Origin of the sequence: Paraburkholderia lacunae, assembly GCF_003353175.1 — a bacterium.
In the GTDB taxonomy this organism is placed as follows: Bacteria; Pseudomonadota; Gammaproteobacteria; order Burkholderiales; family Burkholderiaceae; genus Paraburkholderia; species Paraburkholderia lacunae.
Map to the genome: position 1 here is coordinate 113,592 of NZ_QHKS01000005.1, position 56,370 is coordinate 169,961.

Here is a 56,370-nt window from a genome sequence, read left to right on the forward strand (position 1 = left end):
GTTTTCTTGGGATCGACCCGCAAGTGGCAAACGGCTACGAGAGCCTGCGTTACACCGTTCGTGTTAAAGGCAGCGGTACCAAGCAGCAATTCGCCGAAATCCATGACGCGGTAATGGCCACTTCCCCTAACGTCTACAATCTGGCGAACGCCGTCGCCTTGAAATCGACTCTTCTGGTCGGGTGAACTTCGCGATGTGGGCGCCGTGACCCGAATCGTTTCCGTCGCGCCGCCTTTTTGAAAACGGAAGGAGGTATCCGCAACGGGGATAAGCCTCAGCCTTGCTGAGTACTTAACTTAGCGCAAAAGCCTTCCTGGAAAAGATCCAACTGGAAACGGGTAGGCCGCAAGCCGAACGCCCGCTTGGAAAGAAATAGTTTGGCCCGCCACGGGCGAGCGCACGCGAGCCAAATCCCTCGAAACAGGCGTGAGCCAACAACGCCGCCCGCCGACCGACCGCGCTGGACGAGGACCCGTCGGCGGACCTGAACGAGCGAAAGGCCGCTGTACCTGGCGGATTCAACCGGTGGATGCAACACACTGGAGACTGCGCAAGCAGTGGGAGTGTTGCAGATGAAACAGCGACGCTCGCGGCGCACACGCGAGCGCTGGTGTACGAAGAATTTCCTTTATCGACGGCACCCCCTATCGGCTCCGTGCAAGCCACGCGCTTTGCCGCCCCTTCGCCGCCCCTTCACTGATCCAACGCGCATTGCATGGCTCACGAGGTTTTATCGGCAAATCGGTGTCGAGCTTCCACTAATATTTTTTCTCCAGCGCCAGTTTCGTTTAGCATCTTTGCCACCCTCACAAGAACACAGAGAGACATGGCCCTGATCGCTCGAAACCTGCTTGGCATCGCCGTACTGCTGCTCATCGCATTCCTCTTCTCCACCAACCGCCGCGCTATCCGATTGCGCACTGTAAGCACAGCGCTGCTCGCACAAATCGGCATCGGGGCGTTCATTCTGTTCGTGCCGATCGGCAAGACGATCCTTGCGGCCGCTGCGTCCGGCGTCAATCAGGTGCTCGGCTATGGCAATGCGGGCATCGAGTTCCTGTTCGGCGGCCTCGTGCAATCCAAAGTGTTCCAGGTCTTCGGCGACGGCGGTTTTATTTTCGCCGTGCGTGTGCTGCCGGCCATCATTTTCGTCACCGCGCTGATCTCCGTGCTGTACTACCTCGGCGTCATGCGCTGGATCGTGATCGTGCTCGGCACGCTGTTTCAGAAGCTGCTGGGCGTATCGAAGCTCGAATCGTTTTCCGCGGTCACCACGATCTTTCTCGGCCAGAGCGAAATGCCTGCCGTGGTCAAGCCGTTCGCGCGCGACATGACCGGCGCCGAACTGTTCGCGGTGATGTCGAGCGGCATGGCGGCGATTGCCGGGTCGGTGCTGGCGGGCTATGCGGGCCTCGGCGTGCGGGTCGACTATCTGCTCGCCGCATCGTTCATGGCCGTGCCCGGCGGCCTGCTGTTCGCGAAGATCATCCACCCGTCGACCGAACCGAGCCGCGTGCATCTCGACAACCTCCACTTCGACGAGAAGCGTCCCGCCAACGTCATCGAAGCCGCGAGTTCGGGTGCCACGGTAGGCCTGAAAATCGCCGTGATGGTGGGCGCGATGCTGATCGCGTTCGTCGGATTGATCGCCTTGCTCAACGGTGTTGTGGGCGGTATCGGCGGCTGGTTCGGCCACCCGCAGCTGTCGATGCAATCGGTGCTCGGCGCTGTGTTCGCGCCGCTCGCGTATCTGATCGGCGTGCCATGGAACGAGGCTGCGCTGGCCGGCAATTTTCTCGGGCAGAAGATCATCCTCAACGAGTTCGTTGCCTATGCGTCGCTGTCGCCGTATCTGAAAGACGCCGCGAGCGTGAGCGCGGCCGGCCTGCGGGCACTCGATCCGCGTACCATTGCCATTCTGTCGTTTGCGTTGTGCGGCTTCGCGAACTTCGCGTCGATCGCGGTGCTGACGGGCGGCTTCAGCGCCGTCGCGCCGGAGCGCCGTGCCGAAGTCGCGCGCTACGGCCTGCGTGTCGTGCTCGCCGCGACGCTCTCGAACCTGATGAGCGCCACGATTGCGGGCATGTTCGTTACGCTCAATTGAATCGAGGACCACTGCATGACCATGGAACAACTGCTGGAACGCGCGGGCGTGGCCCGCGAAAAAGCCTACGCGCCGTATTCGAAATTCAAGGTCGGCGCTGCGCTGCTGACGAGCGACGGCCACGTGTTCGACGGCTGCAACGTCGAGAATGCGTCTTACGGACTGTGCAACTGTGCGGAACGTACGGCGTTTTTCAGCGCCATCGCCGCAGGCTATCAGCGCGACCAGTTCGCCGCGCTCGCCGTGATCGGCGACACGGATGGCCCCATCGCACCGTGCGGCGCGTGCCGCCAGGTGATCATCGAACTCGGCGGCCCTGAATTGCCGATCCGCCTCGGCAATCTGCGCGGCGCCACGCGCGACACCACCGCGCGCGAACAACTGCCGGACGCGTTCTATCTATGAGCAAGCACAAGGTTATCTACGACACCGACCCCGGTGTGGACGATGCAATGGCGCTGGTTTTTCAGGCGCTGCATCCCGACATCGAACTGCTTGGTCTCACGAGCGTATTCGGCAATGCCACGATCGAGACCACGACGCGCAACGCGCGGTTGCTGACCGCGCGTTTTGCGCCGCACGTGCCGGTCGCGCAGGGTGCCGCAGCGCCGCTCAAACGCGCGGCGCCCGAGCCGCTGGCGTGGATTCACGGCGACAACGGCCTCGGCAACATCGCGCTCGACGCGTCTCACGAAGCCGTTGCCGAAGCCGTTGTCGAGACGCGCTCCGCGCACCGCTTCATTATCGACACCGTGCGCGCCCATCCCGGCGAAGTCACGCTGATCGCGGTCGGCCCGCTGACGAACCTTGCCTTGGCGCTCGCCGAAGATCCGCAGATCGCCGGGCTCGTCAAGCAGGTGGTCATCATGGGCGGCGCGTTCGGCACGGATGGCGTCCTGGGCAACGTGACGCCCGCCGCGGAAGCGAATATTCTCGGCGACCCCGACGCGGCCGATCTCGTGTTCGGCGCGCCATGGCCGGTGGTGCTTGTGGGGCTCGACGTCACGCAGCGAACCATCATGAGCCACGACTATCTCGCATCGATCCGCGATCGCGGCGGCGAGGCGGGGCGTTTCGTGTGGGACGTGTCGCGGCACTACGAAGCCTTTCACGAGCAAAGCGCGCATCTGGCGGGTATTTACGTGCACGATTCGTCGGCGGTGGCGTATGTGCTCGCGCCGCATCTCTATACGACCCGCAGCGGTCCCGTGCGCGTGCTGACGGACGGCATTGCGGTAGGCCAAACTATCCAGAAGCCGTCGACGATGCCGGTGCCCGCGCCCGACTGGGATAGCCGGCCGGCGTGCAAAGTGTGTGTGGCCGTGGATGTGCCCGGCATGCTCGCACTTTACGAGGACACGGTTTGCGGCACGCTGCCGGCTCGTTGATCGTCCTTCGCATCGGGCAGGAAAACGAGGGCGTTCGCAGGAGACCGCACGGGCGCGGGCATCGATCCGACATTGGTCTGACTTATGCCGCGGTGCATTGCAGCAGGCCGGTCCGGCACTCGCGTCCGATGCGGTTCATCAATCTTTGCTACATTCCTCACACGCACTGCGTGCACGGCGCGCCGGGCGCGGCTGGCCGCGCGCAACGCGTGACCCCAATCTATCGGAGAGGCGAAAGATGCGAATTCTAGTAGTGGGTGCGGGCGCCGTGGGCGGCTACTTCGGCGGACGTCTCGCGGCAGCCGGCCAGGATGTCACTTTCCTGGTGCGTCCCGCCCGCGCGGAGAAACTCCGGCGTGACGGTCTCGTGATCAGCAGCGTGCGCGGCAATCTCACGCTGCGCGAGCCCCAAACGATACTCGCCGGTGTCAGCGCGGAGCCGTTCGACGTGGTGCTGCTGAGTTGCAAAGCCTATAGTCTCGACGACGCGATCGACTCGTTCGCGCCGCTGGTCGGCGAATCGACGCTGATTCTGCCGATGCTCAACGGCATGCGCCATATTGAAGTGCTGACGGAAAAGTTCGGCGCATCGCGCGTATTGGGCGGTCAGTGCGTAATCGCCGCCACGCTCAACGCCGAACAGCAGGTCGTGCATCTGAACGAGATGCACGCGATCACGTTCGGCGAACTGGAAGGCGGCACATCGGAACGCGTGCAGGCGATCGCCGACGCGATGACCGGTGCGAATTTCGACGTGGTGGTCAGCGACAACATCCTGCTGCGCATGTGGGAAAAGTGGGTGTTCCTCGCGGCACTGGCGGCCAGCACGTGCCTGATGCGCGGCTCGGTCGGCGATATTCTGGCCGCGCCGGACGGCAAGCGCATCATCGAAAGTCTGCTCGGCGAGTGCCGGGCGGTCGCCGAACACAACGGCTTCATGATGGGCGCCGACTTCGAAGGACGTGCGACCCAGACGCTCTTCACGCCTTCGCCGTTGACGGCTTCGATGCTGCGCGACGTCGAAAACCATTCGCATACCGAGGCGGATCACATTCTCGGCGACCTGATCTCGCGCGGCGGCGACGCGCAGAACGGCGAACACGGGCTGTCGTTGTTGCGTATCGCCTATAGTCATCTGAAGACCTACGAAGCGCGGCAGACCCGCACGTCGTAGACCTCGGCGCAGGCGGATAGCAGCCCAACGATCGGAGGTAAAGCATGCCGAGTCCAACCGGTTCGGTGCCCGCGCTGAGTTCGGCGGCGGCCACGATCTTCTCGATCGGCATTGTGTTTCTCGGCTACTGCCCGCATCCGTATCGCGCTACATCTGTTTCTGGCCGGCGTGGCGGCGATATGGCTCGCGGTGGCGGTATCGGTCGTCGTGTGACGCGCGGGGCGCCCCAATGAAAACGCGCGCGCGTCGCAAAACAAGGCGCGCGCGTCGTGTCAGGCAGGAAGGCTTAGCGCTCGATCTGCCGGTTCCAGCGCGTATCCCACTGCGCGCGATGCGCATTGATCGTGTCCCAATCCACCACGGTCACCTTGCGCACCAGATCTTCGACGTTGCCGAGGCTTTGCTGCATCGGCGGCGTCATCTTCGCGAGACGGTTGGTCGGAATCTGCTTGCCGGCCTCGGCGGCTTTCGTCTGAGCCGGCGCGGACAACAGGAACTGCGCGAGTTTCTGCGCCAGTTGCGGGTCCGGGTCGTTGTTCACCACGCACAGATCGACTAGTAGCAACACCGGACCTTCCTTCGGGCTCACATACCCGACCGGAATGCCCTTGTCCTGCAAATCGCCGACGCCGGTCGGCGTCAGCGGGAAGAGACCCGCTTCGCCGGTCTGCACCATTTCGGAGATCTTCGCCGAATTCGGCACGTACTCGACGACGTTCGGGCCGACCGTGCTCGCCCACTTCGTGAAGGCGGGTTCGACGTTCTGCTCGCTGCCGCCCATCAAACGGTTGATCGCGAGAAAGCCGTGCAGGCCGAAGGTGCTGCTCGAAGCGGACTGAAACACCACCTTGCCCTTGTATTTCGGATCGGCGAAATCCATCCATGAGGTCGGCGGCGCCCAGCCTTTTTCAGCGAACAGTTTCTTGTTGTACGCGATGCCGGTCATACCGAGTTGCACGCCCGCGCCCATGTCGTCCTTCATGCGCGCGAACGGATACAGTTCTTTGAGCACCGGCGAATCGTCGAGCTTCCTGCACACGCCCATGCTGACCGCGCGCGCCATCACGCCGTCGTCGAGAAACACCACGTGGATCTGCGGATTGGCTTTATTGGCGAGCAGCTTGGCGAGAATGTCCGACGAGGTGCCCGGCACCACGACCACTTTCACGTCGTTGGCTTTCTCGAACTCGGGCAGCACCTGGCTTGTATAGGCCTTTTCCATCGGACCGCCGTTCATGCCGATGTAAATGGTTTTGGTCTCCGACCACGCCGGCGCGGCTGCGCCGAACGCACACAACGCAGCTAGCGCCGCGATCGTTCTGAACAGTTTCATTGAGGGGCTCCTGAGTTTCGACTAACGGGCAATGGATGGCAAATGAAGGGCAAAATAAGCGGCCAATAAAGGGCAACTAGGTGACGGACGAAGCAGGAACGGCAGCAAAGCGGTCGATCGAGAAAGCGTCGAGCGGAGTCGCGGTCGCACCGTCGACGACGAGATCGGCGAGGATTTCGCCGACACCCGGCGCGAGCAGAAAACCGCCGCCCGAAAATCCGAACGCATGCAACAGGCGCGGCACCGTGCGGCTCGCGCCGATGATCGGATTGCTGTCGGGCGTACTGCCTTCGACACCGCTCCACGTGCGGATCAGCAACGCATCGCGCAGCGCGGGCAGCAACGCGCACGCGTCGCGCATCACGGCGCGGGTCGTTTCCGTCGAAGGCTGACCGTAGTCGCCGTCGCCATGTCCGCGTCCGCCGCCGATCACGCAATTGCCGCGCGCGACTTGCCGCGCGTAGATACCGCCGCCATACACGCCCAGGTTGTGCGTGATGAAGAGCGGCAGCGGTTCGGTGACCCACATGTTCGGATAGATGGGTTTCATCGGCACCGTTTCGCCGAAGTAGCCCGCCACCGTGTCGGCCCACGCACCGGCCGAGTTGATCAGCCAGTCGGCGCTGATGCGCGCAGCGCCGGCGCGCAATTGAAAGCGCGCGCCGTCGTGATGGATCCCGGTCAGCTCGCTCTGCTCGCGCACGTCGGCGCCCGCGGCCCGCGCGGCACGCGCAAACGCGGGGGACACGAGACGCGGATTCGCATGGCCGTCGCTTGCGCACAGCGAGCCGCCGATCGCCGCTGCGCCCAGCCACGGATAGCGCTGGCGGAACGCCGCGCCGCTTATCAGCTGCGTGTGCAGCCCGTGATCGCGCGCCATCTCGGCCCATGCTTCGAGCGCGGCAAGATCGGACTCGCTGCGCGCGAGCCGCAAATGCCCCGACACGACAAACTCGCCGTCGATGCCGATCAGCTCCGGCAAGCGGTCCCAGACGCGCCGCGCGCGCATCGCGAGCGGCATCTGTTCGACCGGACGTCCCTGGCAGCGCACGCCGCCGTAGTTCACGCCGCTGGCTTGCGCGCCGCAAAAGCGCCGCTCGAACAGGCCGACGCGCATGCCGCGCCGCGCCAGCGCCAATGCCGCCGATGCGCCGACGAGACCGCCACCCGCAATCGCGACGTCATAGTGCAGGGTGTCACTCATCGCGCGCCTCCTCGGGAATCGCGGCGACGCCGTCGGCGTAGAGCGCGGGCGACAGCGGAATCGGCTTGACCGGCGGCTGGCTGCGCAAGCGGCCGACGGCTTCGAGCGGGCGGCCGGTTTCGTCGGCGAGCAGCGTCAGCGCCGCTTCGCCGCACATGCGTCCCTGGCAGCGGCCCATGCCGACGCGGGTCAACGCCTTGAGCCGGTTGATCTCGTTCGCCTCGCCGGCGCGGATGCAGCGCCGCAACGTGCCCGCATCGACTTCTTCGCAGCGGCACACCGTCATGCCGTCAGGCCATTGCGACGCGCAATGCGCCGGCGGCGCGAACGCGGTTTCGAGGCCCGCGCGAAACACGCCGATGCGTTGCAGGCTGCGTTCGAGCGTAGCCGCATCGCGCATGCCGGGGCCGCGTGGATGCGCGATGCCGAGGTCGTCGAGCAAGGCCAGCGCGGCGCGGCGGCCGGCGAGTTCGGCGGCGTCGGCGCCCGCGATGCCCGCGCCGTCGCCGGCGAGATAGATGCCGCGCACGGAACTGCGGCCGGCTGCATCGAGTTCGGGCAGCCAGCAACGGTTCTGCGCATCGAAGCGGAAGCGGCAACCGGCCAGATCGGCGAGCTGTGTTTCAGGCTTCAGGCCGAAGCCGATGCCGAGCGCGTCGCATGCGAGCGTTTCGGTCCTGGTTCCTGAGCCGGCACGATTCGCGCGCCATTCGATCGCACTAACCCCTTGCTCGCCTTGCTCGCCGTGAATGCCGGTCAGCATCACATCGCGTTCGATGCGTACGCCGCGCAGGGTCAGCCAGCCGACGTAATACAGGCCTTTGGCGAACGTCGACGGCAGCCGCGCGAGCTTCGGCGCCGCGGCGATCTGCCGCGACAGCGGGCTCGTGTCGAGCACGGCCATCACCTGCGCGCCTGCTTTCACGTACTGATACGCGACCAGATACAAGAGCGGCCCCGTGCCCGCCAGCACGACACGCTGACCGATCGCGCAACCCTGAGCCTTCAACGCGACCTGTGCCGCGCCGAGCGTGTAGACGCCGGGCAGCGTCCAGCCGGGGACCGGCAACACGCGATCGGTCGCGCCGCTCGCAATGATCAGGTGCGAGAACGGCACACTGATCTCGCGTCCCGCGTGCAAGGTATCGAGGCGGCCCGGTTCGCACGCCCACGCGAGGGTGTCGGGGCGGTAGTCGAGATGCGGCAGCAGCGCGGCCATCGTCGTGTGCAATGCCTCGGCTTTATGCGCCTCGAAACCGTACAGGGCTTTCTTCGAGCGCCTGAAGTTGCCTTGCAATGGCGGCTGCCGATAGATCTGTCCGCCCCAGCGCGCGTTTTCGTCGAGCACGACCGGTTTTACGCCGGCCGCTACGAGCGTTTCGGCGGCGCGCACGCCGGCCGGTCCCGCGCCGACGATCACCACGCGGCGTGCGTCGCTCATTGCGGGTCTCCGTTTGCGGGGGCAGCGGCAACGGTCGCGGCCATCCCGGCGAGCCGCGTGACGACGCGCATGCCTGCGCTGACCAGCGTGGAGCAGGCGCGCAAACGCGTGCCGTCCTCGGTGCGCATCCAGCAGTCCTGGCACGCGCCGATCAGGCAAAAACCCGCGCGCGGCGCGCCGCTGAATTCGCTTTCGCGCACGCGCCGCTGTTGCATCAGCACGGCGGTGAGCACCGTATCGCCTTGCAGCGCGGTGGCTTCGCGGCCGTCGATAAAGAAGCTCAGCGGTTCGCGCTGCGTCTCGGCGAGGCGAACGAATTGCGCCTCGCGCCTGGGCACGGCGGCATCGGACAAAGGCAGGTTCGGCGGCATGTGAGAGAGGGCAGTGGAAGGCATCAGTGCTGGCCGATCAGAATCCGGTTGAGCCCGTACACGCGATCGAGCAGCAGCATCGCGCCCGCGGTGATGAAGATCACCAGCGCGGACACCGAGGCCATCATCGGATCGATCGATTCGGTCGCGTACATGTACATGCGCACCGGCAGCGTGACGGTTTGCGGCGACGTGACGAAGATCGACATCGTCAGTTCGTCGAAGCTGTTGATGAAGGCGAGCAGCCAGCCGCCGGTAATGCCCGGCAGAATCATCGGGAAGGTGATGCGGCGAAACGTGGTCCACGCATCGGCGCCGAGCGAGTGCGCCGCATGTTCGACGCTACGGTCCAGACCGCTGGCCGAAGCCAGCACCAGCCGCATCACGAACGGCGTGATGATGATCATGTGCGCGAGCACCAGCCAGGCAAACGAACCGGTCGCGCCGATCAGCGCAAAGAAGCGCAGCAACGCAATGCCGAGCACGAGGCCGGGAATCACCAGCGGCGACAGCAGTAGGCCATTCAGGAAGCCGCGGCCCGGAAAGCGCGCACGGCCAATGGCGAGCGCGGCGGGCAAGGCGACGATCAGCGACAGCGTCGCCGAGGCAAACGCCAGCTTCAGGCTATTGACGAACGCCGAGATGAAATCGGGGTAAGCGAGGATCGCGCGGAACCAGCGCAGCGATACGCCGTGCGTGGGCAGCGTCAGTGTTTCGTCGGGCGTGAAGGCGACCAGCACGACGATCACGAGCGGCGCGAGCACGAAGGCAATGACGAGCGCGTGGAAAATCAACGCGATGGGGCCGTTTTTTCTCATGGGGATCTCGCTTGTCGAACTCGCTTGTCGAATTCGATGAGTTAGCCGATGCTTCTGGCGTACTTGCGTTCCAGAACCCGGTAGTAAGTGAGCATCACGATCAGATTCGCGACCAGCAACAGGAGCGCGATGGTCGCGCCGAGCGGCCAGTTCAGCGAGCCGAGGAATTCGTCGTAGACAGCGGTGGCCGCCACTTTCAGACGCCGTCCGCCGAGCAGGCCCGGAATCGCGAAGGCGCTCGCCGACAGGCCGAACACCATCAGGCTGCCCGACAGAATGCCTGGCGTGAGTTGCGGCAGGACGATGCGGCGCAAGGTGGTGGCAGGCGAGGCCATCAGCGAAAGTGCCGCGTTTTCGGTTTGCGGATCGAGTTTCTGCAAGGCCGTCCACACGGGAATCACCATGAACGGCAGCATCACGTGCACCAGTGCGATAACGATCGCGAAGGTGGTGTATTCGAGCTTGTACGGCCCGAGTCCGACGAGACCGAACGCCTGATTCACGAGACCGTTGGTGTTGAGCAGCATGCTCCAGCCGAACGCGCGCACCACGACCGACACCAGCAGCGGCGCGAGAATCACGAGCAGGAACATCGATCGATACGGGTCGCGCATGCGTGACAGCACGTACGCTTCGGGCGTGCCGATCACGACGCACAACAGCGTCGTCAGCGATGCAATGCCGAAAGTGCGCGCAAAGATCGTGTGGAAATACGACGATGTCAGCACTTCCGCGTAATTGCCGAACTCGAACGCGGCAAGCGGACCGCTGGCCGGATCGAAGCGGTAGAAGGTCAGCACCAGCGTCATCGCGAGCGGCACCAGCACGAGTGCCGCGAACAGCAGGAAGGCGGGCGCGCACATCAGCCACAGCGGCAGATAGGCGTGCCACGGTGCGCGGCGCGCAGGGGCGGGCTGCGTGCTGCTGTTGTTCGAAGCGGGCAGCGTACTAGCCATGATGCGCATCCCGTTGAATGAAGCGGATCGCCTCGCTGTTCCAGTCGACGCCGACCGCCGCGCCCTCCGGGAGCGGCGCGGCGCCTTCGTTCTGGCAGCACACCAGCACTTCGCCGAGCCGGCAGTCCACGCGATACAGCCACTGGCTGCCGAGAAAGAAGCGGCTCGTCACGGTGGCCGCGAGGCGTCCCGCGTGCGGCGCGCATAGACGCAGCTTCTCCGGGCGGATGCACAGCATCACCGCGTCGCCGACGCCGACGGCGCGCTCGCGGACCGGCAGTTGCGCGGTGTGTCCGGTCTCGGCGAGGTCGTGTCCGAGGTCGATGCGGATCGCGTCGCCGTCGCGCGCCACCACCTTGCCCGGCAGCATATTGGCCTTGCCGATGAACTGCGAAACGAAGCTGTTCTCGGGGCGCTCGTAGGCCTCATACGGCGTGTCGATCTGCGTGATGCGGCCGGCTTCCATGACCACCACGCGATCGCTGATCGACAGCGCTTCCGATTGATCGTGCGTGACCATGATGGTGGTCGTGCCGATCTTGCGTTGAATGGCGCGGAGTTCGAACTGCATGTCTTCGCGCAGCTTGGCGTCGAGATTCGACATCGGTTCGTCGAGCAGCAGCACCGGCGGCGCGATCACGATCGCGCGGGCAATCGCCACGCGTTGCCGCTGACCGCCGGACAGTTCGCGCGGAAAGCGATGCGCGAGCGTGTCGAGCCGCACCAGCGCCAGCGCCTCGCGCACACGCTCGTGGCGCTCGGCCTTGTCGATGTTGCGCATCTCCAGACCGAAGCCGACGTTATCGGCGACGCTCATGTGCGGAAACAGCGCGTAGCTCTGGAACACGATGCCGAGGCCGCGTTTGTTCGGCTTCATGTGCGTGATGTCGTGGCCGTCGAGCGTGATGCGCCCGCGCGTCGTCTCGACGAAGCCCGCGATCATCAGCAGCGTGGTGGTCTTGCCGCAGCCGGAGGGCCCGAGCAGCGAAACGAACTCGCCTTTTTCCACCGACAGGTTCACGTCGGCGACTGCCTGCAGATCGCCGAACGATTTCGCTACGTCCGTGAGTGTGAGGAACGACATGATCTGGCCTTTTGCTGGTTCGACATCGGCAGGTTCGACACCGGTTCAATCGACAACGGTCTCGATGGAGCCGACTCTAGCTAGCCAAATTACGCCGCGTCAATTTCAAATTCCGTTTGCCGGTATAAGATTTGAAAAAATTCTGATAAATGGAATATAAACGAGGTGATGGGTGTCATCTGTTCCACTGCATGAAGTACGGAAAATCCCTATGAAGATTGCGCACGTTATGGCGTGAAAAGGGGCGAGGTGAATATTCCACTCAAAGATAAAACCCTCTATAGTGTTCCGGTCAATGAAATAAATTGGAAAAACCGAGATGAATCCTGCCGCTAAACGGGATGGGCGAGATGCGAATGCCGGGTCGGCTCGAACGGCCGGCGCGCCCGGCCCCGGCATGCTGGAGCGTGCGTTCGCGGTCATCCGCGCGTTGTCCGAAGCGCAGCCCGACGGCGGCCGTGTCACGCGTCTGGCGAAAGCGGTCGGTCTCACGCAAGGCACCGTGCACCGCATCCTTCACGCGTTGATCACCGAAGGTATCGTCGAGCAGGACGAAAACTCGAAGCTCTATCGGCTGAGCGTCGATTTCTTCGCGCTCGCCGCGCAGGCCGGCAACCCGAGCGGCATGCGCACGCTTTGCCGTCCCGCCTTGCTGCGGCTGTGCGCGAGCCTCGGCGACACGATTTTCCTGCTGGTCAAAAGCAGTTTCGACGCGGTGTGCCTCGACATCTGCGAAGGGCCGTTTCCGATCCGCTCGTTCACCGGCGATATCGGCGGGCGCGTGGCGCTGGGTGTCGGACAGGGAAGTCTGGCGATTCTCGCGTTCCTGCCGGAAGCGGAGCGCGAGGAAATCATTCGCTTCAACGTGCCGCGTATTCGCGGCTACGGCGTGCTCGACGAAGTGTATTTGCGCACCGAGATCGAACGCGTGCGCCAGCTGGGTTACGCGGGGCGCAATAGCGGCGTGCTCGACGGCATGGCGGGCGTGGCGGTGCCGATTCTGGATCGCACCGGCGTCGCGGTGGCGGCGTTGAGCGTCGGCACGCTGGCGGCGCGTCTCGGCGACGATCGTCTGCCGATGGTGGTCGAATTGCTGCGGCGCCAGGCGGAGGCGATCGGCCCGCAAACCAATCCGTTCGATGTCGCATTGCGCCGGCCCATGCATGGCTTGTCGCGCGCCATGACCACCGAGCGGATCACGGGATAAGTCGGCGTCGACGAAAAAGGCGTCATGCAGCACCGCAAGCACGACGCCTTTCAGGCCTTTCAGGCAGCGAGAGACTTGTCTCGCCAGGAACCTAGAACACCTTCACCGGCACGTTCACCACCAGCCGGTACTCCATGTTGTTGCCGTCCGAGTAGTGGCGCGAGCTGTTGTGCCACATCGCGATGAACGTGACCTTCGTATCCTTGAAGCGGCCGCTTTGCAGCGTATAGCTCGGAATAAAGCCGAACTCGTGATGATGGCCGCTCACCGGTTCGCCGCTCTTCCAGTACAGGTCGTGCAGCGGTGCGGACGGCGAAGCATTCTGCGCCGCTTCCGCCGACGCATCCGCGCCCCAGCCGTACACGCCCCAGAACATCGCCTTGAGTCCCGGCACGCCCGCGTATTTGCCGTCGAACGTATAGCGCAATTGCAGCGACTGCTCATGCGGCGCGTTGTAGTCGACGTCCATCGAGTTGGTCAGGTAGATGCCGTTGGTTTCGTTCACGTAGTCGAAGAACTGCTCGCCGAGCACCTGCTGATAGCCGAGCAGCAGCGCATGCGGGCCGTGCTGCGCGGAGATCGACACGCTGTACGCGTTGCTGTTGATGTGCCCCTGGCGCGATGCGCCGGTGTCGTGCGTCGAATAGATGTTCGCGAGGCCGCTCCACTTGATGGTGGCCGGGTCGCCGAACGACTGCGCGACCGAACCGTAGTACTGACGCCAGACGTCGTCGGCCTGGTCGGCGTACAGCGCCATTTCGCCATCCTTCGCGTAGTGCCACGTGCCGCCCACATAGGTCAGCCGATCGATGCGCGTGCCGCCGTAGGAGGTAGTCAGATTGGTCAGGTTCGTGTGGCCGCGTGCGTCCACTCTGGTGAAGCTGCCGGCCTCGAGCGTCGTGTGCACGAGGTCGTTGCTGACCATCGACACGCCGAGAAAAGTCGGCGGCAAGGCGCGGTTGTCATGCGGTTCGAGAAACGGGTTGGTGACCGTCTGCAGACCGTATTTCACGACCGTTTCCGAAATGCGTCCCTTGATGTCGTACATGCCGGGATAGGCCCACGCGAGCTGTTCGGAGCCGCCGCCGCCCTTGGCCACGTGCACCATGTTGCCCGCGCCGTTGCCGCCGTCGAGTTTGAGTGCGCCGAACAGCGATGCATCGACGCCGAAGCCGACCGGCCCTTGCGTAAAACCGGACTCATAGTTGGCCTGCACGCCTTGCACCCATGCGTGACGATAGAGCGAGGGGGGCGCCTGGAAGTAATCGGCGTAGTTGCGCAACAACAGGTTCAGATGGCTATCGGCGATGAAGCCTTTGCTCGACGCCTGGCTCGAGGGCGGTGTGGGCGGCGTGACCGCCTGATCGGCTTCCGCGTTGACGAGTGCGCTGGTGGTGTCGGGTTGATCGGTGCGGACCGTGCCGCCTTGTTCCGCCCTGCGCTTGCCGGCCGGGACGGCTTGCGAGACCTGCGCAGACGGCGGCAACGTTTGCGCGAGTGCTTGAGGGTTGGACGGGCTCGTGGTGGGTTGCGGTGCGCCGTCGTCCGCGTACGCGCTCGCGGCTGCGGTCAATGCTGGAAGGGTGAGTGCGAAGTAGAAGAAGGTGGCAGCGCCGGATTTTTTTGTCCGGTTCTTTGTTCGGTTATCGTTCATTGAGAGTGTCTCGGTTTTTTTGTTGGATCTTTGGCTGGCGGTTAGCCAGTCCGGGCTTGTCGTTCGTTCTGCTCGTGACAGGACGAACGCATCCTTCGGCGCGGCGGCATGCCGCGCCGGGGAAGAGGGTGGTCCTTCAGTAAGGGTTCGCTTGCCGCTTCAGCGATCCCTCAATCCCCCAATCCCCCAAGGGGACTTCCTTCGGGGCGGGGGACTTCCTTCGGGGCGTCGCTCACCCGAATGCACGCAACGCGTGTCGCGCTCGCGCCGTGCGTGACAGGCTGGGGAATCTTCGCTGCGCAGGCGTCGATCGCATCCGGGCAGCGCGTGCGAAACGCGCAACCGGAAGGCGGGCTGAGCGGCGACGCAATCTCGCCACGCAGCAGCAGATGACGGCGCGCGCGCTCGACAGCCGGATCGGGCACCGGTACCGCCGACAACAGCGCGCGCGTGTACGGATGACGCGGCTCGCCATAGACTTCGCGTTTGTCGCCGAACTCCATCACGCGTCCCAGATACATCACCAGCACGCGGTGGCTGATCGCCTTGACGACCGCGAGGTCGTGCGCGACGAACAGCAGCGACAGCGACAATTCGCGTTGCAGATCGCGCAGCAGGTTGACGATTTGCGCCTGAATCGACACGTCGAGCGCCGACACCGGCTCATCGCAGATCACCAGTTGCGGCTCGCCGATCAATGCGCGCGCAATGCCGACGCGCTGACACTGACCACCCGAAAACTCATGCGGATAGCGGCGCAGATGCTGCGCATTGAGGCCGACGCGCTCGAGCATGGTCAGCACGCGCCGCTGCACGTCGGCACGCGCGATGTCCTGGCCGAACGTGGTGAGCGGTTCGGCGACGATCTGCTCGATCGTCATGCGCGGATCGAGCGAGGCGAGCGGGTCCTGAAAAATCATCTGCACGTCGCGGCGCAAACGCGACGTGTCGCGTTTTGCGTTCGGCAGCACGGTTTCTTCGCCGAGCCAGCGCACGCTGCCGCTCGCCACCGGCGCGAGACCGATGATCGCGCGCGCGAGCGTGGACTTGCCGCAACCCGATTCGCCGACGAGACCCACGGTTTCGCCGCGCCGCACGTTGAACGACACGCCGTCCACCGCGCGCAGCGTCGCCTTGCCGGACCACGGAAAGCCGCCGCGCGGTATGCCGAATTGCACCTTGAGACTGTCGACCGACAACAGCGTTGCCGGAGCCTGGCTTGTGGTTGAAGTGGCGCTCATGCGTGTTGTGCCTCGATGATTTCCAGCGCCGAACGGTGGCAGGCGCGCAGCGCGACGGCGCCCGACGCATCGGATCCTGGCTGCAATGCGCTCAGCGCAGGCCGCGACTCGCGACAACGTTCGCTGCAATACGTGCAGCGCGGCGCGAACGCGCAGCCCGCGCCGACTTCGCCGGGCAGCGGCGGATTGCCGGGAATGGTTTGCAACGCACGCTCGCCGTCGTCGGTCAGACGCGGCAGCGCGTTCAGCAGGCCGATCGTGTACGGATGAGTCGGCGCGGCGAACAGCGCGGCGGCGCTCGCCTGCTCGATGGTCTGGCCGGCGTACATCACCATCACGTCGTCGCACAAGCCGGCGACCACGCCCATGTCGTGCGTGATCAGGATGATCGCGGTGCCGCGTTCACGATTCAATTCACGCAGCAACTCGATGATCTGCGCCTGCACGGTGACGTCGAGCGCGGTGGTCGGCTCGTCGGCGATCAGGATTTCGGGCTCGGAAAGCAGAGCCATCGCGATCATTACGCGCTGCCGCATGCCGCCGGAGAATTCGTGCGGATACATGTCGATGCGGCGCGCGGCGTCGGGGATGCGCACCGTCTCGAGCGTTTCGATCGCGCGGCGGCGCGCTTCGCGACGCGACATCCTGCGATGCAGTTGCAGCGTTTCGGTCATTTGCCGTTCGATCGTCAGGAACGGATTGAGCGAGGTCATCGGGTCCTGGAAGATCATGCCGATGCGGTCGCCGCGGATCTTGTTCAGGGCGGCCTGGTTCATCGTCAGCAGGTTTTCGCCGCGATAGGACGCTTGCCCCGATACGTTGCCGTTGCCGGCCAGCAAGCCGAGCAGCGCCATCACGGTCTGGCTTTTGCCTGATCCCGATTCGCCGACGATGCCGAGCGTGCGGCCGGCTTCGAGAGAAAACGACACGCGCTGCACGGCGTCGACGGGTGCGCCCTCGCGGCGCGTAAAGCGCACGCTCAGGTCTTTGACTTCGAGTAGCGGCATGTCAGCGGTCCTTCGGATCGAATGCGTCGCGCAAACCGTCGCCGACGAAATTCACGCAATACAGCGTCACGCACAACATCACGGCCGGGCACAGCAGCAGCCACGGCATCGACTCGAGCTTCTGCGCGCCGTCCTGAATCAGCACGCCCCAGCTGGTCATCGGTTCCTGCACGCCGAGACCGAGAAACGACAGCACCGATTCCGTCAGTACGATGTTCGGCACCGTCACGCTGGCATACACCACCACCACGCCGAACAGATTCGGCACGATGTGGCGTGCGATGATCGAGCGCGAACTCACGCCGATCGCGCGGGCGGCATCGATGAATTCGCGCGAGCGCAGCGACAGCGTCTGGCCGCGCACCACGCGTGCCATGTCGAGCCACGAGAATGCGCTGATGGTCAACACGACCAGATAGAACGCGCGGCCGAACATCGTCATCATCAGGATCGCGATCAGCATGTAGGGGATCGCGTACATCATGTCGACGACGCGCATCATCACTGCGTCGACACGCCCGCCCAGATAGCCGGCGCTCGCGCCGTACGCGACGCCGATCAAGCCCGACACCAGCGTGCCGAGCAGGCCGACTTCCAGCGACACGCGCCCGCCTTGCAGTGTGCGGGCGAGCAGATCGCGGCCGAGTTCGTCGGTGCCGAACCAGTGCATGTTCTGCCACGTCGGCGGCAGGCTGATCGCGCTCCAGTCGCTGTCTATCGGGCCGTTCGGCAGCAACCACGGACCGGCCACGCACGCGATCACGATCAGCAGCAGCACGATAAAGCCGGCAAACGCCGCACGATTGCGCACGAAGCGCAGCGCGGCGGTGGCGAACGGGCCGCGCGAATGCGGCGCCTTGGCGATGGCCGCGAGCGGATCGAGCGCCGCGGCAGTCGATTGAAGAGAGCGGGGCATGGATCAGTACCGGATGCGCGGATCGAGCCACGCATACGCGAGGTCGACCAGCAGATTGAACAGCACGGCCACGGCGGTCGTCAGCACGACCAGACCGAGCACGAGGGTGTAGTCGCGGTTGATCGCGCCGTTGACGACCAACTGGCCGAGACCGGGCAGCGCAAACACCGATTCGGTGACCACCGCCGCCGTGATCGAGGAGATGCAGATCGAGCCGAGCAGCGACACCACCGGCATCAACGCGGGCTTCAATGCATGGCGCAGGACGATCGTGCGGCCCGGCAGGCCCTTCGCGCGCGCGGTGCGGATGAAGTTGCCCGAGAGCACTTCGATCATGCTGCCGCGCATCACGCGCGCGATCGCGGCGACGTTGATGAAGGTGAGCAGCACGATCGGCAGCACGCGATAGCGCCATTCGCCTTCGCCCCAGCCGCCGGCGGGCAGCCAGCCGTGGCCTTCGGAGGTCTTCAGCAGGATCGCGAAGATCCACACCAGCACCGGACCCAGCACGAACGGCGGCACCACGTTGCCGATATTGCCGAGCACCATCACCGCATGATCGACGAAACGGTCGCGGCGCACGGCGGCCAGCGTGCCGAGCGTGACGCCGATCGCGAGCGCGATCGGCACCGACACGCCGCCTACCCCGAGACTTACCGGCAACGCTTTCCACACCAGATCGTTGACCGACCAGTCGGCGTAGCGAAACGACGGACCGAGATCGCCGTGCAGCAGCGAGCCGAGGTAGTGCAGGTACTGCAGCCACAACGGTTCGTCGAGGTGGTACTTCGCGTTGAGGTTCGCCAGCACGGCCGCCGACAGTTGCTTCTCCGTGTCGAACGGACCGCCCGGGGTCAGGTGCAGCAGCAGGTAGCACGCGGTGATCACGGCGAGAATCGTCGGGATCGCCCAGAGCGTGCGGCGCAGCGTGTAAGCCAGCATGACGGTGCTCCCGCGCTCAGTGCTTGATCAGATACATGTCTTGCGTGGCGCGCTGGTCGACGTAGTTGGTCGGCGTGTAGCCGCCCACATAAGGCTTCACCAGCCGGTCCGCCGAGTACTGGAACAGCGGCACCATCGGGTAGTCGCCCATCGCCAGGTCGTGTGCCTGGGTGAGCAGGGTGGTGCGCCTCGTGTCATCCAGTTGCTGATTGGCTTCATCGACCAGCTTGTCGACTTGCGGGTTGCAGTAGCGCTGGTCGTTCTGCACGCTGTTGCAGCGGATCAGATCGAAGTACGACATCGCGTCGTTGTAGTCGACGAACCAGCCGTCGCGCGACGCTTGCACCTTGCCGTCGTGGCGCTGTTTGAGCAGCACCTTGTATTCGACGTTCTCCAGCCTGGCGTTCACGCCGAGCTTGGTGCGCCATTCGGAGGTGGCGAACAGCGCGACTTTCTTGTGCAGGTCGTTGGTGTTGTACGTCAGCGTGAACGTCAGCGGCTTCGCGTCCGAGTAGCCGGCTTCCTTCAGCAGATTGCGCGCGTAGTCGACGCGCTTGCCCATCGGCCAGGTGGCCCAGTCAGGCTTGAAGACCGCGGCGCCTTGCGTGCCCTTGGAGATCAGGCCGTACATCGGCAGTTCGCCGTCCGCGGTCAGGCGCGAGGTCAGCAGGTCGCGGTCCAGCACCATCGAGAGCGCCTGGCGTACGCGTTTGTCCTTGAAAATCGGGTCTTCGTTATTCAGGCTGTAGTAGTAAGTGGCGATCTGGAGACCGGATTTCAGCTCGGCGCCGAACTGCTTGCTCACCTGCGAATAGATCCCCGACGGAATCGAATAGGTGTAGTCGAACTGGCCGGCCTGATACATGCGCATCGCCGTTTCGTCGTTTTCGATCGGCAGGTAGGTCACTTTCGTGATTACGACCTTGCCGGCGTTCCAGTATGTGCTGCTTTTGGTGCCCACCAGGCGGTTGCTCGGCTGCCAGTCGGTCAGCGCATACGGGCCATTGCCGACGAAGTTGCCCGGGCGGGTCCAGTCGCCGCCGAACTTCGCCACGGTCGCGCGATTGACCGGCGCCATGGTCGGCATGGCAGCCAGTTGCGGGAAAAAGGCGGCGGGCACCTCGGTCGTCACTTCGAGCGTGTACGGATCGGGCGCGCGCACGCCGAGGCTCGTCAGCGGCGCCTTGCCGGCGAGAATCGCCTTGGCGTTCTTCACGAATTCGACCAGTACCGTGTACTTCGAACCCGTCTTCGGATCGAGCACGCGTTGCCACGCATAGACGAAGTCGTCCGCGGTGACGGGCTGGCCGCTGCTCCAGCGCGCGTCGTGGCGCAGCTTGAACACCCAGGTGTCGGGGCTCGTGCGCGTCCACGATTGCGCGACGCCTGGCACCACCGCGCCGGCCGCGTCGATGCGCGTCAGGCCTTCGAACAGGTCGAGCGCGATCGTGTTGCCGGTCCATGATTCGATGTGCGCCGGGTCGAGCGACTCGGTTTCGGTCGGCACCTGGCGGGTCATTTCCTGGCTGGCGGCGAGCGTGACGCCGGCGGGCACCGTGACGGCGAAGGCGGAAGGCTGAAGCGTAAGGACGAGCGCGGTCAGCGCCGTCGCGTAGACGAACGGGGTTTTCATCGGTTGAGATCGCAGGAAAAGGTCGAGAGAGAAACGCGCTGGCGCCAGGGCGCCCGGTTATCTGCGTTGCCCGGGCCGGGGCGGCCCTTGTTTCTTGTCCGACATGCAGGATTCCTTACATTAAGTAATGCAGGCAATCCCTGGCCGGATCAACCGGATAAGGTGCCTGCCTTTTAAAACAGTCTCGGTGTACCCACCCAGACGACCACCGTTTCGCCACGCGCGGTGTTCGCCCAGCTATGCGGCACCGTCGATTCGTAGTGCGCGCTGTCTCCCGCGTGCAATACGAACGTCTTGCCCTCCAGCGTCAACAGCACTTCGCCGTCGATCACATACATAAACTCTTCACCGGCATGCGTGGTGACTTCCGAACGCTTCTGCCCGGGCGGCATCCTGACAAGGATCGCTTCGAGCTGGCGGCCGCCCGTCAGATTGGTCAGCCGCGCAAACAGGTTGGCCGAGTCCGCAAAACCGAAAAACTTCAACTGATCGCCACGGCACACGGATCGCTCTTCGCTTGGTGTGTCGACGAAATACTGCATCGTCACGCCGAGTGCACTGGCAATCCCGGCCAGCGAACTGATGGACGGTGACGCCAGACCGCGTTCGACTTGCGACAAAAACGGCTTGGAAATACCTGCCGCGGTTGCAGTTTCGTCGAGCGTGCGCTTGAGCCGTTGCCGCAACGCGCGGATTTTGCTGCCGAGTTCGAGAGCCGGGCTGTTCTTTTGAATTGTCGTGACCATAGCAGGAGGAAATTAGCCCGTCAAAATTTGTTTGATATAAGTAAATATGGTTTGATTGCGGTCCAGGCCGAGATGACGGGCATTCGGCAGCCGGTTGCGCAAGGGACCGCGTTTTCGAGACAGCCCTCTATGTTGCCAGAAGCGAAAAGCGCATCCGCCGATTTGGCCGGCGCGCCAAGGGAATTCGCAAGGCCTCTGGAAAAGAACCGCGGCTTGCACAGAGCGCGTTCTGCTATGCGCATTGAGTATCAGAGGCCATTAAAGACATGACGTCAAAGACTATTTTTGCGCGGAGCGACCGTGAAACGAATCCCGGATAACGTGTAAGGAGGGGTAATTGAGCAGGATCAGTAAATTCCCTGTTCATGATCGACAAGCTGCACTTTACCGACAGCAGCGCCACCCTCACGCGGGGCGCGTTTACGGCGCTGGCGTATGCGTCGCCGTCGATCGGCGGCTGGATCGGCGACAAAATTCTCGGCGCGCGCCGCACGATGATCTTCGGCGCCGGCGTGCTGGCCGCCGGCTATCTGATGCTTGCGTTGCCCAACGAGGAATTGAACTACCAGCCGCGCTGATTCTGACCGCGCAGGTGATTCTGTTCTTCGTGTTCTACGTGCAGATGTCGACGTCGCTCACGCTGTTCGCGCTGCGCAATGTCGATCCGCGCTTTTCCCTGTTCGGCGTGACGCTGTTCTCGTGGAGCGCCGCGCAATTCCAGGCGCTCAATCCGATCTGGATCATGCTGCTGAGCCCGCTGCTCGCGCTGCTCAACACGAAACTCGCGAAGGGCGGCAAGGACGTGCCGGTGGCGGTGAAGTACGCGATCGGCTTCGCGGTGGTGGCGGCCGGCTTCTTCGTGTATGCGGCGAGCGGCAACTACGCGGTGAATGGGCGCGTGTCGTCGTGGTTCATGGTGGGCGGCTACGGCTTGTATTCGCTCGGCGAGTTGCTGGTCAGCGGGCTGGGCCTCGCGATGATCGCGCGCTACGTGCAGGCGCGCATGAGCGGCTTCATGATGGGCGCTTACTTTGTGGCGACCGGCGTGTCGCAATATTTGGGCAGCGTGGTCGCGAACTTCGCGCAGATGCCGGCGGGCAATCTGGATCCGCTCGAATCGTTGCCGCTGTACACCAGGCTGTTTACCGGCCTGGGCTGGCTCGCGGCGGTGGGTGCGCTGGTCGCGGTGCTGCTGTTGCCTTTGATGCGCAAGCTCTCGCGCGAGCATCGGCGTTGCAGCGACGAAGCGGGCGAGAACGCGCGGCAAACGGCAGCGCTGGGCGTGGTGGCGGAGTAATCTGCTGCGGTTCTGGAAGCGGCGCGAAAGCGCCGTTGTTCGACTGTAAAAACGCGCACTTGCACTGCATGACAGAAGCACAAAAAATGGGCGCTTGTTAAAGCGAGTTTCGCTTACTCCGACATCTTCCGGAACGAAACCGCGAGCCGGTTCCTACCGTTGATCGAGATCACCAGCATCGCGCGCCTGCAAGCGCCTTTGACCGAAGCGACGCTGGTGAACGCGGCGCGCGAAGTGTCGATCGGCTTGTAAGGTCTCGCGCCGTTTCATCAGCGCGCGAAGCCGCAGCCCGGCTTGATTTTCGGTTGAGGCATGCTCGCCGTCGAACATATCGACGCGGCTCTCACCACGCTGGCCGGCATGTTGCCGCGCCTCGCCCGCTAAAAGGCCGCGTGCCATCTGTCGGCGCTTTATCGAAACGGCTGCGGCGTCGCGCGCGATTCCCGCCGCGCCGTACTTTCGCCGCAAAGGGCGTGTTTTTTCCGTCCTGCAACTGAGTTTGGCTGACCGTGATCGAGCCGCCGGCTCACTCGAATGTGCCTGCTTCCACGCATCGAAACGAGCTGTAACGCGCGTTACGCGTTCGTATTGCAGCGCTCTTCGACGCACGCTCACCAGCAAAATACCCGCTAAAACAAGCATCAAAATGTGCTGCGCAGTCTGCGCCGCGCAACAAACCTGCACTGTGATACACAAAAGAGTCGCGCAAATCGCATTAGCGCTTGTAGAATCCGGCGTTGAAGCGTGCACATACCGTGTGCGCTTCGTGCAATTCACTGACCACACAACAGGTAGGAGAAACATGCCGACTTCCGCAAAAAAGGTGGCCAAGAAGGCTGCTGCCCCGGTACCGACCAAGAAGGTTGCTGCAAAGAAAGTCCCTGCGAAGAAAGCCGTCGCAGCTAAGAAGGTCGCCGTGAAGGCGTCCAGCGCACCGTCGCCGATCAAGGACACCTTCACGAAGGCCTCGCTGGCTGCACACGTCGCTGAACGCGCCGCTGTGGAACCGAAGACCGCCAAGGCCGTGCTGGCCGCGCTCGAAGACACGATCCTCGGCGCCGTCCATAAGAAGGGCGCTGGCGAATTCACGCTGTCGGGTCTTCTGAAGATCGTCGTGCAAGCTGTGCCGGCGAAGAAGAAACGCTTCGGCAAAGACCCGTTCTCGGGCGAAGAGCGTTGGTTCCCGGCCAAGCCGGCTAGCGTGCGCATCAAGGCACGTCCGCTGAAGAAGCTGAAAGACGCAGCAGCAGCCTGATCGCGCTTCATGCGTTGCCGCGGTTTTTTAACTGCGGCGAACGCGTGAGCCGGCAGGTCATGCAAGTTGTCTGAGTCCCCGCGGATGCGAATCCGCGGGGATTTTTTTACGCGCGTTGCCGGTCGTTTTGCGGGGTCGCCGCGAACGCACCGCAAACGCGCCTCAAACGCACCGCAAGGTGGCCGGCTTCGTATCACGAAGCTGGCGCGCGTTCGGCGCCGCTCCTGTGCTGCTCCGGTTCGCGCTTGATGCGCGTTTGGTGTGCGTTTAGTACGGATGCGGGCCCGTTCGGCGCCGGCCGCCGCGGCACATCGCGGTGCCGCCTATGCACCGTACTAGCGCATCATGGGCCGGCGCAGTACGATGGCAGCGAGGCGGCGCCGGTCGGATGCGCTGTTCGCGTGCATAGGCGGCGGTTTACACGCGAAAAAGCTCAATGGCATAGCGTTTGCTTCAACGATTGTCGAACACCGAATGCGCAGCGCATTCGCCTTCTATCCGACAACAAGAGCGGGGCGTGACATGCGATGCTATGACGAGATGCGTCATCATGACGATGCCGTGCGGCCACACTACGCACGCTTTGAACGATGGCTGGTGAAGCAGGGCAATGAAGCGATCGCGCGCAAACGCGCCGAAGCGGACCTGCTGTTCCGCCGGGTTGGCATCACCTTCGCGGTAAACGGCGATCTGTCGGGTACCGAGCGGCTGATCCCTTTCGATCTGATTCCGCGCATCATTCCGCGCAGCGAATGGCAGACGCTGGAAGCGGGTTTGCGACAGCGCGTGCAGGCGCTCAACCTGTTCATCCACGACGTTTATCACGAGCGCAATATCGTGCGCGCCGGTATCGTGCCGGCCGAGCAGGTCTACACGAACGCGCAGTACCGGCCTGAAATGCAAGGCGTGAATGTGCCGCTCGGTGTTTACGCGCATATCGCCGGGGTCGACGTGGTGCGCGCCGGCGACGAGGGCGAGTTCTACGTGCTCGAAGACAACCTGCGTGTGCCGTCCGGCGTGTCCTACATGCTGGAAAACCGCAAGATGATGATGCGGCTTTTCCCCGAACTGTTCGTGCAGAACCGCATTGCGCCCGTCGCGCATTATCCCGATCTGCTGCTCGATATGCTGCGTTCGGTGGCGCCCGAGGGCGTCGACGATCCGGTCGTGGTGGTGCTCACGCCGGGTATGTACAACTCCGCGTATTTCGAGCATACGTTCCTCGCGCAGCAGATGGGCGTCGAACTGGTGGAAGGCAAGGATCTGTTCGTCGACGACAACTATGTGTTCATGCGCACCACGCAGGGGCCGAAGCGCGTCGACGTGATCTACCGCCGCGTCGACGACGACTTCCTCGATCCGCTCGCCTTCCGCAACGATTCGGCGCTCGGCGTGCCGGGTCTGTTGACCGCGTATCGCGCCGGGCGTGTCGCGCTCGCGAACGCCATGGGCACCGGCATCGCCGACGACAAATCGATCTACCCGTACGTGCCGGACATGATCGAGTTCTACCTCGGCGAAAAGCCGATCCTGAACAACGTGCCGACCTATCAGTGCCGCAAGCCCGACGATCTCGCGTACACGCTCGCGCATCTGCCTGAACTCGTCGTGAAGGAAGTGCACGGTGCGGGCGGCTACGGGATGCTGGTGGGACCGGCCTCCACGAAAGCCGAAATCGAAGCGTTCCGCGAGCGCCTGATCGCGCGCCCCGCGGGCTATATCGCGCAGCCCACCCTGGCTTTGTCCGCGTGTCCGACCTTCGTCGAAGCGGGCATCGCGCCACGCCATATCGACTTGCGGCCCTTCGTGCTGTCCGGCAAGACCGTCACGATGGTGGCCGGCGGCCTGACGCGCGTGGCGTTGCAGGAAGGCTCGCTGGTCGTCAATTCGTCGCAAGGGGGCGGCACCAAGGACACCTGGATGGTCGACTGACGGGCTTGCCGAGGTAGTTGCTCACGCAATTGCAGCCGCAACCCAACAAGCCGGCGACGCACCACGTACGCCGCCGGCGCACACGGATAACCAGCGCGGGCCTTGTTCAAAGGCCCCGCGTCATCAAATACGGAATGCCGTCATGTTAAGCCGCACCGCCGATCACCTCTTCTGGATGGCCCGCTACATGGAGCGCGCGGAGAACACCGCCCGCATGCTCGACATCAACCTGAAGGCGCAACTGCTGCCGCAGACGCCCGAGCAGGAATCGCGCGCGCAACGTTCCGTGTTGCGCATCTCCGAACTCGAAACCGCGTTCGCGCAGCGCTACGACGAACCGACTCGCGACAACGTGCTCGATTTCATGGTGGCCGATTCGACCAATCCGTCGAGCATTCATTCGTGTTTGCAAGCCGCGCGCGAAAACGCCCGCGCGGTGCGCGGCACCTTGACGACCGAATGGTGGGAAACCATCAACGACACCTGGCTGGAGTTCAACGAGCGCACCGCGTCCGGTCAGGCCGTGGGCAACCCGGGTGCGCTGTTCGAGTGGGTGAAGTTCCGCTCGCATCTGTCGCGCGGCGTGACGATCGGCACCGCGCTGCAGGACGACGCGTTCTTCTTCACGCAGCTCGGCACGTTTCTCGAACGGGCCGACAACACCGCGCGGATTCTCGACGTGCGCTTTGCCGACGTCGAACCGAATTCACGCGATGCCGCGCGCCAGCTCGAAGATTTCTACTACTGGACCTCGATTCTCAGCTCGGTGTCGGCGCTCGAAATCTATCGCAAGGTGTATCGCGATGTGGTGACGCCGGCGCGGGTGGTCGAACTGATGATCCTGAACCAGCAGATGCCGCGTTCGCTGCTGGCATCGCTCGACGGCGTCTGCACGAATCTGGCGATGCTGCGCACACAGGGCTCGAACCAGTGTGAACGCTTCGCCGGCAAGCTGCGCGCCGAACTGGTGTACTCCGACATCCGGCAGATTTTCGAAACCGGCCTGCACGCTTATCTCACGCAGTTTCTTGCCCGCGTGTTCGAACTCGGCAACCTGGTTGCTCGCACCTATCTGATGCTGCCAGTCGCCTGACGGAGTTTTTTATATGTACCTGACGATCCGCCACGACACCTCCTATCGCTACGAAGCGACGGTCCACTATTCGATCCAGCAGCTGCGTCTGACGCCGGCAAGCGGCGCCTCGCAGGTGGTGCGGCGCTGGAGCATCGATGCACCCGGCAAGCTCGACGCCACCTTCGATGCGTACGGCAACGCGCTGCACACGCTGGTCATCAACAAGCCGCATAGCGAGATTCATCTGCACGTGGCCGGGGAAGTCGAGACGATTGCCCTGATCGACGGCCGGCTGCCCGATAACGTTGGGCCGATTCCGCTCGAGCACTTCACCTGCGCGACGCGTCTCACCGAGGCTGACGCGGCGGTCCGCGAACTGGCCGAATCGGTGCCGGTCCTGACGACGCCGGGCGGGCTGATCGAACTGTCCGAACAGATCGTGCAGCGCGTGAAATACCGTCCGGGCATCACCGAAGTGACCAGCACTGCCGCGCAAGCGCTCGCGCTCGGCAACGGCGTGTGTCAGGACCACGCGCATCTGATGCTGGCTTGCTGCCGGACACGCGGCATTCCGGCGCGCTACGTGAGCGGCTACCTCGAACCGGGCGATGTGCCGCAGTCGGCGAGCCATGCGTGGGTCGACGTGTGGCTCGATGGCCTTGGCTGGATTTCCGTCGACGTGACGCATGCCGGGTTTGCCAGCGAACGCTTCTGCCGGCTCGCTGTTGCGCGCGACTACGAAGCCGCCGCGCCGGTGCGCGGGCGGCGCATCGGCGGTCTGGAAGAGCAGCTGGAGGTGTCCGTCACCGTCAGCGCGCAGCTCTCGCAATAGCGGCCACGACGGCCTGGCAGCGCGGCGCGAAGGCGCTTCAGCGCTCACAGCCGTTCAGAAAAGGCCCGCAAAGGCCGTAATACACGATCGAGGCATGTGCGCGCCGCATTACAATAGCGGCGTTCTGTCGTTTTTTGCGGATACTTTTTCTTATGACTTATTGTGTCGCGATGTCCGTCGACGACGGGCTCGTGTTCCTCTCGGACACGCGCACCAACGCGGGCGTCGATCACATCAGCACCGCGCGCAAGATGTCGGTGTTCGAGATGCCGGGCGAACGCATGCTCGTGCTGCTCGGCGCCGGCAATCTGTCGCTGACGCAAGCGGTGCTGCACGAACTCACCGAGCCGGCCGATACCGCCCAGCCTACGCTTTGGACCGCGCCCACCATGGCAGACGCGGCGCGCGTGATCGGTCGCGCGGTGCGCAGCGTGCACCAGCGCGAGGCCGAGGCGCTGCAGGAATTCGGCGTCGACTTCAATTGCAGCTTCATTCTGGGCGGCCAGATCGCGGGTAACCGACCGCGCCTGTTCATGATCTACGCGGCGGGCAACTTCATCGAAGCGTCGGCCGTGAATCCGTATTTCCAGATCGGCGAGGCCAAATACGGCAAGCCGATCATCGATCGCGTGCTGACGCCGTCCACGCCGCTCGACGAAGCCGCCAAGTGTGCGCTGATCTCGATGGACTCCACCTTGCGTTCGAACCTGTCGGTCGGGCTGCCGCTCGATCTGCTGGTGTACGAGAAGGATTCGCTGCGCGTCACGCGTTTCGTCTCGATCGATCACGACAATGCGTACTTCGAGATGATTCACCGCACGTGGGGCGAGCGGCTGCGCCAGGTGTTCGGCGAGATTCCCGATCCCGACTGGCTGGATTCGCCTCATGTGCCGCTGCAGCAGCGCGAGCGCACGCTGGTGTTGCATCGCGCGCCGGTGGGCGCCGACGGCGTGGAGCACGAACTCGAAGTGAAGCCGGCGCAGACGCTGGCACAGTCGGACAAGGGGAAGGTTCAGCGGCGGTAGTTGGGTCGCCGGATCGTCGATCAGGGTGGACGAGCCTGGCCCCACCTGATGAGTGAGCTGCGAGCGTCACGCCAAGGTCGTCACGAGCCTGCTAAAGGCTTCGCTGGCGGCCATTTTTTTGCCTGTTGAGATTGTCCCGGACGCGCAACGGTATGCACGCGTGAGCATGCGTCCGTTCACGTCTTGCGCGGGCCGGCCGGCTCCGCTACGCCAAACTACGAACTACAAACCACGGACGAAAAAAAACCAGCCGCAGGTTTATCACCCGTGGCTGGTTTTCAACTGCGTGTTGCTTCAGCAGTTCGTCAAGCTCGATTAGAACTTGTGGCGGATGCCCAGGCTGACCACTTCTTGCGAGCTGGTAGCCGAGTTGTAGCCGTACGAGCCGACTGCTGCGCCTGCGTCCACAACGCCGGCCGCACCTGCCGCAAGGCGTTGCTTGCCGCTGGCGTGTTGATACGCGCCAACCAGGTAGACGTCCGTGCGCTTCGACAGGTTGTAGTCGCCGCCCAGCGAGACTTGGTGATACGTTGCGCTCGTATCGCCGCTAGCCTTCGTGTAGATGTAGCCCACGCCCACCAGCATTGCCGGGGTTGCCTGGTAGCCGAAGTACGCGCCGCCGACGTTGTACTTCTCAGTCGAACCGAAGCCCGATTGTGCATCCGGCTTGTATTGCGCATTGCTGTAACGCAGGTTAGCCGTGAACGGGCCTGCTACGTATTGCACAGCAACCGAAGCGATGCCGATCGACTTGGCTGCCGCGTAGAAGCCGCTGACCTGATTGTCGAACGTACCGTCCGACGTGCCGCCCCAGCCAGCGCGGAGCGCCGTCGTACCGCTCGGATTATCTGCACGGAAGTAACCTGCAGCGACGCTGAACGGACCCGTTGAGTACGTTGCTGCGCCCGACCACGTTTGACCCGAACCCGTCTTGCCAGCCACGCCGCCGAATGCGTACATGCCTTCGAACTGGAAGCCGCCCCACACCGGCGAGGTGTATTTGATAGCGCTGTTCGTGCGCGAGGAGTTGTCGTTGTTGTCGACGTCGCCCGGCGTGGTGAACGTGGAACCGAAGTAGTTGTCAGCCGTCAGCGGTTGAACCAGGTCGACCACCGGATCGTACTGACGACCGGCCGTGACCGTACCCCATTGGTCGCCCGTCAGGCCGACGTAGGCTTGACGACCGAACAATCTGCCACCTTGATTCAGCTTGCCGTTGTTCGGATCAAAGCCGTTTTCCAACTGGAAAATCGCCTTCAGGCCACCGCCCAGATCTTCCGTGCCCTTCAAGCCCCAGCGGCTGCCTTGCAGGTTGCCTGCTACCAAGCCAACTTGGTTGGCGTTCTTGCCGGAAGCGTCAACGGTGTTGTGTGCGTACTGGATCGATTCATCGATCAAACCGTACAGAGTAACGCTGCTTTGAGCATGTGCGACGCCGGTGACGCCCAGGAGCGCCAGCGAGAGGGTTGACAGTGCGATTCGTTTCATCCATTTCTCCACGCAGATGATTAGTTTCTTTGTTGCGGAATGGAGAATAGCTCACCGTCTCTATCGGTAAGAACAGGAAAAAAAAGAGTGTCTCCAAAATGTGACACAAGGCGCAACGCCTTGTATTTAAAGCCCGTTCACGATTGTTGCTGTTTCGGCAATATTCATTCGTTGACCGAGCATTATTGTTGTTTTGTTGACAGTGAAGGCTTCGGTACCTGCAATTTAGACACTTATTTGAATGGATTTTGTAATCTAGTCGTCTGTTTTTTACGCCGGATCCGTAGTGGCCGCATAAAAATTGGAACGCGCCTCCGTTGACGAGTGCGCTGGACAGAACCTTCAGATTGTGGGAGGTGCGACGCATGAGCGTGCGATCTTCGGGTCGCCTCAGGTCACCTGCGCCGACTTGCCGCATTAGAGTGGGGCTATCGTTTCACGCACCGCTTGCGCCGTCATCAGCGCTACGGCGCGCCACCGTGGCGACGGCGAGCCCGGCGACCGCTGCCAACAGTACCGAACCCCATGGATGCCGCCGGACATAGCGATCTGCCGCGACCGCTTTGCGGCTCGCTTCCACCAGCGTGACGGCTGCGGCGCGTGTGGCCCGCGCTTCGGCGTGCACGACGCCGCGGCCGAGCTTGACCGCGGTCGCGCGCGCGGATGCTTTGCGCCGCGCCTCGCCCCGCGCGAAAGCCATCCCTCGAGCGGAGGCGGAAAGCGCCGCCGCCGCGCCGGCCGCGGAAGCGGCGCCGGCGGCGTTGGCGCCGCTGGCCGCGCCCTCGTCCGCGCGTGGCGCCGCATCCGCCAACACCGTCGACGCAGCCAGCACCGAAGCGAGCTTGGCGCGGCTGCCTGCGGGCGCGTTGTTCTGCATGCCCCATCCGCCGCGGGGGTCGTGCAGGCGGCCGCGCGCCGCCGAGAATTCCGCGCCGAGCAGCAGCACGGCGGCTGAGAAGTACAGCCACATCAGCAGCACGGCAAGCGAGCCGGCCGCGCCGAACGAGCTTGCCATTCCGGCATGAGCGATATACAGGGCGAAGAGCTTCTTGCCCGCCGAGAACAGCGCGGCCGCGACAATCCCGCCGACAAACGCATCGCGCCACTGCACCCGGGCATCGGGCAAGAACTTCAGCAGAGCGGCAAACGCGAACGCCAGCACCAGCAAGCCGACCCCGAGTTGCAGCAGGTTGCCGATCACCACATAGGGCGAGTCGCCCCAGAGCCACTTGCCGATGAAGGTGATGGCCGTATCGAGCACGAGCGAGACGATCAGCAGAAACGCGACACCCAGTACGAGGCCGAACGAAATCAGCCGGACTCGCACCATCGCGAGCACGCTCGACGAGCGCGGCTCGGTGTTGGGCCACACCCTATTCAGTGCGCTGTTGAGCGACGAGAAGGTGGCTGATGCGCCGAGCGCCAGCATCGTGAACGAAATGATCGCTGCGATGCCGCCCGCGTTGCCGCTGTGATGCGCGTTCTCGACGATGGTTTGCACGCCCGCGGCGGCCTGGTCGCCGAGCAGGCCGTGAATGTGGTCGAACAGTTCGCCGCGTGCCGCTGCTGCGCCGAAGAACCAGCCGGCCACGGCAATCACCATGACCAGCGTCGGCGCCAGCGAGAACGCCGCATAGAACGCAATGCTGGCGGCCATGGCTGCGCAGCGGTTGTCGGCAAACTGTTTGAATGCGCCGATTGCCCAGTTGGCCTGCTTGCGGGCCATCATCTGGAGGTTGTCGGCGGAAAGCGTGTCCCTATCCATGGTCGTCTTCTCAATAGGATCCTGGCGCCGGATGCGGTGTTGACGGGGTCTCGAAGCAGTTCTCCGCATCGAGGCTTTTTCGCGAACTGTGTGCCTGTCACTATAACAAGGCGGACCGCGAGTCTCGTTGATGCGCGCGAGTCAGGTGTGTCGTTAGAATGCCGGTGGATTCCCACATTCCTGTCACTATGCACTCACACGAACTCGTACAGCAGCTGGACGTTATTCCAGTGGAACAACTGGGCGCGCATTTGCCTGCGCATGTCGTCGAACAGTTGCCGGTCCAGGGCGTCACGGTGTTCGCCGTCAGCGACGACGCTTCCGACACCGCCGAATTCAGCGCGCGTTATGGCTTTGGTCTCGAAGACTGCGCGAATACCATCGTGGTTCGCTATAAGAAGTCGGGCGCCGAGCACTACGCGGCGCTGGTCTCGCTGGGGTCGTTGCGTCTGGATATCAACGGCGCGGTGAAGGCGGCGCTTGGCGCGCAGCGGCTTTCGTTTGCCAGGCGGGAGGACGCTGTGGAGCATAGCGGAATGGAGTTCGGCGGGATTACGGCCTTCGGCTTGCCGGACGATTGGCGCATTCTCGTCGATGCTGCCGTGATGGAGCGCGCTCAGATTGTGATGGGCGCCGGGGTTAGGGCAGCCAAGCTGCTGTTGGCGCCGGATGTTTTGCGGCAGTGGCCTCGATGTGAGCTTGCGTCGCTGACCTTGCCAGCCGGCTGAAACGCTGTTTCTTGCCTGCGCGGCGCTTTTTGTCTGATTGTCTGCGGCGTACAACCAAAAAGCGCTACGCAAGGCGCCCGTTGGCTTAAATAATCAATCGTGAAATCTTGGTGCCTCCCAGCGACACCCCCGCCATCAACCCGCCATTAGTCAGCACAAAAGCCTGGACCGGGCTGGTAGCCGTCGACGTATCAATCGCGCCGTTGGCGCCAACCTTCAGCACGGCGACCGTCGCGTCGACACCTGCCGCCCACCCCTGGCTGCCGAGGAATTTGTCGAGCGCATCCTGCGTCATGAAAAGGAATATGAGCGCCTTGGATTGCGCGCCGATCTGCAAGCCGAACGATCCCGCGACCGTGCTGTAGTAACCCGCCGTGTTTCCGCCGACGCGCAACGCGCCTTCGCCGTATTGCCCGCCGAACCAGAAGCCGGCCGAGATGACGGACGGGAACACGAGCACGCCGTGCGCTTTCGAAACGAGTTCGCGCGAGCCGGCGACGTTCGCATAAAGCCGCTCGAGGGTCGAATCGACGCCGGCATTGATCGTGTCGCGCTTGCCCGCGTTGGCCGAATCAGACGCGCTCGAAGACGGCGACGTGGTGGTGCAGCCGGCGAGGCCAAGACCCGCCGTCGCCAGGACGACGCCGGTGGTGGTGATGAATTGTCGTCTACGCATGATGGCTCTCCCTATGCGTTCATTATCTGAGGTTCGGCTGTCGCCGTCCTCTTTGGGCCCCGGCGGAATCGGCCGGGGACAGGCATGTGACGCAATATGGGTGCAGCAGTTCCCGTGCCTGGTACAGACGTCGCCTCATGGCGCGCGCTCAGCGCCCGGCGCGCCCGCGAAAACCCCACCGTCCGGCGCACGCCGTAAAGCAATCAATGACGCAGGGTGTCCGCCGGCCGGCCCCTGTCAGGCCTGTTGCGGCGGACACGCTATCGTCGGGCTTCAGGTGTCGGCGCCCGGCGCGCCTGCCTGGCCGGCTACTGCGCGGCAGGCTTGATGTTCTGATTGTGACGGAACAGGTTGTGCGGATCGTAGCGGCCCTTCACCGCGATGAGGCGTTCGTAATTCGGTCCATACGCCTGCGCCACACGTCCCGCTTCCTCCTCGGTCATGAAGTTGACGTACACGCTGCCTAGCGCAAACGGGGCAGACGCTTCAAAGAAAGCGCGCGCCCAGGCGACGCAGCGTTCGTCCTCGCGCGCATCGTCCCAGCGGCCGTGCACGTTCATCACGAAGAGCGTGTCGCGATTCGGATAGGCGGTGGCGTCGGCCGCCACGCGGCAGGTCTGGCCGCCGATTTGCCCGAGGAAGATTTCGCATTGCGTCGACGGCAGCTTGCCGATGGCGTCGAGCAGCGCATCGATCAGACCGTCCTGCACGCTGGCCAGATTGTGCGACTTCCAGTAATTGCGCGCGCCGGGAGCCAGCAGCGGGTCGAACGCTTTTTGCCACATCGCGTACGGCATCGGTCCAAGATGTTCCCCGTATGGCTGGCCGAAGCCGCGTACCGCCTCCACAGCGGCGGGTCCATTGTCGATGGGGCCGGTGTAGCACATCGCGAACACGATCACGGGCTTGCCGTGCACTTCAGGCGGCAGGAACGGCAGCGGCGGTGCGAGGCGCAGCACGGCCCATACGCTCAGGTCTTCCGGCATGCTGTCCGCGGCCGCACGGTACTGGGTGAGGGCGTGCTTCGCCTGGTCCAGCGGCAGCACGACCAGGCCGCCGTACACCTGCGGTCCCACCGGATGCAGCGCGAACTCGAATAGCGTGACGATGCCGAAATTGCCGCCGCCGCCGCGAATCGCCCAGAACAGATCTTCGTCCGAAGCGGCACTCGCGTGGATCAATTCGCCGTCGGCGGTGACCACATCCGCCGAAATCAGATTGTCCACCGACATGCCGTATTTGCGGCTCAGCCAGCCGAAGCCGCCGCCGAGCGTGAGCCCCGCGACGCCGGTAGTCGAGTTGATGCCGAGCGGGGTGGCGAGTCCGAAAGCCTGCGCTTCATGGTCGAAATCGCCGAGCTTCGCGCCCGGCTCGACATAGGCGCGCCGTGCCGCCGGATCGATGCGTACCGATTTCATCGGCGACAGGTCGATCACGAGGCCGTCCTCGCAAAGGGCGCTGCCGGCGATGTTATGGCCGCCGCCGCGCACCGCCAGCGGCAGGTCGTTGTCGCGCGCGAACGCCACGCCGCGGCGGACGTCCGCCACGCCGGCACAGCGCAGGATCATCGCGGGACGCCGGTCGATCATCGCGTTCCAGATGCTGCGCGCCTCGTCGAAACCGGCATCCTCGGGCAGCAGCAACTGGCCCCGCGTCGCGGCTTTTAAATCTTCAATGGCATTGCTGGACACACTCACCATGGCACACCTCCAGACACGGTTGGACGCTTTTCAGAACGCTATTCAGCTGACCAAAGCAAAATGAACCGGTCTGAAAAGGCTTGGATTGAGTCCAGTAAACGGGCCTGTTTCCTCAAGTCAAACATGGGTAAACCCGCGAGAGCGACGAATGCCGCGCGAATGCCTGTGCGACGGGCTTCTGCACGAATGGCGGCGATGATGGCTCATGCGCGCGCACGGCATGGTGGGAATGCTTCGGGAAAAGACGGTGTGAAGAAGTGTTGGTCGAGTGCCGTTGTGGTGGTCACGCGGCGACACTCGGGAGGCCGGGCCGCAATTTTTTCTGTCTGATCGCGGCTCAGACATCCGATGCCGTGTCGCATCGCGCGCGTACGTCGAACAGCAGTGCGATGTCGGTGAGGGCGGCAAATACCGAAAACGAATTCAGTTCGGAGTAGGGCAAATCGAGGTTGAAGCCGGTGTAAAACGAGTTGTAGGGCGAGGGGCCCTTCAGCGCCGATTGCTTGCGCGGCACGTTGAAGACGAGATCGACCGTATAGCCGCCACCGCCACGCGCGGGCACCCACACCATGAAACGGATGCCGACCAGATGACCGAGCGGGAAGCGAAAGCTCTCGCCGTCGTGGCGCAGTCCGCCCCACACCGCGTCACGCGAGCGGAACGCAGCGGTAAGCAGCGCTCGCGAGCCGTTCCTGAAGTGCGCGAAAGTCGGAAACTTCGCCAGCTCATCGAAACTCACCATGGCGGCCGGCGTGCCGTCCCCCCCTGTTTCGATGTCCAGATACGAGCCGATCGCTTCCCTGAAGCCCTCGTACAACTGCTTGTGCAAAAGCGCTTCGGCGTTCGGTTCGCGCTTGACGTTATCGCTCAAAGCGAACCCGATGAGATCGAAGCAGGCGGTCTCGCCGATATAGCTGGGCAGCAATTGTTCGTTGTCGCGCTCGTCGAAGGAACGGCGGCCGATCGGGTAAGGCAACTCGTCGACCGGCAGGTAGCGATCGGTCGGCCGCCAGACCCGCACGCTCGTGTCGACCGTCGCCGGCGCGGCCGGCGCAGCGAGCGATGCCGCCAGCGCGAGCGTGTCGGCGGACGGCTGCGCGTGCTCAGCCGCGCCGGATGCCGCCGCCAGAGCGGCTTGCTTGCGCATGGTTTTTCCTCCGAGCCAGGAGACGAGCACGTATTCGGTGACCAGTGTCGCCACGCCGCTGAGTAGTCCGGTCAATAGTCCAAAATGGGTTTTGACCAGAAAGATGACGACCACAGGAATCGCAAAAAAATAAAACACGGTAATCCCAGTTCGAAAATTTCCAGCTGCATCGTGCCGTGTCGGTTTTTCCCCTGATGCAACCGCTTTGCGAGCGGCTGTCACGACTTTGCGACGTGCCAGATCGATGCGCTACACCGATGCGCTCAACCTCACCCACCGCCTCGATCGTCATATCGAGCAGCGCACGTGGCCGTGCCGGGCGCCGCAAGTCGCGGTGCTAGCCGAATCAGACGTTGCGGCCCGGCGGCGTTTCGTTCAGCTCGATGCGCACGAGCCCGGGCGTGCTGTCGCCGAGCGGGCACGGCAGCACCGCGAGGCCGGCGCCTTGCGCGCACATGCGAGCCGTACAGAAGTGTCGATTTAGGTGCCTTTTCGCATGGGCGATTATGCACGTATCGACGCAACCCCCGGTTGTCGCAACACGGCTTCGCACGTGTTGTTCGAAGTGCCAGGCGTTCCGCTGTCGCGCCATTTCTACGCGCCCCTCACGTTCGCCCGCATCTTGCTCGTATAGGGCGCTGTGCCGGTGGCGTGTCGATCGCGTTGTTGCTGCCAACAATGCACCTCAACAGTCCCGCTGTGACGTTCGGTTTGCTGTCGCTGGCGGCGCGGCTGATTTTCTCGCCGCACCCAGCGCCGACTGTCCGGTTCTGTCCGGTTACCGCGTGCCAGTTGGTTCCCACGCGTCGCGGTCTTTCTATTCCGCGATGCATCGAATTTCGTCAATTGACATATTTTGTATGTCGATGGCGGCGTAATTGCGACGCTTTGATTCGAGCGCCGTATTCAGCGTGATACTGACAATAAAAGGGCAATTGGATGGCAGTGTAAACCCGCTCGGTTTTCACTGTATGTGTGATTGCCCTCACTCCCGCCTTTCAAATTTCTCCGCTATGTTCGGATAAACGCTTGTATGAAGCGTTCGAACGCTTCATCGTTGTTTCGCTGCCTGATTCCCATCGCGAAAACAGATCTCATTCGCACCTTCACGCGGCTTCTGCTCCAGGGCCCAGCTCAGAAGCAGAAGCGCTCGATTCATATGCCGGGGCGGTCTGAATTTTAAATAACAAGAATCATTCGGACCGCATGATCGAAGAAAAAATGTAGCGGTCATCAAGATCGAGAAATGACGATATTTGTCGGATCGACTCACAAATTAGTTGAAAAAAGACCGGCCATTTCGCTTTGCGTGGGGTAGCGCACGGTCTGTGAGTTGCGCTCCGCATAACGTGAACTTCAATCAGGTCCTGCTGCGATCTTTCCACGACTTTGTTCGCGCACAGCCAACGGTTTCTCTCGGGGTATATCAAATCGGACCGGGATTTTCCGTGAGAAAGATGCCGGGCGCTACGCGCTATTCGAGTGGCGCGAAGCACATGTGAGCGGGCTTTGACGTTCGTTTTCGACAGTGAACAGAGATTCGCTGGCTGCATGAATCTGACTTTGGAATATGGTTAGGAGACACAAATGAAAAAGTACAACGGGGAAACAAGGGCGTTGGGGACATGCAAGGCGGTTCTGGCAGTTGCCGTGACTCTGTATGCTGCAATGGCCGGTGCGCAAACCAATCCGGCGACACCTGTCGCGCAGTCGACCGACTCGGCGAGGTTGACGTTGGCGCAAGCTTCGCCGACCGATTGTCCGATAGTCGACACGGTTGGTTGCGAGCGCGAATACGACGGTTCGGTGGTGGCTGGCGGGACCGGAATGATCGCGGCTGGTGGCTCGACATCGGCGGCCGGTCCGCAGAGCGGCGATGGGAGCGGAACGGGGAACGGGACTTCTTCGAGTGGCGCCGGCGGTGGCGGTGCAAGGAATGGGACCACGTCGGGGCCGGGAGGGCTCGGGGCGGGGAGTTCCGGTAGTGGCCGCGGTGGCAATGGGGGAGCGGGGTCGGCTGCTGGTACTGGGACTGGCGGCGGTGGCGCTGGTACCGGGGCGGCTGGCGTCGGCGGAACGGGTGCGGGTGGGACGGGCGCTGGCGGCACAGGCGGAACGGGTGCGGGTGGGACGGGCGCTGGCGGCGCAGGCGGAACGGGTGCGGGTGGGACGGGCGCTGGTGGCGCAGGCGGAACGGGTGCGGGCGGGACGGGCGCTGGCGGCGCGGGCGGGACGGGCGCGGGCGGCACAGGCGGAACGGGTGCGGGTGGGACGGGCGCTGGCGGCGCAGGCGGAACGGGTGCGGGTGGGACGGGCGCTGGCGGCGCAGGCGGAACGGGTGCGGGTGGGACGGGCGCTGGCGGCGCAGGCGGAACGGGTGCGGGTGGGACGGGCGCTGGCGGCGCAGGCGGAACGGGTGCGGGTGGGACGGGCGCTGGCGGCGCAGGCGGAACGGGTGCGGGTGGGACGGGCGCTGGCGGCGCAGGCGGAACGGGTGCGGGTGGGACGGGCGCCGGTGGGGCAGGCGGAACAGGTACGGGTGGGACGGGCACTGGTGGCGCAGGCGGAACCGGTGCGGGTGGAACAGGCACTGGTGGAACGGGTACTGGAGGCGATGGCGGCACAGGAGGTAACGGCGGCCAGGGTAACGGAGGTCACGGCAACGGCGGTCAGGGCAGTGGAGGCCAGGGCAACGGCGGTCAGGGCAGTGGCGGCCAGGGCAGCGGCGGTCACGGCAGCGGCGGTCAGGGCAGCGGCGGTCACGGCAGCGGCGGCCAGGGCAGCGGCGGCCAGGGCAGCGGCGGTCACGGCAGCGGCGGCCAGGGTGCCGGCGGTCAGGGCAGCGGCGGCCAGGGCAGCGGCGGTCACGGCAGCGGCGGTCAGGGCAGCGGCGGCCAGGGCAGCGGCGGTCACGGCAGCGGCGGTCAGGGCAACGGCGGCCAGGGCAGCGGCGGTCACGGCAGCGGCGGCCAGGGTGCCGGCGGTCAGGGCAGCGGCGGTCACGGCAGCGGCGGCGAGGGTAACGGCGGTCAGGGCAGCGGCGGTCACGGCAACGGCGGCGAGGGTAACGGAAGTCACGGCAACGGCGGTCAGGGTAACGGAGGCCAGGGCAGCGGCGGTCACGGCAACGGCGGCGAGGGTAACGGAAGTCACGGCAACGGCGGCCAAGGCAACGGAGGCCAAGGCAACGGAGGCCAAGGCAACGGAGGCCAAGGCAACGGAGGCCAAGGCAACGGCGGTGGCCACGGCCACTGACGCGGCGAATTTCGTTCAGCGCGCGGCGGTCGGCGAGACGGCCTCTCAAGCAGAAGTTTTCGCCTTGGAGACGTGAGCGGACACCACGACGGCCGTTCTGTGTCCCGTTCACGTATCCAACACAAAAGCACAAAAACACAAAGAACAAGCCGCATGAAATCCCATCGACAGATATGCCTTCGAACCGAAGGCAATCTCGTCGAGGGTATGACTCGAGACCTCTCATATCCCAACCATCACCCGGCAAGGCGCTCGGACAACCCTCGCCGCTCCACCTGGATTCCCCGCTCCTGCTCCACCAAGAAACTTGGGCAGCATGACCACCCTCACGCGCGCCACCGCTAATACGCGCTCGCATCTTTGCACTGGCACATGAAGCGCCGACCGTGTTTAGAATGTCATGGCTTCGCGCGCGCTGGTGTTCGACAAACGCTCGCTCACATACCGCAACGGTCCATTCATAACGGAGTTCGTGTTGAATCACAAACCGGCATCGTTCCCTCAAGCGTCATTGCTGATCGCCGCGGCACAAGCGCAGCCGGTATCCGGCGACGTATCGGCAAACATCGCCAGAACCGTCGAATTGACCGGCCTCGCCGCCGATAGGGGCGCGAAACTGGTGGTTCTTCCGGAGAAGTTCCTGAGCGGCTATGAGCCCGACCTGATTGCCGGCGACCCCGCGAAATACGCATTCGACACAGACGACGCTCGGCTCGATCCGATCCGTGAAGTCTGCCGGCAGCGCGAGATCGCCGTGGTCGTCGGTGCGGCAACGCGTGGCGTTGGCGGCCTTTTCATTTCTTCGCTGGTGTTCAGCCGTTCCGGTGAGTTCATCGAGCCGTATCACAAGCAATATCTTTACAGCGGCGAGATGCGGATCTATCGGCCGGGTGCTCAAGGCGCGATGCTGGAGATCGACGGCTGGCGGCTCGCACTCGGCGTCTGCTATGACTCGGGTTTTCCGGAGCACGCGCGCTTTGCAGCAATAAACGGCGCCCACGCCTATCTGGTGAGCGCGCTCTTCAGCGTGAAGAGCGGCTATCACCAGTCGCGCATCTGGTTTCCCGCGCGCGCTTTCGACAACACCATGTATGTGCTGATGTCGAATCACGTCGGCACGACGGGCGGCTGGCAGACCTGCGGCGCAAGCGCTATCTGGAGCCCGTATGGCGAGGTGGTGGCAGAGGCGAGTCGTGAGGGCGAAGAGGTGATTACGGCGCGACTCGATCCGGCGGTTCTGGCCGATGTGCGCGAGCGTGAAACGGTGCTCGCGGATTTCAACGCGTTCAACGCGCGTGGCGACGAGATGCCGGGCGCCTACGCCGTGCATCGTCTGGATTAAAGGCACCGGACTCAAAGCGCAGGCGAATATCCGCTTCAACGAAGCTGGCCGCACCGCGCCTACCGTATCGTGGTGCGGCGCGGGTACGATCCACAGCAACGCCAACAGGCCCGCGATCAGGAGTGCCGCGATCTCACCGGCGACGGCCGCATCGCTCATGAACAGGCAAGCGTGAGCGGCCAACGCTACAACGCTGAGTTTGCGTCGTGTCCAAACGATGAAGAAGCTCACTTGCCCGACGGCTTGCTCAAGCGGATGGCGCAGCAAACCGTGCAATTGACGCGACGGGAGATCGCGAAAAGCGGGCCTCCGTCGAGCGAGGGCGCTGAATGAGTCTGAATGAGCTTGCACGCGTGACCGGATTGCCTGGAACATCGCGACCGGTGCGAGACTCATCGCGCCGATCGAGAACCACTCACGTCGGTTTGCAGCATGCTATCCGCTACAATGACGCGCACTACCCACCTGGAGACTCGCCTTGAAATCAATTCTTGTTCTGGTCGCTGCGGCTGTTCTTTCTTCAACGGCCATGGCCGCTGCACCCGCTACCGAAAAGCTCCCTTCCGGCGTAGTCGTTGAGCATATTACGCAGGGCACCGGCGTCCAGCCCACGGCGGACGATGTCGTGAAGGTCAACTACCGCGGCACGCTCGCCAACGGCACGGAGTTCGACAGCTCTGCAAAGCACGGCGGCCCGGCAACCTTTCCGCTCGGACGAGTGATTCCTTGCTGGACGCAAGGCGTGCAGAAAATGAAAGTAGGCGGCAAAGCCAAATTGACCTGCCCGGCGGCTACCGCCTACGGTGAGCGCGGCGTCGGCCCGATTCCGCCGAACAGTGATCTGACGTTCGAGGTCGAACTGGTTGGTATCGTCAAGTGATCGAGTGCCAGCTTCGTTAGGACCAGGCCCTTCTTCGGACACCGAAGCGGGGCTTTTCCTTTTGAGGGTCCGCGATTTGCCCGCTGCAATTTATCTGTGGCGAAACGCGAGGAGGCAGGCTGTCATTCACTCGGCGTTGTAAAGAGCATCAATACATAGACAATAGTCGACACCACTATGATGCCGACACCGACGAACACTTTGAGTCGGTCGAATTCCACGCCGCCATTGATCACCACGCCGATTCCGGCAACTGCTGACAGCGTGCCGATCGTGGCCAGCAACACGTGCACCTTGCTGCGAATAAGCTTGCGCCGTTCTGGACTTGCGCCTTCTCTCCAGCTGTCGAGTTTCATTGAATCATCCTTTCCGCCGGAATACGGCGGCAGTGAAGAACTCAATTCGAGCGTCATGCGATAGAGAGAACACCCGCTTGTATGGCGAGTGTTTGTTCAATTATAGAAAGCCTGTATGACTCGCCAACCAGTAAAAACATCAACCGGGAACATCCAGCCTCTCATGGTCGCGATGCTATTCATTCGGTAGCGACGAGAACGCCGAACGTCTCCCGCTGCGCGCAGGCGGCGGCGCGAACTATGTCGGTAGTGACGAAATGCACGCGTGCGCGGCGCGTCTGACCCTCGAGGAGCGGCGGGCAGGCGCGGTCTTTTTTCAAGTCTGATTTTCAAGTCCGCACGTGCTCAGTCGTTTACTTTTTACTCACGCGTGGATGTGGGAAGCGCCGCTTTGCGCACTCGAGGAGAACCGCCGTCATTCGTCGCCCGTCAGGAGCGCCTGCATGAACATCGACTTTCATTATGGGGTCGTCTATATCGTTGCCCGCATTGGCGGGATGACTGCGTGCGAGGCGCTCACGGTGGCGCATGCGTGCCAGTATGTCGACGACGCGACAACCCACGGAATACTGCGTTTTTCAGGCGGCGAGACGTTTGAGCGTTTTGCCACCGCGCACAAGCTTTTCGACTATTCCAACACCGAGAACGATCAGAACACGCTGGTGTGGACGCCGTTTCATTTTCTGCCGGCCGGCGAAGGGGAAACGCTGGAAGATAAGGCGGTGTGCCGGGCGGATAGCGCCGTGGCGCGCGAGGTCGTCCGGCGGGCGATCCGGCAAAAAGGCGCCGACACCGCTTTGCACCGGCTGGGTGTGACGCTCCACGCTTATGTCGATACATGGGCGCATCAAGGGTTCGCCGGTATCGAAAGCCGGATGAACCGGATTCATCAGCTGGAGGCCGAAGACTGCACGCCGGAAAACTGGCTTGCGCATCTTACTCGCGCGACGCGGCATCTGATCGACCGAGTCGAGTCCGATGTACTAACGGCTGCGCTGCCCGTCGGTCACGGCGCTGCATTGTACTTTCCCGACCAGCCGTGGGCGATATGGAATTACGTCGATGGCCGGGGCGTGCGCATCGAAAGACATAATCTGAACGAGTTCGTCCAGGCGGCCGAAATGGCTTGCCGCGTGGTTCGCGCTTATGTGGCTGGGCGGGCGGATTTCGAATTTCAGCCGGGCATGCCGGATGACGTGAAAGAGGTGCTCACCGAGCTTCTCGCCAGCAACCGGGATTTGGACGACAACAAGCGCTTGCGGACCATTTGCGATGCGGTCAAGGCGGGCGCCATTCCCGGCTTGCGGGAGTCTGTGCCGGACTACGTGGCCAAAGGTTTGGGCTCGTGGAAGTGCAAAGCGACCGGTTTGCAATCCGACGATGACGGTGTGGACCGCCCGCCATGGAGCGAAGCTTTCGAAAGAAGCGACTACCGGCGCTTTCACGATGCCGTCAAGGAGCACCGTTTCGTGACGACGCAGGAAATCCTGCCGGCTCATGGACTGCGGATCGCGTAAATGAGCCGGCAATAACCCGATCTTTCAGGTATCCGCCAGGTTATTGCTGGCGCGCTGCCTGACGCTGGGCAGCCTGTTCTTCCGCATGTTTCTTCGCCATGTGTCTTCCCACCAGGCAACCGCCCACCGCGCCCACGACCGCGTGATGCCCGGCATAGTGCCCAGCGACTCCGCCCACCACGGCACCCTTGACGCAGCCGGCCGCGTTCGCCGTGCCGATGGTGGCCGCAGCGGCCGCGGTCAATGCAATCGCCGTGAGGGCGGTTTTGATAAAACTAGCTTTCATCTGAACGTACCGTGTTGTCGAGTTTTTCGAAGGTGGGGCATTGCTGCGTCATTTCAATAGCCGCCCCAACGGTCGCGCTCACGCCATTCATGCTCACGCCATTGCTCGCGGCGCCATTCGCGTTCGCGCCATTCGCGACGCTCGCGCCATTGGCGTGCTCTCCAATCGCCATAGCCGCCATAGCCGCCATAGCCGCCATAGGCGACCGCTACCGGAGCCGCTTCGTAGGCAACCGGCGGCGCGACATAAACGGGTGGGGGCGGTGCATAGACTGCAACCGGAATGCCGACTCCGACGGCCACATCCACGTGCGCCGATGCCACCGACGATGCCGCCAGAACTGCCAGACCAAGTACCGCGCCAACGATCTTCTTGTTCATTTCCCTTCTCCTTGCGCACCGAGTGCGCTGCATCTGCTTGTTGCCGGTTTGCTGCTGAGTACGGTTCCGAGTGTAGGAGAGCGATGCGGACACAGGTGAAACAGCTCTGCGAGATTGGTAACGCGGAGTTACCGGGGAGTGGGCGAAGCTCAATACCCCGATGTGCCGGTCACGGTAGCGGCAATAGCAACGGCAAGGCCTGGTTATCGCGTTTCGTCTTTTTTCAAGGCCGGCGGGTGCGCAGTTGCACTAGCAAGTTAAAAAAATAGCCGGACAGGCTTTGAATCTCTGGATGCTTGCCTATAGTAGAAGCGACTATTGCTGTAATGTGCAGTGACCTGCTTCTGATGATAGGTACGACGGGGAATTGGAAATGACGCCAACGAACGCTGCGATTTATCGGTCCCAGACTTGCACGCCGGAGTCGTTACGAACGCTTGCCGGCTATCTCGAACTGGCGCTCGACGAAGGCGAAAGCGTGGTACTGATGCGAATTGGCACTGAGGTGCGCGGCGTTTATGTCGGCAACCCGTCCGGGGCATTTGAAGATTTGACGGATCACGGCGTAGTGCCCGCCTTTCAGGCAGAGGAAATGCTGGCATTGACGCAACTGGGTCTCAACCGGATAACCGCGGATGATCAACAGTACCGGTTCATGCGCAGCGTGAGGTACATTGCCGACCGCCAGGCCGTCGTTTTTACGCCGACGTGAGCGGCCGGCGAGTGAATGGAAAGGCAAAAGAACGCGGAAATTGAGTAGTGGCCTTGAAAGGTTCGTACTCCACTGGATGCGTAATGACCTCAAGCCGATCTCTTTTGAGCTGACCGGATCTGCCTTTCTCATGCCAATCGTGGCATAGTTCGGTCGATTACCACATAAGGAGCAATCAAATGCCCACGTTAGAGCAAATCCAGGCCAAGCTTAAGAAGCTCCAGGCGCAAGCCGACGTGCTTATCGCCAGGAAGGCACAACTCGCGGTCGACCAGATTCGCGATCTGATGCTCAAGCATGGTCTGACTACCGCAGATATCGAAGCAAAGGCCAAGGCGAAACGCGACGCGAATGCCTTGCATGGCCGCCATGCGAATGGAAAGGCAAAAGCCGCTGCCAAAGCAAATGGCAATAAGCTGCCCAAGTATCGCGACGACAAAACCGGCGCGACCTGGACCGGTCACGGGCGTGCGCCGGGTTGGATTGCCGGCGTGAAAGACCGCACTCCATTTCTGGTCGAGGGCGCCAGCGAGCAGAAGTCTGCTGTCAAGGCTTCGGTCACGCGCGCCGCTGCCGGCCGCAAAGGGCAACCTAAAGGCAAACAGCCGCCCAAGTACCGCGACCCGAAAACCGGTGCGACCTGGAGTGGACGCGGTCCGGCGCCGGCCTGGCTCTCGGCGGCGAGAGACCGCAGCAAGTTTCTGATCGACAGCACCGCGGCAACCAGCGGCACGGTCAGCACGAAGGCGGCAGCCAAAAAAGGCGCGACAGCGAAAAAGGCCACCGTCTCCAAAACAGTGGCGAAGAAAACCGCTGCGGCGGCGAAGAAAGTAGCGGCAAAGAAAGGCGCTGCAAAGCCGGCTGCGAGGAAGACCGCAACGAAGACCGCAACAGCGGGCAGGGCGGCAAAAAAAGCCCCGGGCCGCAAGGCGCGTAGTGAGGGCAATGCGGGCGCGGCCACGACTGCGGCGCCGGCAACCTCGACGGCGCAGACGGGCGCGTGAGCGCAGCGGAGTCGCGAAGTAGATGACTAGCACGCTCGAATCACACCAGCAGGAAGACCAGGTCGTCCTGCTGGACGCTGTTCCTCATCCGGCCGCCGATGCCGCCGAGCCGTTCATTGTCGCCAGCGACCGGCGCCTGATCGTGTCGTATCCAATTGCGGAATCCGACTTCGAACGGTTCGGCCCCTTCGATTCCGACGACGATCCGTTCTGCGCAGTGCTATTTCCAGACGCGGTCTTTCATCGACTCGGGCCACCCGGCGACGACGATCTCGACATTCATCCGCTTGCATCACACGGTTTGAATGCCTATTCGGTTCACGAAGTGACGAATTCGTCGCTGGCCGCTGAGATTTCGGCCGTAGTCTCTGCGGAGCCCGTGCGACGCCATTTCGTGATCACGTTTCGGGACTCGACGTTCGAATGCGTGGCGTCGGACTGCACGGTGGTCGGCGTATTTGGCGCGGCTGAAATTGCCAGCAGGGAAGCCTTTTCGCTGGTCCGCTAGCGGCATCGACCCTTACCGTTTCTTTCCCGCGCGCCGGCATCGCCCGAAAGCTTTTGCGCTGTTTCGGGCGCTGCCGGATACACGACACCGATGCGATGGCCGACCCACTCATCTCGGCTTCCACGCAATCACCGCGCTGCTCAATATGGATTGCATCGAATGGAGAATATCCATTTCAATGCTGAATGCATCCTCAAGGATTTCTGAATGCATCCTCAAGGATTTTTTTTGGAATTATTTTTGATATGTGTTAAAAAACATTCCATGGCCGTATATTGACATCTAGTCTTCACGCAGCAATGGCAGACTGCGGTCAACGAATAGCGTGCGACAGCGGTTGAAACCACGCTTTCGAAATACTTCTATAAGAAATACCACGAGGCATCAAACGCTCGAGCGCAGCGTGTCTGAATTCAGGCGCGTGGCGTGAAGAGCGGGCACGTATCGCGTTGAGTGAGCCGTGCCCTGGTGTAGCAGCGGTCGTCGCGGATCGGATTTGCCGGCGCAAAGGCAAATCGCATGGGCCTGATCCCCGGTAGTACGGCCGCAAGGCGTCCGCATTGGCGGGCGCGGTATCAGTACGCATTTGCTTCGCGCAAGTGCATGCGAATCCGCCATGCCCATCGAAAAACTCCTTGTTCCGCTACCAGCGGGCCTGAAAGTCTACGTTGAACGTCACGTATTCGATCCGGCCTTCGAGAGCGTCATTCTGATCAACGGTGCGCTGGCTACCACTGCGTCGTTCGGACAGACAATCAAATACCTCGGCGAACGCTATAACCCAATTTGTTTCGATTTACCTTATGCAGGGCAATCGAAAGCTCATAACGTTTGCGACTTCATTCTGACTAAAGACGATGAAGTCGACATTCTTCTGCATCTAATAGGCATATTCGAACCGGGTTTTCTGTTGTCGGTATCGTGGGGCGGGGTGGCGTCGCTGCTGGCGCTCTCGCGGGCGCGCACCAGCGTCAGGCGCGCCGTGATCGCGTCGTTCTCGCCACGGCTCAATCAAGCGATGACCGCGTACGTGACCGCCGCGCGGGACCACATCGCCGCCGGTGACAATCTGAAGGCCGCGCAACTGCTCAACGATACCGTGGGCCGTCATTTGCCGCGCATCATGAAGCTCTACAACTACCGCTACCTGTCGACGCTGCCGCGCGACGAGCAGGACCAGGTGGCGTTTCACGTCGACCAGATTCTGGCGATTCGCCCCGAGCACTATCTGCACGAATTCCGCAATATCGACTGCGGGCTGAAGTTCATCAACGGCGAGCTCGACGAATACACCACGCCGGAGGACGCCCGCTCGCTGAGCGCGCATCTGAAGCGCGCGGAGTTCACCACCATCGAACAGGCCGGTCACTTCCTGGATCTCGAAGGACGACCCGCGCTGCGGCAGGTTCGCACGGCGATTCTCGATTACTTCGGTGCCGCCCAGGTGCAGCCGGCAGGCCACCCGCCCGGCTGCCTCGACACGCTGAACGCGCGCCCGCCGCTGTTGCCGGTGCCGCAGCACGCCATCATGGACATCGCGTTGCATTCCACCGCCGATCACTCGCTCCAACAGGTCGAAACACCGTGAATATCGCTCAGAGCATTGCCATCGTCGTACCCTGGGTCTTGTGGCTGGCGTATTGGATCGCCACGTCGAACCGGGTCAAGGAGACCACGCGTAAAGAGGCGTCGATGTCGCGCACATTGCAGTCGATTCCGTTGATCGTAGGCGGCGCGCTGATCATCCTGCCGGACCTGAGCGCAGCGGCGTGGTCCATCGATCTGCAAACGATCGGGCCGCTGCAGTTCGCCGGCCTCGCCGTACTGCTGGCCGGCCTCGCGTTTTCCGTGTGGGCGAGGCTGCACCTCGGCACCAACTGGAGCGTGTCGGTCACGCTGAAGGAAGGGCACGAACTGGTGCGCAGCGGGCCGTACGGGCTCGTGCGGCACCCGATCTATACCGGTTGCCTGCTGGCGCTGGCGGGCGCGGTGCTGATCGGCGCGCAATGGCGCGGCGGGGTTGGCCTGCTGCTGATTTTCGCGTCGCTGGCGTACAAGGTGCGGGTCGAGGAGAGCTGGTTGACCGGCTACTTCGGCGGCGCGTATGCGCAGTATCGCCGCGACGTCGCCGCGTTGATTCCCGGCGTTTTCTGAGCGGCCCGGCATGACGAGAGTCATCATCACCGCGATCGGCTCGGCGGGCGACGTGCATCCGTTGCTCGGCATCGGCGCGGCGCTGGCGGCGCGCGGGCACGAGATCGTGTTCTGCAGCCATGCGCCGTTCGCGGAGGCGGCCACGCGCCAGGGGTTCGAGTTTGTGCCGATCGGCACCGCGGCTGAATATGCCGCCGCGATGGCGAATCCGGCGCTATGGCATCCGCGTACGTCGTTTCGCACGCTGTGGGCCGTGATTGCGCCGACGTTGCGTCCGCATTTCGACACGCTCGCCGCATTGACTCACGACGACACCGTGCTGGTGGGCACGCTGTGGGCTTTTTCCGCGCGGCTGATGCAGGAGTTGTATCGCGTGCCGCTGGTGTCGGTGCAGGTGTCGCCGTCCACCTTGCTGTCCGCGTACGCTCCGCCAACCCATCCGCGGCTGACCATTCCACGCAGCTTGCCGCTAGGCGTGAAGGTGGCGTTGATGCGGCTGATCGAGCGATACGCACTCGACAAGGTGTGCGGACCGGCGCTGAATGCGCTGCGCGCGCAACTCGGACTTGCACCGGCGAGGCGTATCTTCGGCAAGTGGCTGCATTCGACCGACGGCGTGCTCTGCCTCTTCCCCGAATGGTTCGCGCAAGCGCAGCGGGATTGGCCGGTACCGCACCGGTTGAGCGGCTTTCCACGCTTCAACGACACGGTCGTGCAAGCAGCCGATCCGCAACTCGACGCCTTCGTCGCGACGGGCGAGCGGCCGGTGGTGTTCACGGCGGGCTCCACGCTGATCGATCACGCGCGCTACGCGCAAGCGGTGAGCACGGTGCTGAAGGAGAGCGGTTTGCGCGGCATCCTGTTGACCCCGGATGCGCCGCCTGCCGAAGCGCTCGCCACCCAGGACAATCCGCAATCCATGCTGCTCATGCGCCGCTATGTGCCGCTCCAGACGCTGTTGCCGCGCTGCCGCGCACTGGTGCATCACGGCGGCATCGGCACCGCGGCGCTTGCGTATGCCGCCGGCATTCCGCAAATCGTGACGCCGTTCGCGCACGATCAGTTCGACAATGCGCAGCGCGTCGTCGCGAGTGGTTGCGGCGTTCGGCTCGACGGACCGGTGCAGGCACCGGCGTTGGCGCGCGCGCTGAATCATGTGCTCGGCAACCCGTCGATCGCGGTTCAGTGCGGCCGCATGCAGGACCGGCTGGCGTCGTCGCCGGATGGCTGCGATGCCGCCGCGCGCTATATCGAAGGATTCATGCGCAGCGGCGCGCGCTCGCAAGACATTCGCCGCACGCTGGCACCCGTGCTGGTGGATAGTGGGTTGAGCGCATGAGCGCGGCGACGCCCATGCCGGACGGCGCCGCGCTGGAACCGGGGATGCATACAAGCACATCCGGCACCCTTGGAATGCGTGGCGCGCAGCTCGCGTTGCTGACGTTCGCGTTGTCGTTGGCGACGTTTATCGAAGTGCTGGATTCGACGGTGACCAACGTCGCGGTGCCGGCGATCTCCGGCGGCCTCGGCGTCTCCAACAGTCAGGGCACGTGGGTGATCAGCTCGTACTCCGTAGCCGCCGCCATCGCCGTGCCGCTGACCGGCTGGCTATCGCGGCGGCTCGGCGAAACGCGCCTGTTCCTCGGCGCGGTGATCCTGTTCACGTTGACGTCGCTGCTATGCGGCGTGGCCGGCGATTTTCACGTGCTGGTGATATGCCGCGCGTTGCAAGGACTTTTTTCGGGGCCGATGGTGCCGCTCTCGCAAACCATCCTGTTGCGCACCTTTCCGCCAGACAAGCGCGTGATAGCGCTCGCGCTGTGGGCGATGACCGTGCTGCTCGCGCCGATCTTCGGACCGGTGGTCGGCGGCTGGATCATCGACAATTTTTCGTGGCCGTGGATCTTTCTGATCAACTTGCCGATCGGCATGTTCTCGTTCGCAGTGTGCACGACGCTGTTGCGCCCGGACCCCAACGAAACGCGCGGCGCCAGGGCCGCGCCGATCGATCTGCCCGGCATCGCGCTGCTGGTGGTGGGTGTCGGTTCGCTGCAGGCGGTGCTCGACCTCGGTCACGACCGCGGCTGGTTCGATTCGCCCTTGATCCTGACACTGGCGATCGTGGCGCTGCTGGCGATCGTGTCGCTGCTGATCTGGGAGGCGGGCGAACGTCATCCGGTGATCGATTTGAGCCTGTTTTGCGACCGCACGTTTTCGTTCTGCGTGCTGATCATTTCGCTCGGCATGATGAGCTTCTCGGTGGTGGGTGTGATCTTTCCACTGTGGCTGCAAGCGGTGATGGGCTACACCGCGTATCAGGCCGGGCTCGCCACGGCGCCGCTCGGCGTGCTCGCACTGGTGTTCTCGATTCTGGTCGGCATCCATGCGGCGCGCTTCGATGCGCGCGTGCTCGCGACATTCGGGTTTCTCGTGTTCGCGGCCGTGCTGTGGTGGGACGCGCACTTCACGCTGACGATGACCTTCACGCAGATCATCACGCCGGGTTTGATTCAGGGAATCGGCTTGCCGTGCTTCTTCATTCCGCTGACCGCGGCGACGCTCTCGCGCGTATCGGACGACAAGCTCGCGGCGGCCTCCAGTCTGTCGAACTTCTTGCGCACGTTGTCGGCGGCGTTCGGCACGGCGATGAGCGTGACGCTCTGGGACAACCGCGCGCTGTATCACTACGACGTCGTCGCGCAGTCGGTGACGAAATCGTCCGGCAATACGCAGCGTTTCGTACAGGGGCTGCACGGCATGGGTATCGACGGCGCGCGTGAGTTCAGCGCCTTGCATCACATCGTGCAGCAACAGGCGTACATGATGGCGACCGGCGACATGTTCTACATGGCAAGCATCACCTGCCTCGTGCTCGCCGCAATGATGTGGCTGACCCGCCCGAAACGCGGCGCGGCGATGACCTTAGGTCACTGAGGGGGCTACCGATGACGATCCTGGGCGCACTGGTCATTCTGTTTCATCCGAGCGAAGAGCAGATCGCGCGAGCCGCGGCAATGGCGTCAGAGTGCGACCGCGTGCTGGTGGTCGACAACTCGCCGCTGCCGGACGGGCGCGCCGCGATGATGCTGGGCGACGCGGGCGTCCCGCTGCTGCATCACGGCAATCGCAACGGCATTGCCGGCGCATTCAACTGCGGCTTGAGCGCGCTATTCGAGGCGGGTGTGGACGCGGTTGCGCTGTTCGATCAGGATTCGGAGGCGCCCTCCGGCTACTTCGCGGTGATGCGCGACCGGTGCGAGGCGCTGAGCGGCCAGGCGTTCATGGCGGGGCCGCGTATCTTCGATGAAAACGATCAACGCTTCCTGCCCGAACTGAACACCAGTGGTTTGGCGGTCGAGCGTCTGGATATCCAGACGAACGCGGCACTGCAGCGCTGTGCCTTTCTGATCTCCTCGGGCTGTGTGATTTCCCGCGCAGCGTACGCGCGGCTGGGCCGTTTCGACGAAGGGCTTTTCATCGATCACGTCGATACCGAGTACTGCCTGCGCGCACTGCTGCGCAATGTGCCGCTGTATGTGGTGCCGTCGCTGATCCTGCTGCATCGGATCGGCACGCGGCGCCGTCACAAATTGGGCTCCATCGAGTTGACCACCATGAATCATCCGGGCTTCCGGCGCTATTACAGTGCGCGCAATGCGATGCAGTTGGCGCTGCAGTATGGACTGCGGTTGCCGGTCGCCGTCGTGCCGAATGTGCTGACGCTCTGGCAGATCGTCCAGATCGTGTTGCTGGAGAAGGACAAGCTGGCCAAGCTCAACGCGATTGCGCTGGGCGTTTGGGATGGCCTGTTCGGCCGCATGGGGCCGCTTGCGCAGACGCGTCCGCGGCTAGCCGCCAAAACGGCCCGGCTGAGCGCGGTGACGGCGCCCGCGGGAGCGGAAAGCGCCATGCCACGCACGCGGCACTCATGATGCGTTGCATGCGATCCCTCGTGCGATCCCTCATGCGATCCCTCGTGCGACGCAGCGGGCCGCCGCTGCTGATTGCCGCGGCGTTGACCGGCTGCGTCAGCGATGCCGGTCTGTACGCGAACGTGAAGCCGATCAAGCCGTCCGCCGATACGCTGTCGCAAACCGTCGGCGCAGGCGCGGACGGCGCATGGCCCGCGCCCGATTGGGTCAAGCGCTATCGCGACCCGCAGCTGGACGAACTGGTCGCCGAGGCGTTGCAGAACAATCCCGACCTGCAGATCGCCAGGGCGAGAGTGGGCGCTGCCCAGGCGCAACTCGAACAGTTCTCGTCGCTGACCGGTCTCACCGGCACGGCGGGGGCGACCGTGAGCAAGGCCCGCTTGCCGCAGCCTGTCGACGCCGCCAACGTGTCGGTCGGCGGCCAGCAGATTCCGGTGCAGTTGTTCAGCGATCCGGTTGTGTCGCCGGCCGCCTTGTTTGCGGGCTTGAGCTACCAGCTCGACCTGTGGGGCAAGAACGCCGCGCTGACCCGCAGCCTGCTGTCCACCCGCGACGCGACGCGAATCGACGCCGAGCAGGCGCGCCTCACGCTGACGGTCGCGCTGGTGTCGCTTTACTGCGAGCTCGACCGTGCCATTGCGATGCAGGACATTTTGCGGCAGAAGCAGCAGGCCGCGGAGAGGGTGGACGCGGTGCTGCGCGAGCGCGGCGCGCGCGGGCTCGACAACGCCTACGACGCGGCCGACGCCACGCTCAAGCAAAGCCGCCTCGCCTCGCAGCAGGCGCTCAACGACGAGCGCATCAAGCTGACCGAACTGCAGCTCGGCGTGCTGACCGGACGCGGAGCGGAGCGTGGTTTGTCGCTGCGTCGCCCGCAGCTTGCCGCGGCTGCCGACGCGCCGATGCCCGCACAACTGCCGGTCGATCTGCTGGGCCGCCGGCCCGACATCGTGGCGGCGCGCTTGCGGGCCGAAGCGGCGCTTGCCAACGTCGACGCGACACGCGCGCAGTTCTATCCGGACGTGAATCTGGTGGCCTTTGCGGGGCTGACCGCCTTGACGCCCGCCGCGCTGTTCACGCGCGCCGCGATGACCGGTTCGGTCGGACCTGCGATCTCATTGCCGGTGTTCGACCGGACCCGCTTGCGCGCGCAACTGGGCGGCGATTACGCCAATGTCGACGCGGCGGTGAGCCTCTACAACAAGACGATCGACGAGGCGCTCGGCGAGGTCGCGCGCCAGCTCACCTCGTTACGCACGGTCGATACGCTCGCCGTCGAGCAGACGCGCGCAGTGCAGGCCGCTTCGCGCATCGTCGCGATTGCCGAGGAGCGCCACCGGCGCGGCATCGGCATGCAGAAGGACGTGACGCTGGCTGATCTGTCGTTACTCGACGAACGCGCGCAACAAGTCGATTTGCAGGGGCGCCGCCGGCTGTTGCAGGTCGCGCTGGTCGGCGCGCTGGGCGGCGGCTTCGACGAACGCAAGGTGGCCGGCGCGCCGATCTCGCATTTTCAGCCGGCCTTTTTCTCTCACGCACGCATCACGGATACGCACTTCGATTGAATGCACAACGATAAACAGGCACAGCATGCCGCCGGCTGGACGCAGGAACAGGCCAGCGCGGCAAGTGTGGCGAGCGGCGCGCACGAGCTCAAACGGGCGGCGCGCCGGCGCCGCTTCGCCGTCTTCTTCGGCGTGGCCGCGCTCGCCGGCGCGGCGTGGCTGACGTATTGGAGCCTGAGCGCGCGCTTCTACGAGGAGACCGACGATGCGTACGTCGCGGGCAATATCGTGCAGATCGCTGCGCAGATTCCCGGCACCGTCACCGATATCCTGGTGGAGAACACGCGGCAGGTGCGCGCGGGTCAGCCGCTCGTGAAACTCGACGACGCCGAAGCCGCCGCCGCGTTCGCGCAGGCGCGAGCGCAACTGACGCTGGCCGTGCGCCAGGTCGCGAACGCGACGATCTCGCGCAAGCTCTACGTGCAATCGATCGACGCGCGCCGCGCGGAACTCGCGCTCGCTCAACGCGCGCTGGCGGCGCGCGACCATGCGTCGGTGGAAGTCGTGTCGCCGGAAGAATTGGCGCGCGCTCGTGAAGCGGTGGCGGTGGCGCAAGCGAATCTCGCCTCGGCGCAGGTCCAACTTGCCGCCGCGCGCGCGCTCGGCGGCAAGTTCCCGGTCGAGGCCAGTCCGCCGGTGCTGCAAGCAGCCGCGCAACTGCGGCTCGCGTATCGCAACCTGCAACGCGCGACCATCGTGTCTCCCGTCGACGGCACGGTTGGACAACGCTCGGTGCAGATCGGCCAGCAGGTCGGTCCGGGTCTCGCGCTGATGTCGATCATTCCGCTCGAACGTCTGTGGGTCGAGGCCAATTTCAAGGAAGGGCAGATTCGCAGCATGCGCGTGGGGCAGTCGGTGCGCATCGTCTCGGATGTGTACGGCTCGCAGGTGGTGTATCGCGGCCGCGTCGAAGGATTTTCAGCGGGCACCGGCAGCGCGTTTTCCATGCTGCCGTCGCAGAACGCGGCCGGTAACTGGATCAAGGTCGTCCAGCGTGTGCCGATCGTGATTTCGCTCGACCCCGCCGAACTCGCCGCGCATCCGCTGCGGCTTGGTCTGTCGATGCAGGTGTCGGTCGATACGCACGTGCGCAGCGGTCATCTGATCGGCAACGATACGGTGGTGGCCGCGCAAAGTACTCGCGTGCACGACAATGTCTCGCGCGACGCCGATGCGTTGATTGCGAAGATTATCCGGGAAAACAGTGACCGTGCCGGTGACAGTTAGAAGTCGGCGTTGCCTGGACAGGTGCTGATTTCCGAACGATATCACCGCGATGTCCCGGCGCAAGTTGCCTAGTTGCCGGGATCCCTCACCGGCTTGTCCGGGTCCGCCAGCGTTTTGTACGGTAATTGCGCCGCGTGCGGATTCGTGGTCGTGTCGTCGATCACGCGCTCGACGTCCGCGGTTTTCTCGAGTTCCGCCAGAAACGTTTTCTTGTCGAAGCCGGGTGCAACGCAGCCCTGTACGTAAATGAAGCGGCGTTGCAGCGTGAGCCACAGCGTCGACTGTTCGCGCCAATGAGTGGCGTAGCCGATGTTGGCGAGACGTCGCTGAACCGCCTCGGTGATTTCGGCGTCGTAGAGATACGCGTTCGACAAACGGCAGCGGCCTTCCACCCAGCAACTGTTGCCGCGCTCGATCCGGTAATGGCTGTCGTCCAGCCATTCCTGTTCGGTTTCGAGCGGGCCTAACGGCACCGGGCATCCGCTGATCGCTTTGGAGATCTGGAAAAACGGATCGTGGCCACGGTTGACGCGCTGATCTTCAGCGTGAGCGTGGCACGTGAGCACGCAGATCAGCAGACTGGTCAGCGTGCGGCGGATCGGCTGTTTCATTTCTTCGTCTCCGGGTTCTGAGCGCGCCGGGCGTCACGAATCAAGGTCGGTGCAACCGCCTCTGATTGCCAACTCATCCGCGCTTGCGCCGATTCTCGACGGCGAACTTGATCAACTCGGCCTGGCCTTCGATATCGAGCTTACGCTTCAGATTCAGCCTGTGCGTCTCCACGGTGCGCACGGACAGGTCATTGCGTTGAGCGATCTGTTTGCTCGACAGACCTTCCGCGAGTGCGTCGAGGATATCGCGTTCGCGCGGGGTGAGCCGTTCAATCGGCGATTGCGTCGCCGACGCCTGAATCAGACGCGCGCCAAGCCCTGCGCTAAAAAACGTCTTGCCCTCCAGCACCGCGCCGATCGCCTGGATGATTTCAGTGGCGGGCGAGTCCTTCAGCACGTAGCCGCTCGCGCCCGCCCGCACTGCCTGGGTCACGTATTCGAGGTTGTCGTGCATCGACAGCATCAGCACGCGAATCGCCGGGAAGCGCTCATGAAACATGCC

General features: G+C 63.5%; 53 protein-coding genes and 1 pseudogene (2 of these 54 running past the window's edge). 28 read left to right on the plus strand and 26 right to left on the minus strand.

The genetic code is table 11. The features are described from left to right. The 6 genes from DLM46_RS09010 to DLM46_RS39335 all read left to right on the plus strand — a co-directional run. On the plus strand, nt 1-185 hold the end of the coding sequence (locus tag DLM46_RS09010; RefSeq protein WP_115100429.1) for an OsmC family protein. The gene continues 388 nt to the left of window position 1, outside the view; 185 of the gene's 573 nt are visible here — the last part of the coding sequence; its start codon lies beyond the left edge, outside the window; it ends in the stop codon at nt 183-185. Nucleotides 186-826: 641 nt separating this feature from the next. Then, nucleotides 827-2,104: a NupC/NupG family nucleoside CNT transporter gene (locus tag DLM46_RS09015; protein ID WP_115100430.1), complete on the plus strand. Its 1,278-nt coding sequence runs from the start codon at nt 827-829 to the stop codon at nt 2,102-2,104. A 15-nt stretch (nt 2,105-2,119) separates the two neighbouring features. After that, nucleotides 2,120-2,509 carry a cytidine deaminase gene (locus DLM46_RS09020; protein ID WP_115100431.1) on the plus strand — a complete coding sequence of 130 codons (390 nt, stop codon included), beginning with the start codon at nt 2,120-2,122 and terminating at the stop codon, nt 2,507-2,509. Continuing rightward, on the plus strand, nt 2,506-3,492 hold the full coding sequence (locus DLM46_RS09025; RefSeq protein WP_115100432.1) for a nucleoside hydrolase: 987 nt from the start codon (nt 2,506-2,508) through the stop codon (nt 3,490-3,492). Before DLM46_RS09020 ends, DLM46_RS09025 begins: the two co-directional genes overlap by 4 nt. Before the next feature lie 238 nt (nt 3,493-3,730). Next, entirely contained in the window at nt 3,731-4,666 is a 936-nt protein-coding gene (panE, locus tag DLM46_RS09030) for a 2-dehydropantoate 2-reductase (RefSeq protein ID WP_115100433.1), read from the plus strand. 44 nt (nt 4,667-4,710) lie between these two features. Then, complete coding sequence (locus tag DLM46_RS39335) at nt 4,711-4,899, plus strand: hypothetical protein (protein WP_165847930.1); 189 nt, start codon at nt 4,711-4,713, stop codon at nt 4,897-4,899. Nucleotides 4,900-4,952: 53 nt separating this feature from the next. On the opposite strand, the gene DLM46_RS09035 is transcribed toward DLM46_RS39335, so the two are convergent. From DLM46_RS09035 to DLM46_RS09065, 7 genes are all read right to left on the minus strand, one after another. Then, nucleotides 4,953-5,999 (minus strand): ABC transporter substrate-binding protein, encoded by a 1,047-nt coding sequence (locus tag DLM46_RS09035; RefSeq protein ID WP_115100434.1) that lies wholly within the window; start codon nt 5,997-5,999, stop codon nt 4,953-4,955. 76 nt (nt 6,000-6,075) lie between these two features. Further along, the gene (locus DLM46_RS09040) at nt 6,076-7,203 is read right to left on the minus strand and encodes an NAD(P)/FAD-dependent oxidoreductase (RefSeq protein ID WP_115100435.1); all 1,128 of its coding nucleotides are present in this window, start codon (nt 7,201-7,203) and stop codon (nt 6,076-6,078) included. Then, nucleotides 7,196-8,644, minus strand: coding sequence for an FAD/NAD(P)-dependent oxidoreductase (locus tag DLM46_RS09045; RefSeq protein WP_115100436.1), 1,449 nt, complete (start codon nt 8,642-8,644; stop codon nt 7,196-7,198). Before DLM46_RS09045 ends, DLM46_RS09040 begins: the two co-directional genes overlap by 8 nt. Then, nucleotides 8,641-9,015 (minus strand): (2Fe-2S)-binding protein, encoded by a 375-nt coding sequence (locus DLM46_RS09050; RefSeq protein WP_115100437.1) that lies wholly within the window; start codon nt 9,013-9,015, stop codon nt 8,641-8,643. Before DLM46_RS09050 ends, DLM46_RS09045 begins: the two co-directional genes overlap by 4 nt. A gap of 23 nt (nt 9,016-9,038) precedes the next feature. Next, entirely contained in the window at nt 9,039-9,833 is a 795-nt protein-coding gene (locus DLM46_RS09055; protein ID WP_115100438.1) for an ABC transporter permease, read from the minus strand. 41 nt (nt 9,834-9,874) lie between these two features. Then, complete coding sequence (locus tag DLM46_RS09060) at nt 9,875-10,789, minus strand: ABC transporter permease (protein ID WP_115100617.1); 915 nt, start codon at nt 10,787-10,789, stop codon at nt 9,875-9,877. Beyond that, nucleotides 10,782-11,873 (minus strand): ABC transporter ATP-binding protein, encoded by a 1,092-nt coding sequence (locus tag DLM46_RS09065; protein WP_115100439.1) that lies wholly within the window; start codon nt 11,871-11,873, stop codon nt 10,782-10,784. Before DLM46_RS09065 ends, DLM46_RS09060 begins: the two co-directional genes overlap by 8 nt. A 319-nt stretch (nt 11,874-12,192) precedes the next feature. Between DLM46_RS09065 and DLM46_RS09070 the strand changes: the two genes are divergently transcribed. Then, complete coding sequence (locus DLM46_RS09070) at nt 12,193-13,080, plus strand: IclR family transcriptional regulator (RefSeq protein ID WP_115100440.1); 888 nt, start codon at nt 12,193-12,195, stop codon at nt 13,078-13,080. Nucleotides 13,081-13,171: 91 nt separating this feature from the next. Here the strand turns inward: DLM46_RS09070 and DLM46_RS09075 are convergent, their stop codons facing one another. The 7 genes from DLM46_RS09075 to DLM46_RS09105 form a co-directional block, all read right to left on the minus strand. Continuing rightward, nucleotides 13,172-14,734 (minus strand): OprD family outer membrane porin, encoded by a 1,563-nt coding sequence (locus tag DLM46_RS09075; protein ID WP_115100441.1) that lies wholly within the window; start codon nt 14,732-14,734, stop codon nt 13,172-13,174. A gap of 170 nt (nt 14,735-14,904) precedes the next feature. After that, the gene (locus tag DLM46_RS09080) at nt 14,905-15,975 is read right to left on the minus strand and encodes an ABC transporter ATP-binding protein (protein ID WP_115100442.1); all 1,071 of its coding nucleotides are present in this window, start codon (nt 15,973-15,975) and stop codon (nt 14,905-14,907) included. Next, nucleotides 15,972-16,982 carry an ABC transporter ATP-binding protein gene (locus DLM46_RS09085; protein ID WP_115100443.1) on the minus strand — a complete coding sequence of 337 codons (1,011 nt, stop codon included), beginning with the start codon at nt 16,980-16,982 and terminating at the stop codon, nt 15,972-15,974. Before DLM46_RS09085 ends, DLM46_RS09080 begins: the two co-directional genes overlap by 4 nt. Before the next feature lies 1 nt (nt 16,983). Then, on the minus strand, nt 16,984-17,898 hold the full coding sequence (locus DLM46_RS09090; protein WP_244306006.1) for an ABC transporter permease: 915 nt from the start codon (nt 17,896-17,898) through the stop codon (nt 16,984-16,986). Nucleotides 17,899-17,901: 3 nt separating this feature from the next. After that, nucleotides 17,902-18,840, minus strand: a complete 939-nt coding sequence (locus DLM46_RS09095) for an ABC transporter permease subunit (RefSeq protein WP_115100444.1) — start codon at nt 18,838-18,840, stop codon at nt 17,902-17,904. Between the two features lie 16 nt (nt 18,841-18,856). Continuing rightward, nucleotides 18,857-20,473 carry a peptide ABC transporter substrate-binding protein gene (locus tag DLM46_RS09100; protein ID WP_115100445.1) on the minus strand — a complete coding sequence of 539 codons (1,617 nt, stop codon included), beginning with the start codon at nt 20,471-20,473 and terminating at the stop codon, nt 18,857-18,859. Between the two features lie 173 nt (nt 20,474-20,646). Beyond that, the gene (locus DLM46_RS09105; RefSeq protein WP_115100446.1) at nt 20,647-21,219 is read right to left on the minus strand and encodes a cupin domain-containing protein; all 573 of its coding nucleotides are present in this window, start codon (nt 21,217-21,219) and stop codon (nt 20,647-20,649) included. Between the two features lie 365 nt (nt 21,220-21,584). Between DLM46_RS09105 and DLM46_RS41425 the strand changes: the two genes are divergently transcribed. Beyond that, nucleotides 21,585-21,797 (plus strand): hypothetical protein, encoded by a 213-nt coding sequence (locus DLM46_RS41425; RefSeq protein ID WP_482811932.1) that lies wholly within the window; start codon nt 21,585-21,587, stop codon nt 21,795-21,797. Next, a pseudogene (locus tag DLM46_RS09110) lies at nt 21,782-22,516 on the plus strand (POT-type proton-dependent oligopeptide transporter); the annotation flags it as partial. The gene DLM46_RS41425 and the pseudogene DLM46_RS09110, both read left to right, overlap by 16 nt. A 153-nt stretch (nt 22,517-22,669) precedes the next feature. Here DLM46_RS09110 and DLM46_RS41215 read toward each other — a convergent pair. Further along, nucleotides 22,670-23,158 carry a hypothetical protein gene (locus DLM46_RS41215; protein WP_165847936.1) on the minus strand — a complete coding sequence of 163 codons (489 nt, stop codon included), beginning with the start codon at nt 23,156-23,158 and terminating at the stop codon, nt 22,670-22,672. A 160-nt stretch (nt 23,159-23,318) separates the two neighbouring features. On the opposite strand from DLM46_RS41215, the gene DLM46_RS09120 reads away from it, so the two are divergent. The 5 genes from DLM46_RS09120 to DLM46_RS09140 all read left to right on the plus strand — a co-directional run bounded on the left by DLM46_RS09120 (nt 23,319) and on the right by DLM46_RS09140 (nt 28,635). After that, on the plus strand, nt 23,319-23,771 hold the full coding sequence (locus DLM46_RS09120; protein ID WP_064270303.1) for an HU family DNA-binding protein: 453 nt from the start codon (nt 23,319-23,321) through the stop codon (nt 23,769-23,771). 522 nt (nt 23,772-24,293) lie between these two features. Beyond that, entirely contained in the window at nt 24,294-25,703 is a 1,410-nt protein-coding gene (locus DLM46_RS09125; RefSeq protein WP_115100447.1) for a circularly permuted type 2 ATP-grasp protein, read from the plus strand. Between the two features lie 142 nt (nt 25,704-25,845). Next, nucleotides 25,846-26,796, plus strand: a complete 951-nt coding sequence (locus tag DLM46_RS09130; protein ID WP_115100448.1) for an alpha-E domain-containing protein — start codon at nt 25,846-25,848, stop codon at nt 26,794-26,796. 13 nt (nt 26,797-26,809) lie between these two features. After that, the gene (locus tag DLM46_RS09135; protein WP_115100449.1) at nt 26,810-27,610 is read left to right on the plus strand and encodes a transglutaminase family protein; all 801 of its coding nucleotides are present in this window, start codon (nt 26,810-26,812) and stop codon (nt 27,608-27,610) included. Nucleotides 27,611-27,762: 152 nt separating this feature from the next. Continuing rightward, nucleotides 27,763-28,635: a proteasome-type protease gene (locus DLM46_RS09140; RefSeq protein WP_115100450.1), complete on the plus strand. Its 873-nt coding sequence runs from the start codon at nt 27,763-27,765 to the stop codon at nt 28,633-28,635. Between the two features lie 315 nt (nt 28,636-28,950). Here the strand turns inward: DLM46_RS09140 and DLM46_RS09150 are convergent, their stop codons facing one another. Both DLM46_RS09150 and DLM46_RS09155 read right to left on the minus strand, forming a co-directional pair. Then, complete coding sequence (locus DLM46_RS09150; RefSeq protein ID WP_115100452.1) at nt 28,951-30,123, minus strand: porin; 1,173 nt, start codon at nt 30,121-30,123, stop codon at nt 28,951-28,953. A 436-nt stretch (nt 30,124-30,559) separates the two neighbouring features. Beyond that, the gene (locus tag DLM46_RS09155) at nt 30,560-31,888 is read right to left on the minus strand and encodes a YihY/virulence factor BrkB family protein (protein ID WP_115100453.1); all 1,329 of its coding nucleotides are present in this window, start codon (nt 31,886-31,888) and stop codon (nt 30,560-30,562) included. A gap of 188 nt (nt 31,889-32,076) precedes the next feature. Between DLM46_RS09155 and DLM46_RS09160 the strand changes: the two genes are divergently transcribed. After that, the gene (locus tag DLM46_RS09160) at nt 32,077-32,616 is read left to right on the plus strand and encodes a YbaK/EbsC family protein (RefSeq protein ID WP_115100454.1); all 540 of its coding nucleotides are present in this window, start codon (nt 32,077-32,079) and stop codon (nt 32,614-32,616) included. 85 nt (nt 32,617-32,701) lie between these two features. Here DLM46_RS09160 and DLM46_RS09165 read toward each other — a convergent pair whose 3' ends face one another. From DLM46_RS09165 to DLM46_RS09175, 3 genes are all read right to left on the minus strand, one after another. Further along, a complete protein-coding gene (locus DLM46_RS09165; protein ID WP_115100455.1) occupies nt 32,702-33,292 on the minus strand; it encodes a BPSL1445 family SYLF domain-containing lipoprotein in 591 nt (196 codons plus the stop codon). Nucleotides 33,293-33,600: 308 nt separating this feature from the next. Next, on the minus strand, nt 33,601-34,992 hold the full coding sequence (locus tag DLM46_RS09170; RefSeq protein WP_115100456.1) for an FAD-binding oxidoreductase: 1,392 nt from the start codon (nt 34,990-34,992) through the stop codon (nt 33,601-33,603). A gap of 337 nt (nt 34,993-35,329) precedes the next feature. Next, nucleotides 35,330-36,277 carry a hypothetical protein gene (locus DLM46_RS09175; protein WP_115100457.1) on the minus strand — a complete coding sequence of 316 codons (948 nt, stop codon included), beginning with the start codon at nt 36,275-36,277 and terminating at the stop codon, nt 35,330-35,332. Nucleotides 36,278-37,726: 1,449 nt separating this feature from the next. On the opposite strand from DLM46_RS09175, the gene DLM46_RS39345 reads away from it, so the two are divergent. The 3 genes from DLM46_RS39345 to DLM46_RS09200 all read left to right on the plus strand — a co-directional run bounded on the left by DLM46_RS39345 (nt 37,727) and on the right by DLM46_RS09200 (nt 41,616). Beyond that, nucleotides 37,727-39,394 (plus strand): hypothetical protein, encoded by a 1,668-nt coding sequence (locus tag DLM46_RS39345; protein WP_165847937.1) that lies wholly within the window; start codon nt 37,727-37,729, stop codon nt 39,392-39,394. A 400-nt stretch (nt 39,395-39,794) separates the two neighbouring features. Beyond that, nucleotides 39,795-40,736, plus strand: coding sequence for a carbon-nitrogen hydrolase family protein (locus DLM46_RS09190; protein WP_165847938.1), 942 nt, complete (start codon nt 39,795-39,797; stop codon nt 40,734-40,736). A gap of 529 nt (nt 40,737-41,265) precedes the next feature. Continuing rightward, nucleotides 41,266-41,616 carry an FKBP-type peptidyl-prolyl cis-trans isomerase gene (locus DLM46_RS09200; RefSeq protein ID WP_244306038.1) on the plus strand — a complete coding sequence of 117 codons (351 nt, stop codon included), beginning with the start codon at nt 41,266-41,268 and terminating at the stop codon, nt 41,614-41,616. Nucleotides 41,617-41,738: 122 nt separating this feature from the next. Here the strand turns inward: DLM46_RS09200 and DLM46_RS09205 are convergent, their stop codons facing one another. Then, complete coding sequence (locus tag DLM46_RS09205) at nt 41,739-41,972, minus strand: DUF2964 family protein (RefSeq protein WP_115100620.1); 234 nt, start codon at nt 41,970-41,972, stop codon at nt 41,739-41,741. A 443-nt stretch (nt 41,973-42,415) separates the two neighbouring features. Here DLM46_RS09205 and DLM46_RS09210 point away from each other — a divergent pair, with 443 nt between their 5' ends. Further along, complete coding sequence (locus DLM46_RS09210; protein WP_115100461.1) at nt 42,416-43,489, plus strand: DUF6765 family protein; 1,074 nt, start codon at nt 42,416-42,418, stop codon at nt 43,487-43,489. A 40-nt stretch (nt 43,490-43,529) separates the two neighbouring features. On the opposite strand, the gene DLM46_RS09215 is transcribed toward DLM46_RS09210, so the two are convergent. From DLM46_RS09215 to DLM46_RS39820, 3 genes are all read right to left on the minus strand, one after another. Next, on the minus strand, nt 43,530-43,775 hold the full coding sequence (locus tag DLM46_RS09215; protein ID WP_208866249.1) for a hypothetical protein: 246 nt from the start codon (nt 43,773-43,775) through the stop codon (nt 43,530-43,532). A gap of 53 nt (nt 43,776-43,828) precedes the next feature. Continuing rightward, nucleotides 43,829-44,155, minus strand: coding sequence for a hypothetical protein (locus tag DLM46_RS09220; RefSeq protein WP_115100462.1), 327 nt, complete (start codon nt 44,153-44,155; stop codon nt 43,829-43,831). Between the two features lie 427 nt (nt 44,156-44,582). Further along, nucleotides 44,583-44,999, minus strand: coding sequence for a hypothetical protein (locus DLM46_RS39820; RefSeq protein WP_208866250.1), 417 nt, complete (start codon nt 44,997-44,999; stop codon nt 44,583-44,585). 47 nt (nt 45,000-45,046) lie between these two features. Here DLM46_RS39820 and DLM46_RS09230 point away from each other — a divergent pair, with 47 nt between their 5' ends. The 9 genes from DLM46_RS09230 (at nt 45,047) to DLM46_RS09270 (ending at nt 55,257) form a co-directional block, all read left to right on the plus strand. Beyond that, nucleotides 45,047-45,871 (plus strand): H-NS histone family protein, encoded by an 825-nt coding sequence (locus DLM46_RS09230; RefSeq protein WP_115100464.1) that lies wholly within the window; start codon nt 45,047-45,049, stop codon nt 45,869-45,871. A 22-nt stretch (nt 45,872-45,893) separates the two neighbouring features. Beyond that, complete coding sequence (locus DLM46_RS09235) at nt 45,894-46,379, plus strand: hypothetical protein (RefSeq protein WP_115100465.1); 486 nt, start codon at nt 45,894-45,896, stop codon at nt 46,377-46,379. A gap of 616 nt (nt 46,380-46,995) precedes the next feature. Further along, nucleotides 46,996-47,967, plus strand: a complete 972-nt coding sequence (locus DLM46_RS09240) for an alpha/beta fold hydrolase (RefSeq protein ID WP_115100466.1) — start codon at nt 46,996-46,998, stop codon at nt 47,965-47,967. Beyond that, entirely contained in the window at nt 47,964-48,533 is a 570-nt protein-coding gene (locus tag DLM46_RS09245; protein ID WP_115100467.1) for a methyltransferase family protein, read from the plus strand. Before DLM46_RS09240 ends, DLM46_RS09245 begins: the two co-directional genes overlap by 4 nt. A gap of 10 nt (nt 48,534-48,543) precedes the next feature. After that, nucleotides 48,544-49,872, plus strand: coding sequence for a glycosyltransferase (locus DLM46_RS09250; RefSeq protein ID WP_115100468.1), 1,329 nt, complete (start codon nt 48,544-48,546; stop codon nt 49,870-49,872). Nucleotides 49,873-49,916: 44 nt separating this feature from the next. Next, complete coding sequence (locus DLM46_RS09255) at nt 49,917-51,467, plus strand: DHA2 family efflux MFS transporter permease subunit (RefSeq protein ID WP_244306008.1); 1,551 nt, start codon at nt 49,917-49,919, stop codon at nt 51,465-51,467. A gap of 11 nt (nt 51,468-51,478) precedes the next feature. Further along, a complete protein-coding gene (locus DLM46_RS09260; RefSeq protein ID WP_115100469.1) occupies nt 51,479-52,465 on the plus strand; it encodes a glycosyltransferase family 2 protein in 987 nt (328 codons plus the stop codon). A gap of 32 nt (nt 52,466-52,497) precedes the next feature. After that, a complete protein-coding gene (locus DLM46_RS09265) occupies nt 52,498-54,030 on the plus strand; it encodes an efflux transporter outer membrane subunit (protein WP_115100470.1) in 1,533 nt (510 codons plus the stop codon). Then, on the plus strand, nt 54,031-55,257 hold the full coding sequence (locus tag DLM46_RS09270) for an HlyD/EmrA/EmrK family protein (protein ID WP_115100471.1): 1,227 nt from the start codon (nt 54,031-54,033) through the stop codon (nt 55,255-55,257). It begins immediately after the preceding gene. A gap of 68 nt (nt 55,258-55,325) precedes the next feature. Here the strand turns inward: DLM46_RS09270 and DLM46_RS09275 are convergent, their stop codons facing one another. After that, the gene (locus DLM46_RS09275; RefSeq protein WP_115100472.1) at nt 55,326-55,868 is read right to left on the minus strand and encodes a hypothetical protein; all 543 of its coding nucleotides are present in this window, start codon (nt 55,866-55,868) and stop codon (nt 55,326-55,328) included. Nucleotides 55,869-55,941: 73 nt separating this feature from the next. Further along, nucleotides 55,942-56,370, minus strand: the 3' portion of a protein-coding gene (locus DLM46_RS09280; protein WP_115100473.1) for a response regulator. 219 nt of this gene lie beyond the right edge of the window; only the last 429 of its 648 coding nucleotides appear in the window; its start codon lies off the right edge, out of view; it ends in the stop codon at nt 55,942-55,944.

Coding starts and splice junctions, on each gene's coding strand:
- DLM46_RS09270 (WP_115100471.1), top strand. CDS start 54,031: ATGCACAACGATAAACAGGCACAGCATGCCGCCGGCTGGACGCAGGAA.
- DLM46_RS41215 (WP_165847936.1), bottom strand. CDS start 23,158: ATGCTTGTTTTAGCGGGTATTTTGCTGGTGAGCGTGCGTCGAAGAGCG.
- DLM46_RS09265 (WP_115100470.1), top strand. CDS start 52,498: ATGCGATCCCTCGTGCGACGCAGCGGGCCGCCGCTGCTGATTGCCGCG.
- DLM46_RS09150 (WP_115100452.1), bottom strand. CDS start 30,123: ATGAAACGAATCGCACTGTCAACCCTCTCGCTGGCGCTCCTGGGCGTC.
- DLM46_RS09125 (WP_115100447.1), top strand. CDS start 24,294: ATGCGATGCTATGACGAGATGCGTCATCATGACGATGCCGTGCGGCCA.
- DLM46_RS09165 (WP_115100455.1), bottom strand. CDS start 33,292: ATGCGTAGACGACAATTCATCACCACCACCGGCGTCGTCCTGGCGACG.
- DLM46_RS09055 (WP_115100438.1), bottom strand. CDS start 9,833: ATGAGAAAAAACGGCCCCATCGCGTTGATTTTCCACGCGCTCGTCATT.
- DLM46_RS09120 (WP_064270303.1), top strand. CDS start 23,319: ATGCCGACTTCCGCAAAAAAGGTGGCCAAGAAGGCTGCTGCCCCGGTA.
- DLM46_RS09200 (WP_244306038.1), top strand. CDS start 41,266: ATGGCCGCTGCACCCGCTACCGAAAAGCTCCCTTCCGGCGTAGTCGTT.
- DLM46_RS09215 (WP_208866249.1), bottom strand. CDS start 43,775: ATGAAAGCTAGTTTTATCAAAACCGCCCTCACGGCGATTGCATTGACC.
- DLM46_RS09275 (WP_115100472.1), bottom strand. CDS start 55,868: ATGAAACAGCCGATCCGCCGCACGCTGACCAGTCTGCTGATCTGCGTG.
- DLM46_RS09135 (WP_115100449.1), top strand. CDS start 26,810: ATGTACCTGACGATCCGCCACGACACCTCCTATCGCTACGAAGCGACG.
- DLM46_RS09070 (WP_115100440.1), top strand. CDS start 12,193: ATGAATCCTGCCGCTAAACGGGATGGGCGAGATGCGAATGCCGGGTCG.
- DLM46_RS09075 (WP_115100441.1), bottom strand. CDS start 14,734: ATGAACGATAACCGAACAAAGAACCGGACAAAAAAATCCGGCGCTGCC.
- DLM46_RS09085 (WP_115100443.1), bottom strand. CDS start 16,982: ATGCCGCTACTCGAAGTCAAAGACCTGAGCGTGCGCTTTACGCGCCGC.
- DLM46_RS39820 (WP_208866250.1), bottom strand. CDS start 44,999: ATGAGAAAGGCAGATCCGGTCAGCTCAAAAGAGATCGGCTTGAGGTCA.
- DLM46_RS09260 (WP_115100469.1), top strand. CDS start 51,479: ATGACGATCCTGGGCGCACTGGTCATTCTGTTTCATCCGAGCGAAGAG.
- DLM46_RS09240 (WP_115100466.1), top strand. CDS start 46,996: ATGCCCATCGAAAAACTCCTTGTTCCGCTACCAGCGGGCCTGAAAGTC.
- DLM46_RS09155 (WP_115100453.1), bottom strand. CDS start 31,888: ATGGATAGGGACACGCTTTCCGCCGACAACCTCCAGATGATGGCCCGC.
- DLM46_RS09140 (WP_115100450.1), top strand. CDS start 27,763: ATGACTTATTGTGTCGCGATGTCCGTCGACGACGGGCTCGTGTTCCTC.
- DLM46_RS09160 (WP_115100454.1), top strand. CDS start 32,077: ATGCACTCACACGAACTCGTACAGCAGCTGGACGTTATTCCAGTGGAA.
- DLM46_RS09220 (WP_115100462.1), bottom strand. CDS start 44,155: ATGAACAAGAAGATCGTTGGCGCGGTACTTGGTCTGGCAGTTCTGGCG.
- DLM46_RS09020 (WP_115100431.1), top strand. CDS start 2,120: ATGACCATGGAACAACTGCTGGAACGCGCGGGCGTGGCCCGCGAAAAA.
- DLM46_RS09035 (WP_115100434.1), bottom strand. CDS start 5,999: ATGAAACTGTTCAGAACGATCGCGGCGCTAGCTGCGTTGTGTGCGTTC.
- DLM46_RS09230 (WP_115100464.1), top strand. CDS start 45,047: ATGCCCACGTTAGAGCAAATCCAGGCCAAGCTTAAGAAGCTCCAGGCG.
- DLM46_RS09095 (WP_115100444.1), bottom strand. CDS start 18,840: ATGCTGGCTTACACGCTGCGCCGCACGCTCTGGGCGATCCCGACGATT.
- DLM46_RS09045 (WP_115100436.1), bottom strand. CDS start 8,644: ATGAGCGACGCACGCCGCGTGGTGATCGTCGGCGCGGGACCGGCCGGC.
- DLM46_RS39335 (WP_165847930.1), top strand. CDS start 4,711: ATGCCGAGTCCAACCGGTTCGGTGCCCGCGCTGAGTTCGGCGGCGGCC.
- DLM46_RS09025 (WP_115100432.1), top strand. CDS start 2,506: ATGAGCAAGCACAAGGTTATCTACGACACCGACCCCGGTGTGGACGAT.
- DLM46_RS09190 (WP_165847938.1), top strand. CDS start 39,795: ATGGCTTCGCGCGCGCTGGTGTTCGACAAACGCTCGCTCACATACCGC.
- DLM46_RS09130 (WP_115100448.1), top strand. CDS start 25,846: ATGTTAAGCCGCACCGCCGATCACCTCTTCTGGATGGCCCGCTACATG.
- DLM46_RS09170 (WP_115100456.1), bottom strand. CDS start 34,992: ATGGTGAGTGTGTCCAGCAATGCCATTGAAGATTTAAAAGCCGCGACG.
- DLM46_RS09015 (WP_115100430.1), top strand. CDS start 827: ATGGCCCTGATCGCTCGAAACCTGCTTGGCATCGCCGTACTGCTGCTC.
- DLM46_RS09250 (WP_115100468.1), top strand. CDS start 48,544: ATGACGAGAGTCATCATCACCGCGATCGGCTCGGCGGGCGACGTGCAT.
- DLM46_RS09205 (WP_115100620.1), bottom strand. CDS start 41,972: ATGAAACTCGACAGCTGGAGAGAAGGCGCAAGTCCAGAACGGCGCAAG.
- DLM46_RS09090 (WP_244306006.1), bottom strand. CDS start 17,898: ATGCCCCGCTCTCTTCAATCGACTGCCGCGGCGCTCGATCCGCTCGCG.
- DLM46_RS41425 (WP_482811932.1), top strand. CDS start 21,585: ATGATCGACAAGCTGCACTTTACCGACAGCAGCGCCACCCTCACGCGG.
- DLM46_RS09255 (WP_244306008.1), top strand. CDS start 49,917: ATGCATACAAGCACATCCGGCACCCTTGGAATGCGTGGCGCGCAGCTC.
- DLM46_RS09065 (WP_115100439.1), bottom strand. CDS start 11,873: ATGTCGTTCCTCACACTCACGGACGTAGCGAAATCGTTCGGCGATCTG.
- DLM46_RS09040 (WP_115100435.1), bottom strand. CDS start 7,203: ATGAGTGACACCCTGCACTATGACGTCGCGATTGCGGGTGGCGGTCTC.
- DLM46_RS09050 (WP_115100437.1), bottom strand. CDS start 9,015: ATGCCGCCGAACCTGCCTTTGTCCGATGCCGCCGTGCCCAGGCGCGAG.
- DLM46_RS09105 (WP_115100446.1), bottom strand. CDS start 21,219: ATGGTCACGACAATTCAAAAGAACAGCCCGGCTCTCGAACTCGGCAGC.
- DLM46_RS09210 (WP_115100461.1), top strand. CDS start 42,416: ATGAACATCGACTTTCATTATGGGGTCGTCTATATCGTTGCCCGCATT.
- DLM46_RS09100 (WP_115100445.1), bottom strand. CDS start 20,473: ATGAAAACCCCGTTCGTCTACGCGACGGCGCTGACCGCGCTCGTCCTT.
- DLM46_RS09235 (WP_115100465.1), top strand. CDS start 45,894: ATGACTAGCACGCTCGAATCACACCAGCAGGAAGACCAGGTCGTCCTG.
- panE (WP_115100433.1), top strand. CDS start 3,731: ATGCGAATTCTAGTAGTGGGTGCGGGCGCCGTGGGCGGCTACTTCGGC.
- DLM46_RS39345 (WP_165847937.1), top strand. CDS start 37,727: ATGAAAAAGTACAACGGGGAAACAAGGGCGTTGGGGACATGCAAGGCG.
- DLM46_RS09080 (WP_115100442.1), bottom strand. CDS start 15,975: ATGAGCGCCACTTCAACCACAAGCCAGGCTCCGGCAACGCTGTTGTCG.
- DLM46_RS09060 (WP_115100617.1), bottom strand. CDS start 10,789: ATGGCTAGTACGCTGCCCGCTTCGAACAACAGCAGCACGCAGCCCGCC.